Origin of the sequence: Arcicella gelida (assembly GCF_034931025.1) — a bacterium.
GTDB lineage: Bacteria > Bacteroidota > Bacteroidia > Cytophagales > Spirosomataceae > Arcicella > Arcicella gelida.
Genome location: NZ_JAYGIL010000006.1, coordinates 171,626 through 218,283 on the forward strand (window position 1 = coordinate 171,626; position 46,658 = coordinate 218,283).

Below are 46,658 nucleotides of genomic sequence, written 5' to 3' on the forward strand. Positions count from 1 at the left end.
CCTCCCTAGAATCAAAGTCAAATTTTGAATTACGTACAACGTTGATAAATCTAGTTTCGGCAGACTCAGGTAACAGCACCTTGAAAGCCTTTTCAACCCTTTTCCTATCAGACGGAGTAAGGTTTTGTATTTTTGTTTTTACGGGTATTTTTTCGTTTATATAACTCATATATAATTTTTTTAATGATGGTTATACTTATTTAATGACAAGTAAAATTCTTTAAAAAAAATATAGGGGTAAATGAAAATTATATTGTCATTAAACTATATTTACATGATTTTTAAACGAACTTTAATTAAATTATACTTCAAAGTAAAGTAAATTACTTTACTTTGTCAAGTAATTTACTTTAAAATAATTACACAAAATATGTCAAAATATCCTATTGGCTTGATAATCAAGGATTTAATAGCCGAAAAAAATCTATCTATTTCCATAATTGCAAACCAATTAGGAATTTCAAGGCAAGCTATCTACCAAAGTTTTAATCGAAAAACAATGGATAAGGAAGATATTGAAAAATGGGCTAAAGCATTAGAAACAACATCAGAAGTCATACTTTCAAAAATTGATGGCAAAAAAGAAGACAATGAAGAGAACAATTATTTGTTACAAATTCTTGAAAGAATTGAAAAACAAATGACGGAACAATCAGAACAATTAAGGCGAAAAGATGAACAAATTAGTCAGTTACTGCAAACAAATAATGCACTTGTTATGAATTCCTTAAAAAAGGATGAGCCTGCCCCAAATTCACCGAGTACCACTGGGAAAATAGTAGTTTTATTTCCTGAATTTGAGAAAAAAATATTGGCTAATTGTTAGTCAGCTTTTTTTTTGATTATTTTTTGGTGGCACTTGTGGCGGCAGGCAAGTTAGCTAATTGCTAACTAGGTGAAAAAGAAATATTTGGACGGCTAAAATGTAGAGCCTCACTCTCTACAAAGGTTAGCTTAACAGCTAACCTTTTTTGTTTTATACAGTTTTCTTAACATTAAACATTAAAACTATGTGGATAGAAGAAGACAATAAATTGAAAAAAGATTTTCTTTTCAAAGACTTTTCAGAGGCTTTTGCCTTTATGACTCGTGTGGCTTTCTTAGCTGAAAAACAAAATCACCACCCTTTCTGGACAAATGTTTATAACAAAGTAAGCATAGAACTCTATACGCATGATGCTGGAAATATCATTACTGAAAAAGATTACAAACTGGCAAAAGCAATAGATTTGTTAATTCTTTAATCTTTCTGTACTCCAAGTTCGCTTGATATAGCCTTAAATTCCCCAATACCAATCATTATGAAATTATACCTTGTTCCCACGCCCATCGGAAATTTGGATGATATTACTTACAGAGCTGTAAAGATTTTACAATCTGTTGATGCTGTATTAGCTGAGGATACCAGAAATTCAGGGATATTGCTAAAACATTTGAATATATCAAAACCTTTGTATGCACATCATGCACACAACGAGCATCATGGTACAAATGGCATCATCAAATTATTGAAAGAAGGAAAAGTATTGGCATTGGTTTCGGATGCTGGTACACCTGCTATTTCTGACCCTGGTTTTTTATTGGTACGTGAATGTTTGAAACAGGGTATTGAAGTAGAATGCTTACCAGGTGCTACTGCTTTTGTTCCTGCTTTGGTAAATTCTGGCTTACCTGCTGATCGTTTTATTTTTGAAGGTTTCCTTCCTCATAAAAAAGGCAGGCAAACAAGGCTTAAAAATTTGGTAGAAGAAGAAAGAACGATTATCCTTTATGAATCTCCACATCGTCTTTTAAAAACACTTGAACAATTAGCGGAATTCTTAGGAATAGAGCGCCAAGCTTGCGTTTCTCGTGAATTAACGAAAGTTTTTGAAGAAAATATTAGAGGTACATTATCTGAAATACTTTTGCACTACCAAAGCAACCCAAACACAATTAAAGGTGAAATTGTGATTGTTGTTGCTGGTAAAGCATAAAAATTTATTATTTTAGGGGGTTAATTCATCCCAAATCCAAACTAATCTATGAAATACCTCTCTTCATTTAAACATTTAATACTATTTTTTGCCTTCCTGATTTCTACAAACATCAGGACTGAAGCTCAAAATCTTTCTGCAAACAGCAAAGTAAGTTTAATTACTGTTGAACCAGGCAATGAACTAAACGATGCTTTCGGGCATACGCTTTTATGGATTTATGACCCTGAAAATCAAATAGATAAAGCTTACAATTTTGGTGTTTATGATTTTGAAACTGAAAATTTCTATTGGAAATTTGTCAAAGGTCAGCTTCCATACAAGATGTCTCATGCGCCTTTAATGGCTTACCAAGAGTATTATCAGCAGCAACATCGCAATATGACGGAGCAAGTACTTGATATTTCGGCTAGTCAAAAGCAAATTGTCTATAAGCATCTTGAAAGTACTTATAACGACCCTAGCAAAAGGGTTTATATGTATAAATTCTTTTACGATAATTGTGCAACAAGGGTAAGAGACGCCATGATGTTGGCTTGTACAGATAGTGTTCATTTACAGAATATCCCTGAAATGAATGATAGTACTTATCGCCAATGGATGAACAAATGTTTAATCCGAAAGCATCATTATTGGTCTGCTTTAGGAATGAATATTGCCTTAGGTGCACCTGCTGATGAAAGAATTTTACAATTCAAAGCCTGTTATTTACCTGAAAATTTACAAAAAAGTATGCGTGCCGCTAAAAGAATGACGCACCACGTTTTACGCTTTTTAGTTCGTTCAGAAAATACGCTTTATTCAACAACTCCAATCGACGAAGAACCTCTTTTTATACTGACCCCAAGATTTTGGCTATTACTAATATTTATCTTTACTGGCTATAAAACCTATTTCCACTGGAAAAGGCGGCAAAAAGGATATTCTTTTGATAAAATACTTTTTTCAATTGCTGGTCTAATTGGCTGGTTATTACTTTTCTTATGGTTCGGAACAGATCATGGCGTAACAAACTACAACAGAAATTTATTATGGGCTTTTCCATTACACCTTCCGTTGATGTGGTTTATGCAAGAACGTAACGGTAGTTACTGGTATGGCTACTACTATATGGTTGTAGGTTTATTACTTGCAATGGGATTATTTTATGCAGTTCAATATTCTTGGGATATTACTTTATTGGTTTTAATTCTTATCGTTAGAGCATTTTATCATGCTGGCTTTGAAAGAGAACATAGAATGACGCAAACTAAATTCCGTAAAATTATTAAAGGAAGACGTTTGGAAGTTATTCATAATGAGCATAATCTTGAGTAATCAATTATCAAAATTTCATAAAAAAGCCATTCTTCATTCGAAGAATGGCTTTTTTATGATTAGTAAAATTTACTTTACTGCCAATACTCCTGTTTTATAAATCTTTTCTAAAATTCCATCTCTGAAACTTCTGCCTACTGGTAAACTTTTTCCAGAAACAATTAAATCGCCTGCTTCAATAGAAGTTACTTTGGCTATCGACACAATAAATGATTTATGAATTCTTGCAAATTGTTCTGCTGGTAAAATATCACCAATACCATTCATGGTTTGATAGGTAACAAAAGTACCTGCCAAAGTGTGAATTCGGATATAATCTTTTAAACTTTCGATGAATAAAATATCTGAAAAATTAATCTTTACAATTCGTTTATCAACTTTAATAAACATTGCTTCTGGGCGTTCGTTTGCATTTAATAGAACAGAAGTACTAGTAGTTATTTGTTGATTTGCTTCGTTTTCTTTCGGTACAACTTTATTTACTGCCTTTACAAAACGTTGAAAAGGAATAGGTTTCAATAAGTAATCTACCACACTCAGTTCAAAACTTTCAACTGCGTAATCTCGATAAGCCGTTGTGATAATTACTTTTGGTGGATTTTGAAGACTTTTCAACAATTCCATTCCATCTAAAGTTGGCATTTCAATGTCCAGAAAAAGTAAATCTATATCCCCTTTTTTCAGGTAATTAAAAGCTTGAATACCGTTTTCACAACGCCCAACTAATTCAAGGCTGTCGATTCTTTCGATAAAAGTTTCTAATACATCTAATGCCAACGGCTCATCATCTACTATAAGGGTTTTCAATTTCATGTGCCTATTTTAAAGGAATAAATAATGAAATAACGTATTGTTTTTCAGTAGGTTCTATATTCAATTCGTAATTGTTGCCATAAAGTAAGGCTAATCTTCGCTGAACATTTTTAAGCCCTAAACCTTTATGTTTTTTTCGATTTGAACTATTATCAAATCTAGGATTTACAACCACAAAAAGTAATTTTCCGTTTAAGATTTTAAGGCTAATTTGCAAATCTAAAACACCTGTTTCATGCGAAGTGCCATGCTTGAAGGCATTTTCAATAAATGGTAATAAAAGAAGTGGCGCAAGTTTGCGTTGTTCGATACTTCCTTCAATTTGAAAATCTAAATTTAAACGTTTCCCGAATCTCAGGCTTTCTAAATCTAAATAATTTTGAATATGTTCTATTTCTTTTTTCAATGTCGTTTCATGGCTATCCGATTCATACAACATGTAACTCATTAATCCTGAAAGCTTTACCACTACTTCTGGTGCTAAATCCGATTTTTTGATGGTTAACGAATATAAATTATTTAAGGTATTAAAAAAGAAATGTGGCTGAATCTGAGACTTCAAAAACTCTAATTCGTTTTTTACACTTTGTCCTTCTAATTCTTTAATTTTTTCTTGATTATCAATCCAGTCTTTCGTTAGTTTCAATCCGCTGGTTACTCCTAAAACCGAAAAAGTATCAAACATTCTTTTTGCTGTAGGTTTTGGGTCGAATAAAACGTTAGGATGATAACCTACTGGACAATAATTGATTAAAATCAAGTGATTAATCAGCGTTTGAATAACAGCCACCGACAACAAAGTAGATAAAACCAAAAACACAAAATATTGAAAATATTTACCTGTAAGTAAAAAGTGTGGAATCAAATAGTAAATATTTCCATAGACAAGAATAACGTAAAACGGGAATTTTACCGAATATTCAAAAACTGCCTGCGTGTAATTATTAAGCAAAAAACCAAAGTACAAAATATTGTACATACTCAGTACAAGCCAAAAAAGGGAATGATAAGCCCAACGCTGACTAAGTACTCCTTTGGCTGGGAGATCCGTAAAAAAGGGCGTTCTATGTGGAAACGAAGCAGTTGATTGCACGATTAATAGCTTTTATATTGAGAAGACTGTATATCAAATTTATACAAAAAATTAGTAAAAATATATTCTTTTCGATGAACAGTAAAACAAAATAAATTTTACTCATTTTACATCATTTACGTTATTGGTCGAAACTATATTGTTTTTTGGCGAATTTATCTAAATCCATATACAAATTATACGTTATTTGCGAACTGTAATCTTTTGAATTACAATTCATCAACATAAAATTATACCGAGTAAATTTCAAAAGCTCCGAAGTAAACGTAAAACTTGTGTTTATTACGGAGCTTTTTTTTAATAATCTTCTCAAAAGGTCTTTTTAAAATAAGAAAAATAATAATTAATTTGGTTAAGGGGTCTAGGGACGTAGCTTTGCTGTGTCCCTAATTTTTGTCACCTCAAACCGCTTTGAAGTAAAAACAACCTCTTTATTAACACTATTAATTATGCGATATTTTTACGCTTTGGGTTTACTTTTTTGTTTTAGCAACCTCATTCAAGCACAAGAAATTTTCTTGCCAGATTCTATCAAAAAACAAACACAAGCTGTTCGTATTGACCATTCTATCAAAATTGACGGAAAATTAGAAGAATCTGCGTGGAGTACAGCAAATCCAATTACCAATTTTGTACAAGTTGAGCCTTTTCAAAAACAAAAGGCTTCACAAAAATCTGTGTTCAAATTATTATATAATAAAGATTACTTGTACATCGCCGCCGTTTTGCATGAACCCTTGGGCAAAAAAGCATTGCGTGTGACGAATCTTCAACGGGATTTTGAATATGGTAGAAGTGACCAAATCGGTATTTCAATTGATGGATTTAACGACGAACGAAATGCCATGATTTTCATGACCAATCCTTATGGCTCACAAAGAGATTTATTGGCTTTCGACGACCAAGTTTTTGATGAAGATTGGGATGGACTTTGGCGTGTGCGTACTTCCAGAACAGACACCGCTTGGATAGCGGAGTTTTCAATTCCTTGGCAAACATTGAGATACCAACGAAGTTCCGATTTTAATACTTGGGGCATTAATTTTTTTAGAATGCGAAGAATGACCAACGAACAAACGATTTGGTCGGCTTTACCACGTTCATTTACGCCTGCTAGAATGCAATATGCTGGAAAATTGTCCAATATTTCACCGCCACCACCAAAAGCAAATATTAGATTTCAGCCATATTTGTTAATTTCCGAAGATAGATACGACGGCTCTGAGTTTTATGACCAAAAGAATGGTTCTAAAGTAAAAATGGGTGGCGAAATAAAATGGGCAATTACCCCAAATACTGTTCTTGATTTAACATATAATACAGATTTTGCCCAAGCCGATGCCGACAGACAAGTCAATAATCTTTCAAGATTATCGGTTTTCTTTCCTGAACGACGTCAATTTTTCTTGGAAAATGCCTCTCTTTTTGCAGCAGGATTGAGTCCAATTGAAGAATATTTTGGTGGTCAGCAACGTATTCAGCCATTTTTTAGCAGAAGAATCGGCTTAGATGCTGAGGGCAATCCTGTGCCAATTGTTTTGGGAGCAAGAATCGTAAACCGTTCTACCAAAAGCAATACTGGTTTTATGTATGTTCGCCAAAAAGGCAATGAAATTAATAGTGCTACGGATTTCTTGGTTGGTCGTTACTCTCAAAATATTGGAAAACAAAACCGAATAGGTGGAATTGCTACTTTGAAAAACGATAGCGACCATGCCAATATCACCGCTTCGGCAGATGGTTTTTTCCGTATCAACGAAAGTACAAGTATCAATACGATGGCAATGACGTCTAAATCTACCAATGAAAATTCGACAGGTTTGGCGGCACATTATCAGTTATCACACAGAGGAATTGATTGGATGTACTGGCTGACACAAAACGTTAATAACAAAGCTTTTAATCCTGAAATGGGCTTTGTGTCTCGTCCAGATGTAATTGAAAATTCAGCGGGTTTTTATTGGCTGAATCGTGGAAAATGGCTTCCAAAATTTGTAAGAGCCTTTGAGCCAGGTGGTTATTATCTAAATTATTATTCTACAACCACAGGAAAACTCATTGAACAACAATGGAATACCAATCCAATTTGGTTTACCCTACAAAATGGCGGCGGTTTTGGCGTATTGACAAATCACTTCTATCAATTGATTGATTATGCCGATGGTAGCGATACTCTATCGTTTTTTAATGTACCTATCCAAGGTGGAAAATTCAAATACGACCGCTTCATGATTGTTGGCGAAACCGACGCTTCAAAGAAAGTTTCACTTTCGATGAACGTTGACTTTGGGAAATATTATAATGGCTCTTTAACTACTTTTTCAAGTACATTTAGGTTTGCTCCTATTCCGCATATTTCAATGGAAGCACGTTTTACCAATAATAGTTATAGCAATTTAGGCGTCGATAAAGCCGCTGGTAATAATCAATTATATACCATTTCTGGAAGATTCGCACTGAATCCAAGAGTACAATTAATTGGCTTTTATCAGCATAATTCTATCAGTGACTTTGATGTTTGGAATGTGCGTTTTTCTTGGGAATACCAACCTTTGTCGTTTTTGTACTTGGTGTTTAATCAGCGAGGTTTTAATGATTTCCAAACGCAACTTTCAAATGATGGTTTAACCAGAATCAGAACGAATCAACTGGCTCGTCAACATGAATTACATTTAATTGCCAAACTTTCGTATTTAAAACAATTTTAGTTTTTACTGGTTTTGGCAATATGAACAGAGATAAAGATTTACAACAATTAAGACCAATTATTCATTTTGAAATACAAGCTGAAAGCGAAGTAGAGCGATTTCAAAATATAGTTTTAAGACCGATTCTGAAATTACAAAATGATTTGTTGATTCAAGTTTTTATTCAATATTGTCATCAACGAAAAGGGTTATTTTTCAAGCTTTCTGACAAAGATAAATCACTTTACATCGACCAGTCTATCAGAAAAGACATGAAATTTAAGCATTATTTAGAAGGAATTATCGCAGGACATTTCACCCTTGAAGAGTATCAACTTTTCTTACAAAACGAAGAAGAATTGACCAAAAGAATGATTCATTTATTGATTCAAAGATTACAAAGTCAACTTCTTTTATTAACTAAGTAAATACCGAACAGTACTATCATTCCGCCAATGAGCTGTTCGGTTCTTAGTACTTCTTTCAATAGAAAAAAAGAAATTACCGCTGTAAGTACTGGTTGAATTAATAATGTTGGCGAAACAATAGCTGCAGGAATAAAACCCAAAGCATAATTAATACAAAGCCAACCAGCCAAATGGCAAATGATACCTGAACCAACAAAGGCAATCCACGTTTTTTGATTGAAGTGAATCATTTCTAAATCTTGTTGCCAACAAGTCAGCAAAGAAAAAAACAAACAAGCCAATAAAGACCAAGCCATAAAATTAACGGTATCTACTTTTCCTCTGATTCGTTGCGTTATCAGCATATAGCCCGCATAAAAAACAGCAGCACTTATCGCCATTAAATGACCAAAACCTACGCCTGAATTTTGTAAAATATCTTTTCCTGCAACCAGAAAAACACCCAACATTGCTACAGTAAGTCCAATCCAATAGATTTTGGGTAGTTTCTTTTTGAAGAAAATCAATGTTCCTAAACCCACAAAAACTGAAGCATTATTGGCTAACAATGTAGAAACCGAAGCAGAAGTACGAAGAATAGAAAGATTCCAGAGGCTCATATCAGCTACAAACAAAAAACCTGCAACGATAATGAGTAATAATGTTTTGCCATCAGGCATTTTAATGCCTTTAAAAAACCAAATAGGTAATAAACCCAAAAAACAAAAAAAGTAACGATAAAAACCAGAAGTGAGGGCTGGTGCATCCGCCATTTTCACAAAAATTGCTGACCAAGCAATGCAAAAAACACCCAATAATAAATATAGATAGGCTTTAAGCGGAATTTCGGAATCTTGAGTTTTCAAAATATTGTTGATAACGTATGAAGAATATTTCAAAATTACCGAAATTGTTCATTATTTACTTAGAAGTAACGATTCTTAATCAACTAACAATAGAAAACTAGGCGTTTTAACCCAAAAAAACACTCCATAAAATACTAATGACAGAAAAACAACTCTTTGAAATCCTTAAACAAAAAGAATCTACCACGCTAGAATATAAAAGTAGAATTGATAGTCCTTATAAAATTGCACGTACTTTGGCTGCTTTTGCCAATACTTCTGGCGGGCAATTAATTGTTGGAGTAAACGATGATAAATCGATAAAAGGTTGTTCTGAAATAGAAGAAATGACCAAAATTATTCACGCAGCGAACGAGTTAGTCGTTCCTCCTATTGATATTATCTATTCTTCAGTAAAGGTTGAAGGCAAACACAATGTTTTGATTATCAACATTAAAGAAGCAGAAAACAAACCTTACGAGACTTTAGACGAGCAGCAAAATCGTACCGTCTATGTAAGAGCAAATGACGAAACGACGCCTGTAACCAAAGAAATGTCGCAAGTGATGGTTAAGGCAGAAAAGGACATCGACAAGCAAATATTGGAACAACCCAATGTGAAATACTTGATTACTTATCTGAAAAAAAATACTAAAATTACGGCAAAAGAGTATGCCAAATTGGTGAATATTTCTGCTTATAGAGCGACCAAATTATTAGAAGCACTTACTTATGCAAGTATTTTGTTGATGCTGTCGAGACAAAAACCAACACAATTTGTACTTCGAAAATGGTGATTGGCTATGGCTGTCGGATTTCGGATTTCAGCTTTCGGATGTCGGACATCATATTATTTAAAATACTATGAAATTGGAAACTGATAACAGATATTTAAAAGCCAAAAACTGAAAGCTGATGTCTGAAAGCCGAATGCTGAAATCCAACATCCGAAATCACAAATCCTAAATCTAATGCACCACCAATTCAGTACCAATAATAATTTCTTCTGGAATTAGCTTTTTGTCTTGCTTTGCTTCAATGATTTTTAATAACAAAAGAGCGGCTTGTTCGCCCATTTTATAGGCAAATTGTTCTACCGAAGCCATCGGCGGATTATCCAAATAAGCCGTAATTGGCAAATTGGCAAAGCTTACAAAATGAATATCAGTATTGGGAATAATTCCTTTTTGTCGGCAACTTTGCATCGCAAATAATGCTACATAATCATTGAAACAGAGTACAGCTTGCGGTTGTTCTGGCAAAGTCATTAACTCCTCCATTTTCTTAAAAGTATCTTCTTTAGTTAAATCTGTTGATTTGATATATTGTTGAAAAATGGGTAAACTCAACGATTTTAAGGCTTTCCAATAACCTTCCAAACGTTCGTTAGAAATCTCTAAATTAGATGGTCCGTTCAAAATAGCGATTTTTGTAATTCCTTTTTTGGCTAGAAAAGAAGTCGCTTCAAAAGCAGCTTCTACAATATTCCCTCTTACTTTATTGACGGCTACATCTTTGGGAACTCTATCAAAAAATACCAGCGGAATTCCATAGTTTTCTAATTCTTTAAAAGAGTAATATTGTGTAGTTTCAGCAGAAATAGAGGCAATTACTCCATCTACACGACTACTGATAAAAGATTTAATCGCTCTATTTTCTCGCTCTAATTTATCTCTCGACTGACTGATGACAACATTGTAACCTTTTGCACTAATCACGTCTTCGATACCCGTAATTGCCTGAGAAAAAAACTCTTCTTGTAGATGTGGAAAAACCACGCCAACCGTATAAGTTTTGTTTTTTCTTAATAAAATCGCTGCGGGATTCGGTACATAATTCAATCTTTTGGCTACTTCAAAAACCTGTTCTTTAGTTTTAAGACCAATCCGAGGATGATTCTGCAAAGCCCTCGACACCGTAGAAATAGCGATTCCCAATTCTTGAGCAATATCTTTTATCGTTACCTGACTTTTCTGCATCATCTAAACCGTTGAATTTGTAAAATTAAGGATATTTTGGAAGTTTGTGCAAAATTTGCGCAAATGTTTGTATTCATGTTTCAAGCCTATTTTTTGGTAATTTTCTGGTAAAATTCATCATCAAGACAAGAAAGATTGAATGAAAATTTCTAAAAAATATCGTCCTTTGAATTCTAATTTAATCTTACGCTCATAAATGTATCCAGAAAATATCATTGCCAAATTTCAAGAACAATTTTCAAAAGAAGCTTCTTTAGTCGTTCGTGCTCCAGGACGAATCAACCTTATCGGCGAACATACCGATTATAACGATGGTTTCGTATTGCCTGCCGCCATCGACAAAGCGATTTACTTTGCCATTTCTCCCCGTGAAGATGAAAATTGTAATATTTATGCTTACGATTTAGAAAGTAGCGATACTTTCAGCATTTCAACGATTCAAAAATCTGATAAAAGTTGGGCGAACTATTTGATTGGCGTTGTGGATGAACTACAAAAAGCGGGACAAAAAGTAAAAGGTTTTGACTTAGTTTTCGGAGGTGATATTCCTTTAGGTGCTGGCGTTTCTTCTTCGGCTGCCGTAGAAACTGGTTTAGCTTTTGCCCTAAACCAACTTTATGATTTAGGTTTGGAAACGATGCAAATGGTGAAAATTGGGAAAGCTGCTGAAAATAATTTCGTTGGTGTAAACTGTGGCATTATGGACCAGTTTGCTTCAATGTTCGGCAAAAAAGACGCTGTAATTCGCTTGGATTGTAGAAGTTTAGAATATCAACATTTTCCTTTGTCTTTGCCAAATCATACTATAATTCTTTGTAATTCTGGCGTAAAACATTCTTTGGGCGATTCTGAATACAATACTCGTAGATTGGAATGTGAAGAAGGTTTGAGAATCTTGGGCGAAATTTATCCTAATGTAAAAAGCTTTAGAGATTTAACTTTAACGATGGTGGAAGAAGCCAAAGCGAGCCTTTTAGAAAATGTTTATAAGCGTTGTGTGTATGTGGTGGGCGAAATCGACAGAGTAATTGTAGCTTGCGAAGCACTTGAACAAAATGATTTGGCAACTTTCGGTAAAAAAATGTACGAAACCCATGATGGACTGCAACATAATTATGCCGTTTCTTGTGAAGAATTAGACTTTTTGGTCGACCAAACACGTGAAGATGATGCTGTAGTTGGTTCAAGAATGATGGGCGGAGGTTTTGGTGGTTGTTCAATCAACATTGTTGAAAAAAGTAAAGCTGAGGCTTTCCTGAACAGAATCAAAAAAGCATATCAAGCAAAATATCAAAAAGACTTAGTTACTTATACAGTAGCATTAACGAACGGAACGGAAATTATTTAATTGGTTGTAGCAATGAGCTTTGAGTTATGAGTTATGAGTTATGAGTTATGAGATTTTCAAAACACTTCTGTAAAATCTCATAGCTCATAGCTTACAGCTTACAGCCTACAGCTTACAGCTTACAGCCTACATCAAAAACAATGAATCCAATTTTTGAAGAACATCCTCATAGAAGATATAATCCGCTGACAGACAGCTGGGTATTAGTTTCGCCACATCGTGCAAAACGTCCGTGGCAAGGACAAGTAGAAAAAGTAGCTGGCGACGACCGCCCTGCTTATGATGAAACTTGTTATTTATGTCCGACCAACACTCGCATGAATGGCGAAATAAATCCAGATTACCAAGACGTTTATATTTTCAATAACGATTTTGCTGCCTTGTTGGAAGATACTCCTCCGCACAGTTTTGAAGAAGACGAACTTTTCAAGGCAGAAACAGAAAGAGGTTTGGGTAGAGTAATCTGTTTTTCTCCTCGCCATGATTTGACCGTTCCAGAAATGGAAGAATCTGCCATTAGAAAAGTAGTGGACGCTTGGGTTGATGAGTATTTGACGCTTGGCGGAAAAGACTTTATCAATTACGTTCAGATTTTCGAGAACAAAGGTTTTGTAATGGGTTGCTCGAATCCGCATCCACACGGGCAAATTTGGGCTTCATCCTCAATCCCAGACGAACCGATGAAGAAGCAAATTGCACAATTGAAGTATTGGCAGAAAAATCAACGCTCTTTATTGGCTGATTATATCGAAAAAGAATTAAGCAAACAAGAAAGAGTATTGTTCGAAAATGAGCATTTTGTAGCCTTAGTACCTTATTGGGCAGTTTGGCCTTTTGAAACGATGATTGTTCCGAAGCGAAAAATGGCAAGAATTTCGGACATGACTGATGCAGAAAAAGACGCTTTTGCGAATGCTTATAAAAGATTGACTGTGCGTTATGATAATCTTTTTGAAACCTCTTTCCCCTACTCTGCTGGTGTTCATCAAGCTCCAACAGACGGCGAAGCACATGACGAATGGCATTGGCATTTTGTATTTTATCCGCCATTGTTGCGTTCGGCGACTGTCAAGAAATTTATGGTAGGTTACGAAATGTTAGCCAATCCACAAAGAGACATCACGGCAGAAAAAAGTGCAGCAGTATTGAGAGCATTATCAGAAGTACATTATAAAACCAAGTAAAATAGAAAGCTGTTCCGAATGAAGATTTAGAACAGCTTTTTTGTTTGTTAAATAATTCACGATTTGCAAATTGCAAATCATGAATTATTGTATCTTTGTTTTTGAAAATATATAATGAATTCGTATGAAAAAACATAATGGAATGCGTCCACAAGATATAGTTATTATATTGGACTTAATATCTATGAAATTGTCTGATAATGAAGACAATAAAGCATCTGAGTTACAAAATAATGGCTCATATCAAAATAAAAATATTGCATATAGTCTAAAAATGAGCGAAGCAGAGGTTTCTGAATCTTTACGAAGGTCAGAGTTTGCAGGACTAATTGCTGATATTAAAACTAAGAAAGTTAATCAAAAAGCATTCTTGGCATTTCTATTAAATGGTTTAAAATATGTTTTTCCTACACATCCAGGAGCATTGGTTAGAGGTGTACCTACTGCACATTCTGCATTACCTCTATCCAAAAGTATCATCTCCAATGAATTATACGTCTGGGAAAATCCATCAGGTGAAGTAAGAGGTCAGTCTATTATCCCATTATATCATACAGTTCCAAATGTTGTAGAAAATAACAAAAAGCTTTATGAACTCTTAGCCTTAGTTGATGCCATCAGAACAGGTACTGCCAGAATCGTAAATATTGCTTCTCAGGAATTAGAAAAACGAATTTTATCGGTATGAAAAATAGTTATCACAACATTGTAAGAATAAAAGTATTAGCTGAGGCATTTAGCCATTTGACAAATAAAATCGTCTTTGTAGGAGGTGCTGTTGTTGAACTTTATTGTGACGACCCTGCCAGAGCAGAAGTACGACCTACCAATGATGTTGATGTTGTGGTGGAACTTCATAACAAAGGCTCTTATGTCATTTTAGAAGAAAAGCTACGAACGATGGGTTTCCAAAACGATGTATTTTCTGGGGTTATTTGTCGCTATATTTATCATGATATAGTTGTTGATATTATGCCTGATGATGATAATATTTTAGGGTTCACAAATATTTGGTACAAAGAAGGATTACAAAACAGTTTAACTTATCATTTGGATGATGAGCTAAATATTCAAATTTTTCCTCTTGACTTATTTCTTGCTTCAAAATTTGAAGCATTAATATCAAACAGACATGGAGATGATTATCGCCTAAATAGTGATTTTGAAGATATTGTATATATTTTCGATAATCGTTTAAAGATTAAGGAAGAAATCATAAACTTAGAAAATGAAGTAAAAAAGTATCTACAAGTATCAATTGAAAACACTTTTGAAACGTCCTTACATAGAAGAAGAAATATCTTCAAATTTGGAATCATCAAGTTCTACAACCAGAACAAGTAGAATATTATCCATTTGGCAATCAATAATTCGCTGAAAACACAGAAAATTTGCTCATTTATTTTTCAGAATCAATCTATTTCCTTAACCTTACTTTATTACAAAAACTAACACATTAATCGCTTAATGATATAATATTATGGATTTGCCCTTAAAAGTAAAAGACAGCGAAGCGATATTTTATAGGAATTACTTACCAAATTTGACTTAGTAAGTATCAAAGAAACTCAGGATGCTAAAGTTTTAGAAAGTTTAAATAGCAACATCAAACAAAGAAAGGGGAAGTACGAAAAAACCTTATTATTTTAAGGCTTAAAATTATCGGGCTTCTTGGTACTTCAAAACATCAACAACTCATGAAAATTGCTTCTGTTTTTTTTAGAATAATTATCTTTCTCTCATTTTGTAAATGCCAACCTACCAAAAAAGAAAAGCTAAACATTTTGGAAGCAGAACATATTTCTCCCTATAATGAAGTTAATACTTCCATAAAATTTTATGATGATAGTACCTATACTTTCAATCTATTCCAAAAAAGTTCATACTACGAAAAAAATGAAAAGTATTCTGGAAAATATTTACTTGAAAAAGATACAATAAAATTTATTGACAGAGGCTTCCAGTTCTTAACATGTCGTATTGCAGTTATTAATAACGGATTCGTTGAATTTATTGGAGGAAGTGCTCCATTAAAACTTAAAATTACTGAAAGTAGGATAAAAGATGTGTACGCAATCAATAGCCTTGATAGTAGTTATGCTTTTTTCACATATCATCCTAACTATTATGATTTCTTTTCAGAAAAAGTAAAGTCGTACTCGCTAAAAAAAAATGATGTTTTGGTAATAAATAATTTATTAGAGTTATGTATTGCTGAAAATAATAATAGAATTACTCACAATGTAAATAGTTACACTAAGCAATGTGTAGCTGTTACGAACGCTAATAATGAAATTGAAGTCATCGTTTACTGCAATTGCAAAGACAACGATGAAGGGTTTCATTACCAAATAATGACCGTTAAAGATGGCGGTGATTGCCATTTTAGCGTGAAACTTAATCTAATCAAAGGAAAATATAGTCAATTATATATCAATGGAAGTGCTTGAAGCAATCGATGAAATATTAAATTTCTGTCATTAAAATAAATTATAATTTGAAAAGTCCCAATGATAATTATCTGACTGGTTCACTCACGAAAACAATCTAAAACTAGATTTGAACACGGTTGAGAGGAAATTTTCTGAGTATCCTACATTCAAGAAAGCCTAAAGTAAACTGTAATATTGGTTGATGTTTATTTAATTCCAACATTAATTGCAGGAAATACAAACGCCCCTGTGATAGCCGTAGCAAAAAAAGCGGCGGATTTGATTTTGAATGGGTGAAAGATAAAAAACCTCACCCCGAGGCGACTGTCGCTGCGAAGTAAGGTTTTTAGCATAGTAATATTAGATTATCTTCTCGCCTAAAACTCGTTCTTGAAATTAATTCATAATTTATCCCTCAACTAATCTCTTTAGAAGAAAGATACAAAGTCATAATACCAGCAAAAACGGTTGGAATAGCGTAAATCAAGAAGTTAGTACTCATCGACAGCCCCATACCAATTAAAATTCCTCCCAAAGCTGGACCAATAATTCCGCCCAAACGACCTATCCCGATTGACCAGCCCACTCCTGTAGTTCTGAATTCTGTGGGATACATTCTTACGGCAACGGCATAAAGTCCGACAAAACCGCCTTGAATCCCAAAACCTAATAAACCCAAAATGAATAAAATCGCATCTGAACCAATAAAGAATTGAAAAACTGCCATCAAAACAGCGGTAAGTATCAGAAATACGCCAATGGTTTTTTTCAAACCGAATTTACTTGAAAAATAACCTTGGGTAACGATACCAATGAAAGCTCCGACGTTGAAAACTGTTCCTGAATAAATGGCTAATTCAATCGAAAGTCCTGCATTACTTGCCAATTTTGGAATCCAACTTGTTAGAAAATACAAGGTTGCAAAAGCCAAAAACAAGGCTACCCATAATTGAATGGTGGGAATTTTGTAAGCAGGAGTCATCAAGGAACGTAATGATTTACTGTGTTGTTCGCTGGGTTTATCGGGTAATTCACTCAAGGCTTCAATACTCATCTTTTTCAAAATCTGATTAATTTTATCCAAAGCAGCCGTTGGTTGTGCTTTTAAATAAAAAGATAATGACTCAGATAAAAAGAAGTAAATCAATGGAATAGCTACTAAAGTAGCATAGCCTGCTACTTGAAACATGCTTTGCCAACCGTGCAAAGGGATGATTTTAGCCGCTACCAAGCCTGATAAAACTGCTCCGACAGGATAACCCGAAATGACTAAACTTACCCAAAAATCTTTGGTTTTGTTAGGCGTGTATTCTGCTGTAAGCGAAGCTGTACTTGCCAACATACTTCCGATGCCTAAACCGCTGATAAATCTGCAAAGTAATAAATAGGAAATGGATGTAGCAAAGGAAGTAAGAAAAATGGTACTTCCCATCAGTACGGCACTTAATAAAATCATGGATTTCCTTCCGATTTTATCTGCATAAGGAGCTAAAAGTATCGCCCCGAATGTCATTCCGACCAAACCAGAACTAAATACGATTCCCAAAGCTTCGGGACTTGTTCCCCAAGCTTTGGCGATGGCTGGAGCGGTGTATGAAATCACCATAACGTCCATGCCATCGAGCATATTCATTACAAAGCAAATGACAATGGTAGCGTACTGCAAACCTGTCATGGAATTTCGGTTAATTATATTTTCAAGCGTCATTTTTCATAGTTGGTTAAGTATAAGGCTTTATGCTATAAGCTGTAGGCTGTAAGCTTTCGGTCTTCGGATGTCGGATTTCAGCTTTCAGATGTGAGCCTTGAGCTATGAGCTTTCAGATTTGTTTAGTCTTTTTTCTTGCTTCTTGAATCTTAACTTCTTCAAGTCCTAAAGTCCCAAAATCTCAAACTCAAAAATTCTTGTTTCTTGCTTCTTGTATCTTTTCTCTTCAAGTCCTCAAGTCTAAAGCTTTAACATTTTAATCGCATTCTCTTTCAAAATCAAAGGCTTTACTTCTTCTTTAAAACCTGCATCTTCAAAATCTTTCATCCATCTTTCGGGCGTAATCAAAGGGAAATCCGTGCCAAAAAGCATTCTATCTTTCAACATCGTATTAGCATATTGTATTAGTTGCTTCGGAAAATACTTCGGCGACCAGCCACTTAAATCAATGTACACATTGGGCTTGTGCATGGCTACGGAAAGGGCTTCGTCTTGCCAAGGCCAACTTGGATGGGCAATAATAATGGGACAATCTGGAAAATCAATTGCAACATCATCCAAATGGATTGGGTTTGAATACTCCAAACGAAGTCCACCGCCACCACGCACGCCACTACCAAAACCCGAATGACCCGAATGAAAAAGCATAGGCAATTGGTACTCCGCAATTACTTCGTATAAATGATACGCCATTTTATCTTGCGGATAAAAACCCTGAACCGTCGGATGAAATTTAAAACCTTTTACGCCATAATTTTCTATCAAATCACGGGCTTCTCTTGCTCCCATTCGTCCTTTGTGCGGGTCGATACTGGCAAAGGCAATCATTACATCGTCGTTTTTTAATGCTCCTTCGGCTACTTCGATGTTTGGAATGCGTTTTTTACCCACCTCAAATTCAGAATCTATCGTAAACATGACAAACGCCATGTTTCGTTCTCGATAATAATCGGCAGTTTCTTGAATTGTCGGACGCTTACTTGATTTGAAGTACTTCGCAAAAGCCTCGTCAAATTCCGAACGATAATCGTCGTAAGGCTGACAGCAAGATACTTCTGCATGAGTATGTACATCAATGGCAATTACTTTATTTATATCTATCATATTTTCAGCGTATTATCATTTTTAATCACAAATTTCATTTATACTTTACCTCTGTAAGAAGTATCAATCACTAAGTCGCCATTGGCAACTCTACTTACACAAGCACACATTTTTTTGTTTTGCTTTTTTTGTTTTTCACTAAAAAAGAAGTCACGATGGTCAATGTCACCTGTACATTCTAAAATATTTACTTGGCATAAACCGCATTCTCCTTTTTGACAATCATACATCACATCAATACCAGCTTCTTCAAGTGCTTTTAGCATACTTTGGTTTTCAGCTACTTCAATTTCACGATTAAAGCGTGGCAACTTTACTTTGAATGTTTGAGGAGCAAAAAGTCCCGACGCACCAAAGGTTTCGTACCTCAAATTAGTATTTTCAAAAGAACTATTTTCCCATGCTTTACGGATGGCATTCATAAAACCCAATGGGCCACATAAGTACACTCCTGTGTTTTTGTTAGCTAATTCAAAGATTCTATTTACTTCATACAATCCATCAATATCACTAAAATGAAGATGCAAATTATTTCCTAAAACTGCTTTTAATCTGTCTATATAAGGCATTTCGGCTGGATTTACTCCTACATAAATCATATTCACCGTCGCCTGATTTTTCTTTTTAATTTCTTCTGCCATTCCGACAAGTGGCGTAATTCCAATACCTCCTGCAATTAATAAATAGTCGCTTACTCCATAATTCAATTCAAAATGGTTGGAAGGTTGTGAGATTTTAATTTGGTTATCCACTTCCAAAGTCCACATATATTTAGAGCCTCCTCTACTTGCTTCTAATCTTTTTACGGCAATGGTATAAGCACCTTCGGTAGCTTGTGTTCCAATGAGGGAATAACTTCTTATTTCGGGTTTATCATTGATGATGACAGATACATCAATGTGCGAACCAACTGTAAATGGTTCTGCACCATCAATGGGTTTCAAGGTAATTTGCCTTACATTGTTCGCTTTATCTTCAATAGCTGACACTTTAGCATCTATCCAGTTATTTCTAAACCTCATCGAATTTATTGATTTTTTTGTTGTTCAGCTTCTACCATTTTGTCAGTGATTCTCCTAGCCCACATCGCCCCAGCATCAATATTCAAATTATAAAATTCACGATTAGGATTTTCGTTAATGGCAATTTGTTGTGCTTCTAGGATGATTTCATCTTGAAAAAAGATTCTCGAAACACCATCTCTTAACTCAGTAGTATTACTCTGGTCTTTTATGTTATAATTTCTGCTAAAAGCCCAAAAATACATACACGTTTGGCTGGTCATTGGCGTAATGGTATTTAACACATAGCCATTTACTCCTTGCGAACGGTCACCTTCAGGAGCACCTGTACCCGTCAGAGCGACGCCAACATCTATCGTGACTGTACAAGGAGCTTGAAAATTGATAATTTGCCATCTATCTACTTTCTCATCTGTTTTAATTTTCTTGTTAAGCTGACTTTTCCAAAATGGTGGCGGGTCAATTCCAAGCATCCATCTTGACACAGTAGCCGTATTGTCATCGTGAAAAACATCAAAAGGAGCTTCTGTTACATGCTCATCACCAATACTTTCAGAATGTACAAAGGTTTCATGCGTTAAGTCCATCAAATTATCAACCACTAAACGGTAATTACATTTTACTTCAATCATTTTACCATCGCCCGCCCAATCTGGGTCATCGTTCCAATGCAAATCAGGAATTTTGGCGACATCAGCAAGTGCAGGGTTTCCCATCCATACCCAAACATATCTATATTTTTGAACTACGGGATAAGCCCTTACGCAAGCAGAAGGATTGATAGTTTCCTGAGAAGGCATGTGTGTACAACGTCCATCACTATTGTATTCCAAGCCATGATAACCACAGACGACAGTATCATTTTTCAGTTTCCCTTTTGATAATGGTAATAGCCTATGCCAACAAGCATCTTCTAAAGCAACAGGAGTTCCATCTTTTTTCCTGTATAACAAAATAGGCTTATTACATACTTTCCGATGCAATAAGGTATTTTTTACTTCAAAATCCCATGCGGCGGCATACCACGCATTCATAGGAAAAGATTCATTGATGGTAAATGACTGCATTTTGATAAATTAAATTGGTTAAAAAAATTAGCTGTAGGCTTTAGGCTATAAGCTGTAGGCAAAAGTCAAAGGCTATTTTTTACTTAAAGTATTTAAAGATAACCTAAAGCATATAGCCTAATGCCTCTTACTCCATAAACCCCGCTTTTGCTTTATTCCCTGTTTTTACCCAAGTACGCAATTCGTCGAAAGCTTTTCCTGTTTGTTGTGGACTAAAATTACAATGTCCTTGTCCATTAGTATATTTTACGGTAAAGTACTGGTCTTTATGTTGTTGATGAACCATGTTTTCAAAATTCACGACACCATAAGTAGCAGGAATCAATTGGTCGTAAACGGTGTGCATCAAAACTGTTGGTACGTTAATATTTCCTGAGCGGTCGTATTTTGAAAAAATCACATCAGGATTTGCCGTTGCTGGCAAGCGTTCCGCTTTCTGATTGACCAATAAGTTATCTGGAAAACCACTGTACAAAGTATTTGTATTATCGAATGGATTTCCTTTCGCTTTCTGAGCAACATCTCTCAAAACATTTTCATTGAAAAATAAAGAGAAAGGCAAATCGTCCAATTTCAAGTCAAAGCGTTTGGCAAAAGCCACCGCCAAAGCCGAGTCTTTTGCCAAGATTGCTTTTTTGATACCCATTACTTTAGCCATCATTTTATTGGGTGATTGTGCCTGATAAGGTTTTGAAAGGTCAAAAATTTCTGAGAGAGAAGTAGCGACATTCGGGAACAAACCGTTGAAAGTAGCATACATATCAAACTCTTTTCTACACTGCAAGTACGGACGACTCGACAGCGGACAAAGTGGTAAAGCTCCATTATAATTTTTACCAAAATTTTCAACAGTAGCCAAAGTAATGCCTCCGCCCATCGAATGACCTACCATAAAAGTTGAATCTGGTTTGCCATATTTTGAAACAAAATACTGACGAAGCGCTTCTGTATCATCAACTCCTTGCGGTAAAGCAAAACCTTGATACTGATAGTCGGAAGCGGCTACGGCAAAACCTCTTTCTAAAAATGGCTGCATTCTGGTCAAAAATTCTGGATTCTGACTTTGGAAAGGTCGTGTCCCCATAAATTCGTAGCCATGAGCGTACATGACCAATTTTCCTTTCCAGTTCTGAGGGAAAAGAATTCTATACTTCGCTTGATTAATTGAGCCAGAGTCAATCTTAGCGATATTTTGTGCCATTGCAAAATGAGCAATGCAGAGAAGGAAAAGTATTTTTTTCATGTTTTTTTAGCTTTAAGCTGTGAGAATTTTAGCTATGAGTTGTGAGCTATGAGCTTTTGATTTTAGATTTTCAGTTGTGAGCAATTAGCCTTGAGATTTTAGTTATGAGTATTGAGTAATGAACCTTTATTAGACATAAGTATTTTAAAGCTCATAGCTCACGGCTCATAGCTAAAAGAGTTTAGTCATGCCATAAGTTTTATGTGGAAGCACTTTTTCATAATTCATATCTCATAATTCAAGTTTTACTTTGCTGCCATCCGAATAGCACCATCCAATCGGATGATTTCTCCGTTTAGCATTTGATTTTCGATAATATGTTTTGCCAAAGACGCAAATTCTTCTGGTCTGCCTAATCTGGATGGAAAAGGTACTTGTTGCCCCAAAGAAGTACGAATATCTTCGGGTAAACCAGCTAACAATGGCGTTTCAAAAGTTCCTGGAGCGATTGTCATTACTCTGATGCCAAAGCGAGCTAACTCACGAGCAATCGGTAAAGTCATGGCAACAATGCCACCTTTTGAAGCCGAGTATCCAGCCTGACCAATTTGTCCATCAAAAGCCGCAACCGAAGCCGTTGAAATGATAATACCTCTTTCGCCACTTTCTTCGGGTGAGTTATTTTGTAAAACCACCGAAACCAATCGAATGACATTGAAAGTACCAATAAGATTTATCGTAATCGTTCTGGTAAAATTGGCTAAAGAATGTGGCCCATTTTTGCCAATTACTCTTTCACCCGGTCCGATGCCCGCACAAGAAATAGCACCATGCAAAGCTCCAAAAGTACTGATAGCAGTGTCGATGACATTTTGCACACTCGCTTCGTCAGCCACATCAGCTTGAACAAAACGAGCATTTTGCCCTAAAGTATTTTCAGCCTCTTCACCTGCCTTGGCATTGATGTCGAGCAAAACGGCGTTTCCGCCATTGTCAATCACCATTTTTGCCGTAGCCAAGCCCAAGCCAGAAGCTCCGCCTGTGATGATGAAAGTTTTATTTTGTATGTTCATGTTTTAGAAAACTATACTGTTGAACAATTTTTATTCATTCAAACAACCTCTCAACAATTGCAGCCCGATGTTTCAAAACCGCTCTTTGGTTCAGCGAACCTTTGTCGGTAATTTCACCTACTTCTATTGAAGGTGCTTCAATCGCTACCACAGCTTTTTCGATTCGAGTGGAACTTCCTGTGGCTGTTTCGTTGAGTTTTTGCAATAAATCATCTACAAATACTTGTATCTTTTCATGTTGAAAAACCTCTTCGTTCGGCAACTCTTCGCCAATTAATTTTCTACAGGCATCTGCATTTAGAAATAAAATAGCACCAATGTACTCTTTGTCCAAACCAGCAATCACCACATCTTGCACCACAGGCGAGCCAGTGGAAACAATTTTTGCCTTCAAAACACCCACATTTACCCAAGTACCCGTTGAAAGTTTAAAATCTTCAGCAATTCTGCCATCGAAAATCAAACCTTTTTCAGGGCAATTTTCATCTACAAATTTTACAGCGTCGCCAGTTTTATAAAATCCTTCTTCGTCAAATGCTTTTTGGGTAGCTTCCAGATTTCTCCAATAGCCTTTTGTTACGTTTGGTGCTTTGTAGCGAATTTCCATTTTGTCGCCGTCTGCTACCAATTTTACTGCTAAACCAGCCACAGGAACGCCCAGTAAACCAGAATAACTACCGCCCCAATTGGCAAATAGGGCAGATGGCCCCGATTCTGTACAGCCTAAACCCGTAATAATGGGTATTTTTTCGCCAAGTGTTTCGATAGATAATTCTTCCATTTTGTTCCAAACAGGTTGAGCTAAACTTGCTCCTGCATAAAAACAAATATTTAATTTTTGAAAGAAAGTACTTCTTAAAGCTGGTTCTTTTTCAAAATAAGGAATCAACATTTCAAAACCTTTCGGAACGTTGAAGTATGCCGTTGGTGAAATTTCTCGTAGATTTTGTACCGTAATTTCTATGCCTTTGGGCGTTGGTTTGCCATCGTCGATATAAAGTGTTCCGCCATTATAAAGAATTAAACCAAAATTATGGTTACTTCCAAAAGTATGATTCCACGGTAGCCAGTCGATAAAAACTGGAGCTTCTTCTTTGAAAAAAGGAAAAGCTTGTGTGATTTGCTGCAAATTCGCACAAAGCATTTGTTGCGTGTTAATTACGCCTTTGGGCAAACCCGTTGAACCAGAAGTAAATAATATTTTGGCAACTGAATCTTTATGTACTTGCTCAAAAGCAAAATCTACTTCCTCGCTTGCAGAAGTACTTAGTAATTCCGAAAAATCAATTTCAATACTTGCTTCTACCGAAATGAGCTGAGTATTGGGAAATAAGTTTTTTGATAATGTTAAAGCTCTTTCAAAAGTTTTTCCATTTTGTGCAAAAACCAATCTCGGATTCATCAGTTCTAAGCAATGTTGCAATTTGCCTAAATCATTAGAAACCAAAGAGTATGCCGGAGAAATTGGCGTGTAAGGAATACCAATGTGCATGGCAGCCAAAGCCAACAAAGCGTGTTCAATACTGTTTTCAGATAAAATTACAATGGTTTCATCCACTGAAAAATTGAGATTCAACAAGTATTGAGCAATAGATTTTACTTGGTTCAGCGTAGCCGAATATGTTAGTTTTACCCACTCATTTTGTGCGTTTCTTCTTGCGATAAAAACTTCATTAGGTTTGGTTTCAGCCCAATGCACTAATTTCTGAGTAATTTTTTCTGGAAATTCCTCTAATGTTTGTTCCAAATTCAGCAAAATAGAACCATCCTCTCGAATCGTCTTTTTTGTCGCTGTTGGTCCAAAATTTATGTTTTTAAACATTTTTTTTAGATATGAATTTTGAATTAATAATTATGAGATGGTTGTTAGATATGAATTTTAAATTAATAATTATGAGCTGTGAATGGAAAATGAGTATCGTTTTTTGCGATTTTCATAGTTTTGACTTTACCATGATTGATTACTTTTTGAGGGTAAAGTATTTTAGTCAATGACAAATCTCTATTTATAAGCAATACCTAAAAAATATTTCATCATTAATAATTTACCCAATGCCCATCTAATAATTCATAATTCAAATCTCATATCTAACTTTCCCCTACCTTTTTCGCTCTTCCTTCCAGAAAATCGCCCAAACGCTTTTTGGCTTCTGGCGATGAAGCGGCAATTGTCGAAATCAAAGATTCCATCATCAAACCTTCCGACGCACCCGAATCAACAATTCTTGGCAACACGTGCATCAAAGCATAATTGGTCATTTCGGCATTCAATGAAATCTTTTTTGCCAACTCAATTCCTTTTTCTAAACCTTTGTTTTCAGAAACCAAGTATTGTGAAAAACCCATCAAAATTCCTTCTTCGGCAGAAATTACTCTTCCCGTAAACATCATATCCGCCATGCGAGCTACGCCAATCAATTTTGGTAAACGCACCGACGCACCACCACCGACAAAAATACCTCTTTGCCCTTCGGGTAAAGCATAAAAAGTACTTTGTTCAGCCACTCGAATATGACAAGCAGAAGCAATTTCCAAACCTCCGCCCACGCAAGCACCATGAATTACCGCTACCACTGGCACAGTACCAAATTGAATTTTTTCTAAAGCACGATGCCACATTCTTGAATGCTGTAAACCTTCTACGATGTCTCTTTCACGCAATTCTGAAAGGTCTAAACCAGCACTAAAATGTTGTCCTTCGCCATAAAGTACTGCACATTTTACACCTTTGGGAATGGTAGAAAAAACAGTTTCTAAACCCAAAATAAGTTCGTCATTAATGGCATTTCGCTTTTTCGGGCGATTGATTTTTACTAAAAGTATTTCATCTTGCTGCTCAACAATCAGCGATTCAGGGATATTCATGCGTTTATTTGGTGATTTAGTGAGTTGTGATTTAGTGATTTATTTAATGAATTAGTGATTGTTTGTTTGAGTTTCTAAAAATAAACAATCACTAACTCACTCATTCACTCAATCACAATTAAAGAACTTTCCAAACCTGAATACTTACACTATCAGGATTTCGGATGCCTTTACAGATAAAAATGGCGTTGTTCATCCATTCGTATTTGCCAGCAGGAGCACCGAATTTTGGTACTGCTCTGAAATAATAATCGTTTGGAGAAACACTTTCGCCTTTGGCAATTTTTGCAGCAATTTCAGGGGTGGCTACTCGTAAGCCTGTGTTTTTGATATAAATCGTTACGCCATCTTCCGTTTGGATTTGGTAATGTGCTTCCAATTCGGCAACGCCATCTTTTCTTACAATTTGCCAGTCGGCACCGCCGTCTAAAATTTTACCTTTTATCATCGGTCCTTCAAAAGTTCCGCCAGTTATCGGGATAATTCTGCGTAAACCATGAGGCGTTTCGCCAACTACAATGGCTGGTTTCAGCAATACTTTTAGTTCGCAAACAAAAGCTAAACCTGGTGCTTCGGGCTGATTGCCTTGAGCAAAAGCATTAAGATTCAAAAAAGTTATTAGAAGCAGTAAAAAGACAGCTTTGTACATCTTGTTGAAATGGGTATTCATAGTTTTTTAGGGAATTATCAATCAAAAATCTAAAATATACTTCGTTTAGTCCAATATTTATTTTTAATATTGTCATAAGAAAAACTTATTGGAAATGGAATTACGACAATTAAAGTACTTTGTAGCCGTAGCAGAAGAGTTACATTTTGGTAGAGCAGCCGAAAAATTGCACGTTTCGCAGCCTGCTTTGAGCCAACAAATACAATTATTAGAAGACGAAATTGGCGTAGAATTATTCATAAAAGTACAGCGAACGCAGTTTAGAAGAGTAGCTCTGACAGAAGCAGGCAATGCTTTTCTGAACGAAGCAAAACATATTTTGGACATTAGCAACAAGGCTATAGAAACCGCTCGAAGAGTAGGCAAACAACAAAAAGAAATTACTTTGGGCATTTACAGAATGATGATTCGTACTCGTGTGGTAGAAATTATGAAAGTTTTTGCCATCAATTTTCCCGAAATAGAAGTAAAATTGGTAGAACTTCCCACTTTTTTGGCGGTGCAAGATGCTTTGAACAATGAAAGTATAGATTTGGGCATTACACTTTTGCCTTTGAAGCACAACAATTTAATAGAAACGCCTTTTAAAACAGGCTATTTAAAAGTAATGCTTTCAGAAAATCATCCATTGGCACAAGCCGAAAACCTTCGTTTGGCACAGTTGAAAAATGAAAAATGGATTGAAATCAATAAATCTTTGCACACGGTTTTTGAAGATATTGAGCAAATGTGTCGAAAAGCTGGTTTTAGTCGAGAGTCGTTTATTGTACAAGAAGTATCGTCGATTGAGTTATTAGGTGGTTTGGTAAGTTTGGGCGTAGGCATCGCTTTTGTGCCTTCTTTTTATGATGCTTCCAGAGTACAAGGCGTAGTTTGTAAAGCTTTGGTCAATGCCGATGGCTCGCCATTTTTAGAAGTAGCCATAGCCCAAGCGATGTGCTACAAAGCAAGTAAAGTTTCTACAATATTTCAGGATTTAAGTGCTTTGGTGAAGGATTTATAAATTCTGAAATTAAACTCTACTCTTATTTCTTTAATTCACAATCCTAAAACCACAAAGAATAATTTCTTAATCTCAGCTTTTTATCGTGTCAATTCAGTGCATTGTCGTAATTTTGTATGTGTTTTTTATACAAAACAGTTGATTCTTCAATTTTAATAAAGAAAATTCATTAAAAGCTTGTCAATCAACAACAACAAGATGGCAGAATAATTTCCGATTGTTCATGTCTATATCCAGCAATAATAATTACAATAATGCTAAACGTATCAAATGTATCACTTCGTTTTGGTAAACGAGTACTTTTTGAAGAAGTAAATATCAAATTTGTAGAAGGCAACTGCTATGGTCTCATCGGAGCCAATGGTGCTGGGAAATCTACTTTTTTAAAGATTCTATCTGGAGAAATCGAATCTCAAACGGGTTCAGTAACGATGAATCCTGGAGAACGTATGTCAATGTTAAAACAGAACCATTTTGAGTATGAAGATGTACCTGTTTTACAAGCCGTTATCATGGGAAATAAGCGTCTTTATGATATTATGGTTGAAAAAGATGCCATTTATTTGAAAGAAGATTTTACAGAAGAAGATGGAAACCGTGCGGCTGACCTTGAAGCAGAATTTGCTGAAATGAATGGTTGGGAAGCAGAATCGGAAGCAGGACAGCTTCTAAGTGGTTTGGGCATTAAAGAAGATTTGCATTATACTTTATTAAAAGACGTTTCTGGTTCTGAAAAAGTAAAAGTGCTTTTGGCGCAAGCTTTGTTTGGTTCGCCAGATATTTTGTTATTAGATGAACCTACCAACAACTTAGACATTGAGTCTATCCTTTGGTTAGAAAACTTCTTGACAAATTTCAAAAATACAGTAATTGTTGTTTCTCACGACCGTCACTTCCTTGACAACGTTTGTACACATATTGCAGATTTAGATTTTGGGAAAATTCAATTATACGGAGGTACTTATACTTTCTGGTACGAATCATCTCAATTAGCTGCTCGTCAACGTGCTGACCAAAACAAGAAAACTGACGAAAAACGTAAAGAATTAGAAGAATTTATCCGTCGTTTCTCTGCCAACGTAGCGAAGTCAAAACAAGCTACTTCTCGTCAGAAAATGTTGGATAAATTACAAGTTGAAGATATTAAGCCATCGTCAAGACGCTATCCGTTTATCAACTTCAAGCCAGAACGTGAAGCTGGCGACCAATTATTATCAGTTGAAGGTTTATCAGTGAAAAACCCTGAAGGCGGTTACTTATTCAAAGACGTATCATTTACTTTAACAAAAGGGGATAAATTAGCAGTACTTTCTCGTGATTCTTTAGCTATAAGTGCTTTATTTGATGTTTTAATGGGCGAACGTACTGCTGACGAAGGAACATATAAATGGGGAGTAACCACAACCCAATCTTATTTACCTAACGACAATGCGAAGTATTTTGAAGATAGCTCTTTGAATTTAGTAGATTGGTTACGTCAATATTCTACAGAAAAAGATGAATCATTTATTCGTGGATTCTTAGGAAGAATGTTATTCTCTGGCGACGAAGCTTTGAAAAAATGTACCGTAATTTCTGGAGGAGAAAAGCAACGTTGTATGTTCTCAAGAATGATGCTTTCGGGTGCTAATGTTGCCATTTTTGATGAACCAACCAACCACTTAGACTTAGAGTCGATTACTGCTTTGAACAACGGGATGGTTGATTTTACAGGAACTATTTTATTTACTTGTCATGACCACCAACTTACACAAACAGTAGCCAACCGTATCCTTGAACTTGGACCCAAAGGCTATTTAGACAAGTTGATGAACTTTGATGATTATATCACTGATGCTAAAGTAAAAGAGCAGAAGGAGAAGATTTATTAATTGATGTCGGATTTCGGTTATCGGATTTCGGCAATTACAAATCAGTAGATTTGGGGTTCGAATCCCTACGAGACCACAACAAAATTACTTTTGTAAGATGTAAAATACCTCACTCACTTCGGTTCGTGAGGTATTTTTTATTCGCTTGTAAACTCGTACTAAATCAGTAAATATTTTTTTTATTTTTAAATTATTCAAAATCAGAAGTTTACAAAAAAGTTTTATTTTTTCTACTTTTTTGTTTTGGATTAGAAAAATAACCTACTACCTTTGCAGTCCCAAACAACGGGAAAAAGATAAAACAATACGGTTTCGTAGCTCAATTGGATAGAGCACCTGACTACGGATCAGGAGGTTTGGGGTTCGAATCCCTACGAGACCACTTCCAAAAGCCTTTTTGCTATTCGCAAAAAGGCTTTTTTTGTACATTCTCATTTCAATACATTCTACCTGAAAACACAAAAAAGCTTGAGTAAAATGTTTCTCCATAGGGCTTAACTCGAAGTTTAAGAAAATCAATCCCAATAAACTAATATTGGAGTATCTCAAAGAGATTCTTTACTCTCATCTTTTTAATCAATTTCAATTTTATTAAAAACACGTATTTATACGTATTGTGAAGCTACACCTAAATCACTATATTTGATTTCACATCAGACAATTGAATGTTAGAGTAATATTAAAGTAACTTTGATTTGATGATAAAAGTATAAATAAGTATTTAATTTGAATTAATAGATTTTGCATTTTATAAATTAACTATTCTATGGACGCCCCATCAATCATTTCCTTGACTGCTGATATCTGCACGATATTAGCCTTCATTATTGCCCTATTAGCTATAGCTACAAATACTATTTCGATTAATGTTAGAGTAAACTCCTCAAGCTTTAGTGATAGCAGTAAAACAATTTTTCAAAAGATGTGGGGAGGAAAGAAGAATAAACAATCGTCAAAATAACCATCTACACTTCTAACTCATGGCAAAAAAAACAAACCAAATTGCTAGTCAATTTTCTCTATTTGGAAGAAATAATACTCAAAACTCTATCAATGTTATTATTCCGAGCGATTTTTCAGGTTCAAGAGAAGATATAGAAAAACTACTTGGATATACTACCAATCCTACTGATTTACAACTTGTGGTTTTGTCACTTTACAATAATATGAAGGATAATACTTCGACAAAGTATGTATCAAGACCACTTCCAGCTTTTATTGCTGACAAGATTATTCATAATGATGTAAATGAATATCGATTTGTAATCGAATCGAAATTTGCAGAGGGTAATTTTTGGATTAAAGAGGCATATAGTGCATTGGAGACCGATAGACCAGGAAATAAATCTTCACTTCAAAGCTATATAAATTTCGAATATCTTAAGATAAAAGGAAAAATTTGTTCGAACTTTGCAGATGATGAGGTACTTCAATTAGAGGAAATCCGGAAAAATTCAGATATAATAATAACTCAAATGATTGATTTATTGTTGAAGAAAGTAAATTGTACCGCTTTGGATATTTCGTATGAATCAGCTTTAAATTCTGTTACTCTTGTAGTTATCGACGCAATTGTAGATTGTAAAGTACTGGAAAACATAAATAAACTATAATATTAACTGTTATGATTATTCCTACGGATACCCCACCAGAAAGGAGTATGTATGTAATTGGGGCTTCAGTGGTAGGTATATTGAAAAAGGAGAAGGCAAAAACGATAGACCCAGACATACTTTACAAAAAATTTATCAAAAACAATCCTCATGTGAAAATAACTTATAACTATTTTCTGTATGCACTGGATTGGTTATTCATTTTAGGGTTAGTAGAACTCACACCACAAGCCATGATAAAAAGATGTTTTTAATAAAATTCACTGCCTACTCAAACAGACGCTCAAGAGTTATAAGGGAAATAGAATTTAAACAAATGGGACTTAGTCTAATTGTTGATAATACTCCCTTGAGCATTTATGAAGGAAATTTGGATGAAAAAGGTAATCCAAAAACTGGAAATAATGTAGGGAAAACTACATTCCTACGTTGTATAGACTTTTGCTTAGGTTCAGACGGTAAAGATATCTATACTGGAGGTAGAAAACGTGATCTTAACCAAGGTAAATTGGTACATTCTTTCTTGATGGAACAGGAAGTAATCTTTGAACTTATAGTTGGAACCGTTGATGGAGAATCTATAACTATTCGTCGATCATTAATTCCTGGACTTGATTTATTTATAGATGGTAAACAATATTCAAAACTTGACTCATTTAAAGAGGGACTAAATGAGTTATTTTTTGGGATAAAACCAAAGGATAAGGTGTCATCTTTTAGAAATATGATTAAGAAATTCATCAGAATTGATACAAAGTCACAGAGTGATGAATTTGATGTCATAGTGAGTGGTTTATCGTATAACATTGAGGCAATTTTCCTTCACCTTTTCGGGTTTCCCGATATCGAGCTTTTAAGCAAAAGGGTGAATCTAAAAATCGAACTTAAAAGTGTATCTGATAAATTAAGCGTGTTTAAAAAACAGTTTAAAGTTGCTTCTTTAAAAGCTTCTACTATCCAAATTGAGAAAGATATAGAAGAAGCAGAACTCGAAGTTAAAAATTTCAATTTACCTAAATCTTACGATGAGCTTCATGTTAAATACAAAGAATTAAAAGATATAACCACAAATCTTTCTTCAAAAATCGGAGCCCTCAATACTAAATTGATGCTCTCAGAGAATACATTGGCTGATTTAAAAAATAGCGAATCTAAAATTGACCCTAATGCTGTTAAAATGCTTTACGAAGAGGCATCAGTAATAATACCCAATATTCAAAAAACATTTGAAGAAGTGCTTGATTTTCACAACAGTATGGTTAAAAGTAAAATTCAGTTTGTGGAAAACCATATCAGTCGTATAAAATTTGACAGAGGTAACTTACAAAAAGAACTCAATGAATTCCTCAAAGAACAAAACAAAATATTAAAACTAATAGATGAGAAAGGAGGCTTTAATGACCTTCTGATTATTAGAGAAAAACTAAATAAGCTCTTCAATGAGTTGGGTGACACAAAGGGAAAAATTGAGGTTGTTGAGAGCTTGATGGCAAAAGAAAGTGAACTAAAGTTAGAACTTGAAGCACTTCAAAATTCGTGTTCAGAATATCTTGAAAAATTAAATTCTAACATTCAGAAATATTTTAATAAGTACTTTTCCGACTATACTAAACGTCTTTATGATACTAATACCTTTGTTTATTATGATGACCAAACTAATAAATTTGGAATAGATTTCAGAGGTGAAAGTCCAAGTGATGGTTTCCAAAAAGCAAGAATAATCGCTTTTGATTTATCGTTTATTGGTTACTACAATGAGCTTGAATTAGGATATCCTAGATTCAGCATACAAGATAAAGTTGAATTAATCCATATTAATCAACTTAAGACAATTTTCCAGATTTGTGAAGGTATAAATGGTCAATTGATTATCCCAGTCCTAAGAGAGGTAATATCTAAGCTTGGGGATGAATTTATTGATAAGCACAAAATATTAGATCTAAGTCAAGAGAGTAAATTCTTTGATATTGAAAGCACAGTATAGTCTATTACAACAAAAGGCTCTTATTTCTATTTAATTTACCCTAAAAGAAGAAATTGCATATATTTTTTGGTTTCCCTATAAGACCACTCCCAAAAGCCTTTTTGCGAATAGCAAAAAGGCTTTTTTATTTTCTTCAAGTCTCTACAAAACATCTATTCCCTTCTATCTCAAAATAAATCCAACGATAATAGTAACCAATTCTGCCTTCGTGGAGATTCTCAGTAAGTTATTCACAAATCTAAATCTGGATTTTTTCTATGTAGATAATACACATATAGTATTCCAATCTATTTAGGCTTAGAAGTCCTTACTTCCCCAAAAAAGATTCCAAAATTAAAATCAATATCTATATGCTTACTAAATCTGTACACATCGCTTTATGTATTGTTTTACTTATATCCATTTCATGTACTACAAAGCTTGTTGAGGAAATTACTCCTACTCAGAATATCGCTGGAACATGGAAATTCCAAAGTGCTACTGGCACTGCAATTGTAGGTGGTACAACAATAGATTTAACCGATGACTTATCAATCAGTGCAAATGGAGCTACCCAAAGTATTGGAAGAATAAGCACTTGGGTTTTTAGAGAAGGTGGCACAGGCACAATGGATGGCGTAAATTTCACGTATGTAGTATCAGGAAAGTCCCTCATAATTAGCAAAAATACAGAAAAATACATGCAACTGAGTGTTACCTTAAAAGATGGAATATTAGAAATTAGTGAAGATGAAAATGGTTTGAAAACAATCATTGATGAGTTTAATAAATTGCTTACAACTGATAAAATCACAAAATACTCCCGAACCTTACAATACAAATCTTTGGAGGATATTCTGAGTACTAATGGTACTCCCGATTGTTTACTTAAAACCTTCACCAACATCAATGAATCTACCGTAAACGAATATACTCATACTTATAGCGATGAAAATACGCTTGCAGAATTAAACACTAAAACCTTACGATTATCAGACAGCACTGTTTTCAATGTAAAATATACTTATTTGGAAAATAAGGCTAATCTTGGCTCTGACACAAAGCCTTATGTAACTATTCTTAGAAATAGCCAGAATTATTCTAAAGTATATTGTGATAAAAATGGACGAGTAAATAAACGAGAATATTACTATTCTGGACAAGATAATTTCCCTAGTGAGGTTGATAACGAGACTTATGACACTAATGGAAATAACACAAAAACCACTACTTTTTTCTATGATGCTACTAATGGAGAGAAATTTGAGAGTCGTTTTATCATTTATGAAGCTGAATACCTCAATGGAAATTATATTAAACTCTTTTATACCGATGAAAAAACAAGTAGATATTTAATCAATGAATTTACAACTTGGACATTCAATACAATCAAAACGAAAGTCGTCTATCCATTTAATTATGGTAACCTTAGCTTTGGGGTAAATAATAAAAATCATCGCACAAAAATGATTTATTATGACAAATCTGGTGCAATAAGCTATCAATCGGCAATGGTATATAATTTTGATAGCAAAGGCTATATTTTATCTAGCGAAGAGACCTTTACAGGAACTAGCGTAAAAAGAAGAAACATTGATTATGTTTATCAATGCAAATAATCATAAAAGTTATAGCCTTGTTAATTACAATAACAAGGCTATTTATTTCCAAATATCATAAGCAAACCTTGCAATTACGCCTGTAACAACAATTAAGAAAAAGATTCTTACAAAAGAGCTACCTTTTAATAAAGCTAATTTCGTACCTATTACTGAACCTATAATATTAGCGATACCTAAAGGAATGGCTACTTCAAAAAGTACATCGCCTGAAGACATAAAGAAAATGATAGCTGGAATATTAGAAGCACAATTCAGTATTTTGGCATAAGCTGAGGCATGAAGAAAATCTAAACCAAAAATTGACACAAAGGCAAAGATTAAAAAACTACCCATTCCTGGCCCAAAAAATCCATCGTAAAAACCCAAAATAGCACCAGTCAACAATCCGCCAATTAAAAACTTTTTACCCACGTATTTTGGTTTATGATTAGTCCCTAAATCTTTCTTCAAAAAGGTATAAATTAACACCAAGACTAATAATATTAGAATAATGGGTTTTAATACATTTTTGTCTAAAGAAGTAACCAACCTTGCTCCCATCAAAGCAAATAAACCTGTAGCCAAAATAGAAGGAACTATCACTTTCCAATCTACCTTTACTTGTCTAATATACTGCGAAGCAGCCACCAAAGTCCCAGACACAGAGGCTAATTTATGCGTACCAATGATAGTAGGAATAGCATATTGTGGAAGAAAAATCAACAAAGCAGGCAATTGTATCAAACCTCCACCACCAACGATGGCATCAATAAAACCCGCTAAAAAAGCAAAACAAGAAAGTAATAATAAAGTTTGAAGGGTAATATCGTGTATGGGCATTTATTTTTGGGTTGTTTCATATTGTTGCCAGACAAATCAGTGTTAAGTATCTCTGTTACGAATGTCTTCAATATGGTCTATTAAATCATATCCTAATTTAGGAATATATTCTCCAAGTATTGTATTTAGCTTTTCAATATCTTCTGGTTCAGCATTGGTCAATTCAGGATAATTATCAATCAAATGTGCGAGTATTATTTGCTCCAAAGTATCTAAAAACTTGCTCTTATTAATAGCGTTTTTAGGAATTAACCCTTCAAATTTACTAAAGAACGCCTTAAAATTAGCTTTTTCTTCTTCTGTCTCAGGAGTATTTCTTAGGTTGGTTTGTCTTGCTATTTCAACTTCTACATTTTGATTCTTTTCTATATATGAAACAACATATTGCTGGAAGTCAAATTCTTCTTCCTCTAAAATAGCAAGAACCTCATCCTCTTTAGGGCCATATCCACCTAAAGATTTCCTAATTTGTTGGATGTATTTTCCTTGAGCAGGGTACTCTTTTTTCAAAAAAGGGACAAGCCTATTAAAGAATACACAAAAACGTCCTGATTTTCCCTCTTGATGAGCTGTAATTTCAAACGAAACAAGGTTATCTCCGAATAGATTCTCAACGGTAATTTCGAAATTTGTGTAGGTAATTTTCATATTTGTAAAATGTTTAAATATGTATTAAAGTATCTTGAAGATTGGTAAAACAATTAATGTGATTTTAAGTAGGCCTTTTACTCTTTTAAGTAGATTAGACAATACATAAATTTAAAAATAAATTCCTTATCTACACAAGTTAAATATCAAAAATAGCATTTAGCTTAGCAAACAAGAATCCTCCATTCTATTCCTCCCATTCTACCTCACCTTAAAATTTCCTATCAATTTTTCTAAAAAACTACTAATGCTCTATAAGACCCCTCAGAGTGAACTCTAATGCACTCGGAGTGCTATACAAGACCACTCTAAGTGAACTCTAATGCACTCAAAGTGCTATACAAGACCGCTTCGAGTGAACTTTAATGCACTCAAAATGCTATATAAGACCACTCTAAGTGAACTCTAATACACTCAAAGTGCTATACAAGACCACTCTAAGTGAACTCTAATGCACTCAAAGTGCTATACAAGACCACTCTAAGTGAACTCTTGTACACTTATGTGGACTAACGTGGAAGAATCTTAGATATGGGACTAACTTAGAATACAAATTACTTCTTCCTTGAAAAGTTAAAACCTACTGAAAGGAATAGTTGGTCACCAATTGAGCTGTCGTTATTATTCTTTGAAAAAGCAAGGTCTAGGTTTACTAATTTCTTAATTACAACGCCAGCACCAAAAGTTGTAAAGCTGCGGTTGCCTTTTTCTTTGGATTCTAAAAATTTACCCATCCTCAAAAATAAAAAATCATTGTAAGTGTACTGCAAACCCAATGACCAAGTGATTTCTTTTAGCTCTTCGCTGAGTCCGCCAGGGGCATCTGAAAACGAAGCGACCATTCCAGATAAGGCCGAATCGTTGTAATGATTTCCAGTAGGTGTAGGAACCAACAGTTTATTGGCATCTACTGTAAAGCCGATTTTATTTTTAACATCCAACTTATAACTTGGTGCTATGCCTAATTTTAGGTTAGTCGGCAAAAAAGCCTCCTGTTTATTATAAAGATTAACTTTCCCGCCAATATTGGCAATATTAACACCGTAATTGAATGAGAACTTTTTAAAGGCATCTGTATCAACATGTGCTAAACTGAGGTCAAAAGCAATATTATTCTTGGAAGGTATCTCAACATTAATAGATGGTAACAAATTGGTTCCATTTTCATGCATATACTTCACACCCACCGCCATTGATACTTTGTTTGATAAATGTCTAGTATAATTCACTCCCCATCCCCAACTTTTAGATGAAAAATCTGTCGAAACTCCTGTATTAGTCACATAGCTAAAAGTGCCATTTTGGAAAAGAGTAATATTACTCGACAATACACTTTTTTCACTCAACTGCCAATATCCGCCCCCTCGCAAGATATACATATCACTTACAAGTTTAGGTAGCCACTTCGACCCTGTTAAAAAAAAACCATTTCTATTGGGCGAATGTACCAACATGGCAGGGTTGAGATAGATTGCTGTTTCGTCGGTAAAAAGAGCCATCCCTCCATAGCCCATTGAAACAGACATTGGGTCTATGTTGATCAGCATAAATTGGTGTACAGCATCTGGTACAGAGGATCTTGTACTTTGCGTTTGTGCTTTTATTGATTGTGTGAAACCAGCAATAAGCGTAAAAAGTAATAATGTTTTTTTCATGGTTAAATTTCTCACTCCTCCCTTATCAAGATAATGATTCTTCAGAGAAACACAATTTCGTCAACGGTCAGTTAGTAAGTTTTGTAGTGTTAATTAATTAGTGATAGACTTATTTGTTTTATTTTTTAAACTGTAAGGTCGTATAACACACAACCTTATAAAGAATAAACAATAGCACGACAAGTATAATAATGGTAAGGACGAATGGTATTCGTACCTACCATCATTATCTAAACCGCAGGTTCTTGTTGAGATAAACAGTGGAAACTTCCTTGTCCCCAAATAATATCTGAGGCATCCAAACCTATTACTGGACGGTCTTTGAAAAGTCCAGAAAGAATATCTAAAGCGATGTCATCATTCTTGCATTGATAGGTCGGAACAATCACCGAAGCGTTGGTAATCAAGAAATTAGCATAAGAACCCGGTGTTCTAAATTCATCAATCACTACTGCCGAAGGCATTGGCAACTCTACTACATTCAATTGCTTGCCATTTACTAAACGCATTTGTTTGAGTAGCTGTAGATTATCATTCAAAACTTCGTAGTTATCATCATTTTTATCATACTCTACTGCTGCCACTACGGTATCAGCATTTACAAAACGAACAGTATCGTCCACATGACCATCTGTATCATCACCCACAATACCATCATTTACCCAAAGTACTTGCTCCTGTCCGTAATAATCGTACAAGTATTGTTCTATTTGAGCTTGATTCAAATGTGGGTTTCTATTCGGATTCAATAAACACGAGCGACTAGTCAACACACTCCCAGCTCCGTTAAATTCTACCGAACCACCTTCCATAATAATGCCGGGAGTAACTGTATTCAAACCACGATATTCAGCAATTTTAGTAGGCAAATTATTATCATCATCAAACGGAGGATATTTTCCACCCCAAGCGTTGTAACCCCAATTCACAATCATACGTTGTTTGGTTTCGGGATTAATCAAAAATGCTGGGCCGTGGTCTCTACACCAAGCATCATTTGTTGGGTTGATTAATATTTCAATTTGTTTTTCGTCAATACCATACTTGGGCAATTCGTTCAAAATAAATGACTGTAATTTTTCATCATTTACATTCAAACAAACCTTTTCTCCTTGAGAAATCGCTTTGATGAAATTGAAGTATTGTGGATACATTTTGGCTAATTTATCATCTTGCCAAGAGTGGTCGTTATGTGGGAAAGTAAGCCAAGTTGCTACATGTGGATGCCATTCGGCAGGAAAAAAATATCCTTGAGATTTTGGAGTAAGCATTTTTAATTGGTTTAAGGTGCAAAAATAAGGATTAATCTTTAAAGCTCTATAAGCAATAGGCTGTAAGCTTTCGACGATCAGATTTCGGATTTTTTCTTCGAGCTGTACGAAGGATTCAGTTGGGACTCAAAATATTTATTGAGCTAAAAATTTGTTGTAGCGGCAAACCCTTGCGGTTGCCGCAACTGAAACGGCAACCGCAAGGGTTTGCCGCTACAACTTTAGTTTAAACTAATTTCAACCTTTTATTGGTTATTCCTTAATCTTTTATCTTGTGTCTTTCGTCTTAAAGTCCAAAATCCTAAAGTCACTCATCAAAAGTAATCCCCCTCCTATTTACCTTTTTAATCGAAGCGATTTTTTTACTTTTTAGTCTCTCCATCTTAGACGCAAATGTTGGCTCGCTGGCTTTTCGTTTTTTAGGAACAAAAAGTGCTTTCCTGAGCAAATCATAGAATTTCTTTATCACAACGGATTTGTTGCGTAATTGTGTCCGCTCTTCTTGTGAAACAAGGATTAGTTCACCTTCTGAATTAATCTGATTTTTTAGTTTTTCTTGTAGTGTATTTTTCTGAATTTCGTCTAATAAAACGGAATTACTTATATTGAAACGGAGTTCTACTTTAGTGGAAACTTTATTAACATTCTGTCCGCCAGCACCGCCACTTCTTGAGGCTTGGAATTGGAATTCTGGACTGAAATCTTGTTTTAATAGTTCGGATAGATTCATTGCTTTAATTGTGAATGAGTGAGTTGTGAATTAGTGATTTATAGACTATAAGACTAAAGGACAAAAGAAGCAGGATTTTGTAAATTTTATTTATTTTTTAATTTCATTGATATTTACTTCCATTCATGCGATAAGTAAACATCATTTTAAAAAAATTGATTTCCAACATCTGATTGCAGAAACCTGATAGCCGACGACCGAAAGCTGACAGCTCAAGGCTAGAAGCTCATAGCTAAATATGCCCGAAACAAACATACGAAAAATAATTCATATTGATATGGATGCCTTTTTTGCTTCGGTGGAGCAGAGAGATAACCCTGCTTTGCGTGGAAAACCTGTGGCTGTGGGTGGTTCTCGTGAACGTGGAGTTGTTGCCGCAGCCAGTTATGAAGCTCGTAAGTTTGGAGTACGTTCGGCGATGTCTTCTATGGTGGCGGCACGTAAATGTCCGAATTTAATTTTCGTAAAACCTCGCTTCGAAAGCTATAAAACAGCTTCAAAACAAATCAGAGAAATTTTTGCAGAATATACTCATCTGATTGAACCCCTTTCTTTAGACGAAGCCTATCTGGATGTCACCGAAAACCTAAAAGGTATGGCTTCTGCCACGGCAATTGCCAAAGAAATCAAAGAGAAAATCAAGGAAAGAACACAACTGACAGCCTCTGCTGGAGTTTCTTACAATAAATTCTTGGCAAAACTGGCATCAGATTATAAAAAACCTGACGGACTTTTTGTGATAAAGCCCAATCAAGGCGAAAAGTTTGTGGAAGATTTAGAAGTATATCGTTTTCATGGAATCGGAAAAGTAACCGCCGAGAAAATGAACAAAATGAATATTTTCACGGGTTTGGATTTACGCCAATATGATGAAAATTTCTTGACCAAACATTTCGGTAAAGCAGGGAAATATTATTATAACATTGCCAGAGCGATTGATTACAGACCTGTGAATACCGAAAGAATCCGTAAATCTGTGGGTTCTGAAAATACCTTTTGGCGAGATTTAGAAACCAACGTAGAACTGGAAGCAGGCTTGAAACCTATTATCGAAGACGTTTGGAAGTACTGTGAACGTACACAAGTATATGGTAGAACGGTTCATTTAAAAGTAAAATTCAAAGACTTTCAAATCATTACCAGAAGTAGAACGACACTCTCTCCTATTGTTGACAGTACTTTTTTTGAGAAAATTTCTTATGATTTGTTGGAACAATTATACCCAATTCCGAAGGGCGTTCGCCTTCTGGGAATTTCACTTTCAAACTTAGAATTGGGCGACGATATGGTCGGAAAACAATTGAGTTTAGAGTTTTAGGGAAGTGAATTGCATTTACATCAGCAAAACCTCTTCCAAACACACCCATTCCACATTTAACACGCATTTTAATCTAAGAAATTTTCAATTTTTGTTTGAAAATTTCACAAAATCTATATATTTGTGATAAAATAGTATAGCTTATTTAAATACTTTTATCCAATATCCTCATTTATAAAATTAGCGTAAATCCTTACTTAATATAAATCTAAAATAGTCATAAAATAACGGTAAAAGTATTAAAATTATGCACGCAACTTACAACATCAAACCTACAGAAATTAATGATAGTTTATTGAAAACTATTAAAGACCTCTTTAAAAACGAAGAGCAACTAACGATTACAGTTACTTCTGAAAAGAGACCTAAACCAACTGAAAACCATCAAGATGAAGCAGAAAAGGCTTACTTTAGTTCGTTCGGTAGTTGGGAGGACGAAGTAAATACCGAATACCTCATAAAAAAAATATACTCTGCCCGAAAAAGCAGGCCACGTGATATTGATTAGCAATTCAGTCACGTATATTACTCTTCGTAAAATATTACAACTCTTTCCTCAAAGTTGCTCGTGTTAGGCATGGGCAACTTTTTTGATAATTATAACCCTGAATAAAGAGATACATCAATGAAATATCTTCTAAATTCCATCATACTTAACCATGATAAGACCCTATTATTTATCGTGAATATTTAGCCATCCATACGGTAGCATAGCCACAGTCTGAGTCTTTAATCACATGTTTCAATACCTTAAAATGATGTTTTTCTAACAAGCTATGGTATTCGTCGGTATCTAAAGAGGCATGAAATAGGTTTTCTCCACCACACATTCCCCAAGCTTCACCGTTTTCGATACCAGAAGTAAACAGTAAAATACCATTAGGGTTTAGGTGTTTTTCAAAAAGCGTAAACATCAATGGTTGGTCGGCGACCGGAAGATGGAAAAAGCTATGCCATGCAATGATGGCATCGAATTGTCTGTTTATGTCCAAATAACGCATATCTTGTAAAATAAACGTTGTTGTTGGGAAGTTGTCTTTGGCAATATCAAGTATCTTACTACTGGCATCTACGCCAGTAACCTGTACGTTTTGATTAACTAAGTAGGCTAATATTGGTTTTCCAGTACCACAGCCAACATCTAAAACAGTACCTTCAGCAGGTAATTGAGCTATTAAATCGTCTAGGTATTTTTTCTCCATTAATACCTCATCCCTATTTTCTGAAAACCAAGTAGCTATCTTGTTATAAACCTCGTAAACATTTTTTGTTTCCCTTTTTTCCATAGAGCATCTTTTTAATGATTGACCAAGCATTACTAATGCAAGATAGCATAAAGCATTAAAAAACTTGGGGTTGGTATTTACAGCACTTCTTGGCATCAGTTCACCAACAAGATGAATATCAGCGCAATTTAGCTGTTCAGACACAGACCTATTAAAAAACACTAGACAAAGCTGGGCTAGAAGTAAAATATAATCCACAAAACAAAAAAACGTCAGCCTATCATATTAAGATAAACTGACGTTTTTATATAAAAGAGATTTACTCTTGAGAATCAAGAACAAACTATTTCTTATAAGTAACAGATTTCACTGCTTCGATAGTACGAGCAACACTTGGAAGAATAGCTTCTAACAATGTTGGTGCGTACGGAAGTGGTAAGTCTAACGAGTTCACACGAATAACTGGTGCATCCATGAAATCAAAAGCCCAACGTTGTACGTTATAAGCGATTTCAGAAGATAAAGCAGCAATTGGGTTAGCTTCCTCTACTACTACACAACGGTTTGTTTTCTTTACAGAAGCAATAATTGTTTCGTAATCAATTGGTCTAACTGTTCTTAAATCAATTACTTCAGCATTGATGCCTAATTTAGTTAATTCTGCTACTGCTGGCATTACTACTCTTGAAAGCATTTTACCAAAAGTAACAATTGTTACGTCAGTACCTTCTTTCACGATATGAGCCTTACCGATTGGTGTTAAATATTCACCATCTGGTACAAGACCTTTATCGCCATACATCAATTCAGATTCCATGAAAATAACTGGGTCGTTATCACGGATTGAAGATTTTAATAAACCTTTTGCATCAGCAGGATTTGAAGGAACTACAACTTTCAAACCAGGAGTATTAGCAAACCAGTTTTCAAAGTTAGAAGAGTGTTGTGATGATAATTGACCTGCGTTTCCAGTTGGTCCACGGAAAACGATTGGACAAGAGTATTGTCCGCCAGACATAGACATCATTTTGGCAGCCGAGTTGATTACTTGGTCGATGGCTACCAACGAGAAGTTAAAAGTCATAAACTCAACTACCGGACGCAAACCATTAGCGGCTGCACCAACAGCGATACCCGCAAAACCTAATTCTGCGATAGGTGTGTCAATCACACGGTCTGGACCAAATTCATCCAACATACCTTGTGATACTTTGTAAGCACCATTGTATTCGGCTACTTCTTCGCCCATCAAAAACACTGACTGGTCTCTACGCATTTCTTCGTTTAATGCTTCACGAAGCGCCTCTCTGAATTGTATTTCTCTCATTGGTTATTTTTATCGTGTTCAGGTTGAGAATCGCCGAAACGATTCTGTCTTCAAAATCTGCGTAAAATTAGATAACAAACCTCAGACTGCCAACGCCCAAATCAGTAAATTCTCACTTAAATTGATTGAAATGATTTTTTTGAGGATTTGAAGTATTCTGAATAGCTTTATGCCCATGAAATAATCAGGCTACAAAATCCCTAAGTCGGGAAGCTTAATCTCTCTGACGGGTTGCAAAATCCCTAAATTGGGAAACTTAATCTCTCGGACGAGTTGCAAAATCCCTAAATTGGGAAACTTAATCTCTTGGACGAGTTGCAAAATCCCTAAATTGGGTTGCTTAATCTCTCGGACGAGTTGCAAAATCCCTAAATTGGGAAACTTAATCTCTCGTACGAGTTGCAAAATCCCTCAGTCGGGTTGCTTAATCTCTTAGTCAGGAAACAAAATCCCTCAGTCGGGATGCAAAATCTCTAAATCAGGAAAGTCTTTTTCATCCATGAGCCGATTAATTTCACTATTCGGCTCATATTTTCGCTATATTTGAGCCGAATACACGTTTTAATCGGCTCATCATGTATAATTGGCAATTTGATAACTGGACTCAATTTGAATACGACACTCGTCTTTTCGATGAAGTTGATAAACAATTTCATTCACTTGCAGGACAAAACGGAGGTGTCGTTCAGTTATTGGCTCAAGATGAAAAGGAGGCTTCAATACTTACTTTATTGGTCAAAGAAGCCATTAAAACCTCTGCCATTGAGGGTGAATTAATCAGTCGAGAGGATGTGATGTCTTCTATCAAAATTAATTTGGGCTATAATACCAATATCCAATCGGTTAAAGATAAACGGTCGATAGGCATTGCCCGTGCCATTGTTACTTCCAGAGAATATTTCGAACAACCTTTAGATGAAACGATGCTATTTGAATGGCACAAAGCCATTATGTTGGGCAATACCAGCGTCAATGCAGGCGTATGGCGTAGCCACGAAGAACCCATGCAAATTGTTTCGGGTGCGATTGGTAAAGAAATTGTACATTTTGAAGCACCGCCTTCTAAGAACGTTCCCAGCGAAATGAAACGTTTTATTCAATGGTTTAACGAAACAAACCCCAAAGGAGCAACGCCAATAAATAACGCCATCGTGCGTGCTGGTTTGGCTCATTTGTATTTTGAAAGTATTCATCCTTTTGAAGATGGAAATGGACGTGTCGGAAGAATCATTGCAGAAAAAGCCTTGTCACAACACTTGCAAAGTCCTGTTTTGCTGAGTCTTTCCACAACCATTTCAGCAGATAAGGCAATTTATTACGAGCAATTAAAAAATGTACAACTAGGCAATAATGTAAACAATTGGCTTATCTATTTTGGTAAAGTTGTATTGGATGCACAAAAAGATTTCTTTAACACCGTACAATTTACGATAAAGAAAACCAGATTTTTAGACAACATTAAACACCTTGTAGATGTCAAACAACAAAAAGTAATTTATAAAATGCTTCAAGATGAAACCTTTGAAGGAGGAATGAATGCCCGAAAATATCAATCCATCACCAAAACCTCAAAGGCAACAGCGACCCGAGATTTAGCAGATTTGGTACAAAAAAACATCTTGATTCAAACAGGCGGCGGACGAAGTACGAGTTATTATATTTGTTTGGAGTAAAAATCAAGGTTGTTTTTGTAAAAACCTACTACTCATCCAACCCAAAGCTCTTGGAGCTACCAATGAATCTCGTCTATGAATGAGATTCTTTTTTAAGTTATCTGCTGGATACATTTCCACAAACCACCAAACTCTGTTAGTTTTATCTTTATACTCTGCCCAAGCTAAACCTTTGGCATTTTTGGGATATTTCGTAACCGTATTTCCTTCGACACTGTAATCGTAAAGGTAGGTTGCAGTGTTGTCTTTCAGTGGCTCTGACCGAAGTGCATAACCGTCGTTTAGGGTAATGAATTTAATAGGCGTGTTCCATATTGTTTTAGGTGCTTGCGTGCGTACTATTCTTGCTCTTTGATAATTGAGTGTTATCTTCAAATCATCACGCACATTATACTTTGTTTCGTATTCTATGTAGTCGGCACAACAGCCAAAATCAAGAAGAATAAAAGAAGTAAGTTTTTTGTTTGCATCAAAAACCAAGGTTGATAGCTCTTGATAGCCTTCAAAGACTGGAACAAACTGATTTTCTTTTTGTAGAAAAATCTTAACTAAGCTTGCTTCTGCTCCGCTATATCCACCATAAATGACATCTAATTTTCCATCTGCATTCAAGTCCATAAAATGAAAACAGTCTTTGAACTTTTTTTCACTGTGAGGTTCATTACCGTAATAATAAGCCGAAGAATCAAAGTAAACTTTTAGTTTTTCTGTGATTTGTTTTCGATAGGTGTTTGTCACCTGCGTGTCAAACTTACTCCAATCAATCGTATCAGCATATACAAAAAAACGCATAGGCTCTAATACTTCTTGATTTTTACTTACTGAATCTATACTCAATCCTGCTAAAGAATCTGGAGCAGTATTATTTTTATCGTTTTTTTCAAAAGAACAAGCAAAAGCAAATAAGCCTATAAAAATTAAATAAATGTTGAAATTATTTTTCATATCATAGAAATATTGAAGAGTGTGATAAAACGCAGTACTCTACCCGAAGGTTTTTGTAAATATTTGATTATGAGACACTTGAATATTTGTCCATTTGGTGAATATATTAATACATTCAGTCCAGAGTTGCATAAAGGTTTTGGTAGGATTCTTTAATCCCCTCCTTATCACGTTCAAACCTTTTCTAAAAAAGCTATTGGC

43 protein-coding genes and 1 tRNA gene (1 of these 44 cut by a window edge) are annotated in these 46,658 nt (G+C 35.0%); 22 read left to right on the forward strand and 22 right to left on the reverse strand.

The features are described 5' to 3' along the window. Positions 1-169, reverse strand: partial view of a hypothetical protein gene (locus VB776_RS07035; protein WP_323255446.1) — the 5' portion only. Its footprint begins 107 nt before the window's first position; 169 of the gene's 276 nt are visible here — the first part of the coding sequence; the start codon lies at positions 167-169; its stop codon lies beyond the left edge, outside the window. Between the two features lie 201 nt (positions 170-370). On the opposite strand from VB776_RS07035, the gene VB776_RS07040 reads away from it, so the two are divergent. The 4 genes from VB776_RS07040 (at position 371) to VB776_RS07055 (ending at position 3,293) form a co-directional block, all read left to right on the forward strand. Then, on the forward strand, positions 371-826 hold the full coding sequence (locus VB776_RS07040; RefSeq protein WP_323255444.1) for a helix-turn-helix domain-containing protein: 456 nt from the start codon (positions 371-373) through the stop codon (positions 824-826). A gap of 184 nt (positions 827-1,010) precedes the next feature. Further along, positions 1,011-1,244, forward strand: coding sequence for a 4a-hydroxytetrahydrobiopterin dehydratase (locus VB776_RS07045; RefSeq protein WP_323327425.1), 234 nt, complete (start codon positions 1,011-1,013; stop codon positions 1,242-1,244). A 57-nt stretch (positions 1,245-1,301) separates the two neighbouring features. Further along, positions 1,302-1,976 carry a 16S rRNA (cytidine(1402)-2'-O)-methyltransferase gene (gene rsmI / locus VB776_RS07050; RefSeq protein ID WP_323327427.1) on the forward strand — a complete coding sequence of 225 codons (675 nt, stop codon included), beginning with the start codon at positions 1,302-1,304 and terminating at the stop codon, positions 1,974-1,976. 48 nt (positions 1,977-2,024) lie between these two features. Then, positions 2,025-3,293, forward strand: a complete 1,269-nt coding sequence (locus VB776_RS07055) for a lipoprotein N-acyltransferase Lnb domain-containing protein (protein ID WP_323327429.1) — start codon at positions 2,025-2,027, stop codon at positions 3,291-3,293. A gap of 69 nt (positions 3,294-3,362) precedes the next feature. On the opposite strand, the gene VB776_RS07060 is transcribed toward VB776_RS07055, so the two are convergent. Beyond that, complete coding sequence (locus VB776_RS07060) at positions 3,363-4,106, reverse strand: LytR/AlgR family response regulator transcription factor (RefSeq protein ID WP_323327432.1); 744 nt, start codon at positions 4,104-4,106, stop codon at positions 3,363-3,365. 4 nt (positions 4,107-4,110) lie between these two features. Next, positions 4,111-5,199: a sensor histidine kinase gene (locus VB776_RS07065; RefSeq protein ID WP_323327434.1), complete on the reverse strand. Its 1,089-nt coding sequence runs from the start codon at positions 5,197-5,199 to the stop codon at positions 4,111-4,113. Positions 5,200-5,648: 449 nt separating this feature from the next. Between VB776_RS07065 and VB776_RS07070 the strand changes: the two genes are divergently transcribed. Beyond that, positions 5,649-7,907 carry a DUF5916 domain-containing protein gene (locus VB776_RS07070; RefSeq protein WP_323327436.1) on the forward strand — a complete coding sequence of 753 codons (2,259 nt, stop codon included), beginning with the start codon at positions 5,649-5,651 and terminating at the stop codon, positions 7,905-7,907. 20 nt (positions 7,908-7,927) lie between these two features. Continuing rightward, positions 7,928-8,314: a glyoxalase gene (locus tag VB776_RS07075; protein WP_323327438.1), complete on the forward strand. Its 387-nt coding sequence runs from the start codon at positions 7,928-7,930 to the stop codon at positions 8,312-8,314. On the opposite strand, the gene VB776_RS07080 is transcribed toward VB776_RS07075, so the two are convergent. Then, the gene (locus VB776_RS07080; RefSeq protein ID WP_323327440.1) at positions 8,290-9,159 is read right to left on the reverse strand and encodes a DMT family transporter; all 870 of its coding nucleotides are present in this window, start codon (positions 9,157-9,159) and stop codon (positions 8,290-8,292) included. The two genes, VB776_RS07075 and VB776_RS07080, sit on opposite strands and share 25 nt — an antisense overlap. A gap of 137 nt (positions 9,160-9,296) precedes the next feature. Here VB776_RS07080 and VB776_RS07085 point away from each other — a divergent pair, with 137 nt between their 5' ends. Further along, positions 9,297-9,935 (forward strand): AlbA family DNA-binding domain-containing protein, encoded by a 639-nt coding sequence (locus VB776_RS07085; protein ID WP_323327442.1) that lies wholly within the window; start codon positions 9,297-9,299, stop codon positions 9,933-9,935. A gap of 171 nt (positions 9,936-10,106) precedes the next feature. On the opposite strand, the gene VB776_RS07090 is transcribed toward VB776_RS07085, so the two are convergent. Beyond that, positions 10,107-11,120: a LacI family DNA-binding transcriptional regulator gene (locus tag VB776_RS07090; RefSeq protein WP_323327444.1), complete on the reverse strand. Its 1,014-nt coding sequence runs from the start codon at positions 11,118-11,120 to the stop codon at positions 10,107-10,109. 193 nt (positions 11,121-11,313) lie between these two features. Between VB776_RS07090 and VB776_RS07095 the strand changes: the two genes are divergently transcribed. The 5 genes from VB776_RS07095 to VB776_RS07115 all read left to right on the forward strand — a co-directional run bounded on the left by VB776_RS07095 (position 11,314) and on the right by VB776_RS07115 (position 16,099). After that, a complete protein-coding gene (locus VB776_RS07095) occupies positions 11,314-12,465 on the forward strand; it encodes a galactokinase (protein WP_323327446.1) in 1,152 nt (383 codons plus the stop codon). 140 nt (positions 12,466-12,605) lie between these two features. Further along, positions 12,606-13,649, forward strand: a complete 1,044-nt coding sequence (locus VB776_RS07100) for a UDP-glucose--hexose-1-phosphate uridylyltransferase (protein ID WP_323327448.1) — start codon at positions 12,606-12,608, stop codon at positions 13,647-13,649. Positions 13,650-13,833: 184 nt separating this feature from the next. Continuing rightward, positions 13,834-14,337: a hypothetical protein gene (locus VB776_RS07105; protein ID WP_323327450.1), complete on the forward strand. Its 504-nt coding sequence runs from the start codon at positions 13,834-13,836 to the stop codon at positions 14,335-14,337. After that, positions 14,334-14,993 (forward strand): hypothetical protein, encoded by a 660-nt coding sequence (locus VB776_RS07110; protein WP_323327452.1) that lies wholly within the window; start codon positions 14,334-14,336, stop codon positions 14,991-14,993. Before VB776_RS07105 ends, VB776_RS07110 begins: the two co-directional genes overlap by 4 nt. 353 nt (positions 14,994-15,346) lie before the next feature. After that, positions 15,347-16,099, forward strand: coding sequence for a hypothetical protein (locus VB776_RS07115; RefSeq protein WP_323327454.1), 753 nt, complete (start codon positions 15,347-15,349; stop codon positions 16,097-16,099). Between the two features lie 397 nt (positions 16,100-16,496). Here the strand turns inward: VB776_RS07115 and VB776_RS07120 are convergent, their stop codons facing one another. From VB776_RS07120 to VB776_RS07160, 9 genes are all read right to left on the reverse strand, one after another. Further along, positions 16,497-17,756, reverse strand: a complete 1,260-nt coding sequence (locus VB776_RS07120; protein ID WP_323327456.1) for an MFS transporter — start codon at positions 17,754-17,756, stop codon at positions 16,497-16,499. 273 nt (positions 17,757-18,029) lie between these two features. Beyond that, complete coding sequence (locus VB776_RS07125; RefSeq protein ID WP_323327458.1) at positions 18,030-18,893, reverse strand: amidohydrolase family protein; 864 nt, start codon at positions 18,891-18,893, stop codon at positions 18,030-18,032. Between the two features lie 38 nt (positions 18,894-18,931). Continuing rightward, complete coding sequence (locus tag VB776_RS07130; RefSeq protein ID WP_323327460.1) at positions 18,932-19,915, reverse strand: PDR/VanB family oxidoreductase; 984 nt, start codon at positions 19,913-19,915, stop codon at positions 18,932-18,934. Between the two features lie 5 nt (positions 19,916-19,920). Further along, the gene (locus tag VB776_RS07135; RefSeq protein WP_323327462.1) at positions 19,921-20,982 is read right to left on the reverse strand and encodes an aromatic ring-hydroxylating dioxygenase subunit alpha; all 1,062 of its coding nucleotides are present in this window, start codon (positions 20,980-20,982) and stop codon (positions 19,921-19,923) included. 127 nt (positions 20,983-21,109) lie between these two features. Then, positions 21,110-22,225 carry an alpha/beta hydrolase family protein gene (locus tag VB776_RS07140; RefSeq protein WP_323327464.1) on the reverse strand — a complete coding sequence of 372 codons (1,116 nt, stop codon included), beginning with the start codon at positions 22,223-22,225 and terminating at the stop codon, positions 21,110-21,112. A 245-nt stretch (positions 22,226-22,470) separates the two neighbouring features. Next, the gene (locus VB776_RS07145; protein ID WP_323327466.1) at positions 22,471-23,238 is read right to left on the reverse strand and encodes a 3-hydroxyacyl-CoA dehydrogenase; all 768 of its coding nucleotides are present in this window, start codon (positions 23,236-23,238) and stop codon (positions 22,471-22,473) included. Positions 23,239-23,272: 34 nt separating this feature from the next. Then, entirely contained in the window at positions 23,273-25,060 is a 1,788-nt protein-coding gene (locus tag VB776_RS07150; RefSeq protein ID WP_323327468.1) for a feruloyl-CoA synthase, read from the reverse strand. Between the two features lie 266 nt (positions 25,061-25,326). Continuing rightward, positions 25,327-26,103 (reverse strand): crotonase/enoyl-CoA hydratase family protein, encoded by a 777-nt coding sequence (locus tag VB776_RS07155; protein ID WP_323327470.1) that lies wholly within the window; start codon positions 26,101-26,103, stop codon positions 25,327-25,329. A gap of 118 nt (positions 26,104-26,221) precedes the next feature. Then, positions 26,222-26,773: a DUF3237 domain-containing protein gene (locus VB776_RS07160; protein ID WP_323327472.1), complete on the reverse strand. Its 552-nt coding sequence runs from the start codon at positions 26,771-26,773 to the stop codon at positions 26,222-26,224. 94 nt (positions 26,774-26,867) lie between these two features. Here VB776_RS07160 and VB776_RS07165 point away from each other — a divergent pair, with 94 nt between their 5' ends. From VB776_RS07165 to VB776_RS07195, 7 genes are all read left to right on the forward strand, one after another. After that, positions 26,868-27,776 carry a LysR family transcriptional regulator gene (locus VB776_RS07165; RefSeq protein WP_323327474.1) on the forward strand — a complete coding sequence of 303 codons (909 nt, stop codon included), beginning with the start codon at positions 26,868-26,870 and terminating at the stop codon, positions 27,774-27,776. Between the two features lie 254 nt (positions 27,777-28,030). Then, on the forward strand, positions 28,031-29,647 hold the full coding sequence (locus tag VB776_RS07170) for an ABC-F family ATP-binding cassette domain-containing protein (RefSeq protein WP_323327476.1): 1,617 nt from the start codon (positions 28,031-28,033) through the stop codon (positions 29,645-29,647). Between the two features lie 308 nt (positions 29,648-29,955). Then, positions 29,956-30,029 (forward strand) — tRNA-Arg (locus VB776_RS07175). 598 nt (positions 30,030-30,627) lie between these two features. After that, on the forward strand, positions 30,628-31,260 hold the full coding sequence (locus tag VB776_RS07180; RefSeq protein ID WP_323327478.1) for a hypothetical protein: 633 nt from the start codon (positions 30,628-30,630) through the stop codon (positions 31,258-31,260). Positions 31,261-31,271: 11 nt separating this feature from the next. Next, positions 31,272-31,514 carry an ABC-three component system middle component 6 gene (locus VB776_RS07185; RefSeq protein WP_323327480.1) on the forward strand — a complete coding sequence of 81 codons (243 nt, stop codon included), beginning with the start codon at positions 31,272-31,274 and terminating at the stop codon, positions 31,512-31,514. 62 nt (positions 31,515-31,576) lie between these two features. Beyond that, positions 31,577-33,244, forward strand: a complete 1,668-nt coding sequence (locus VB776_RS07190; RefSeq protein ID WP_323327484.1) for a hypothetical protein — start codon at positions 31,577-31,579, stop codon at positions 33,242-33,244. A 350-nt stretch (positions 33,245-33,594) separates the two neighbouring features. Beyond that, positions 33,595-34,842, forward strand: a complete 1,248-nt coding sequence (locus VB776_RS07195; protein ID WP_323327486.1) for a hypothetical protein — start codon at positions 33,595-33,597, stop codon at positions 34,840-34,842. 42 nt (positions 34,843-34,884) lie between these two features. Here the strand turns inward: VB776_RS07195 and VB776_RS07200 are convergent, their stop codons facing one another. From VB776_RS07200 to arfB, 5 genes are all read right to left on the reverse strand, one after another. Continuing rightward, positions 34,885-35,664, reverse strand: a complete 780-nt coding sequence (locus tag VB776_RS07200; protein ID WP_323327489.1) for a sulfite exporter TauE/SafE family protein — start codon at positions 35,662-35,664, stop codon at positions 34,885-34,887. 42 nt (positions 35,665-35,706) lie between these two features. Continuing rightward, positions 35,707-36,312 (reverse strand): hypothetical protein, encoded by a 606-nt coding sequence (locus tag VB776_RS07205; RefSeq protein ID WP_323327492.1) that lies wholly within the window; start codon positions 36,310-36,312, stop codon positions 35,707-35,709. Positions 36,313-36,866: 554 nt separating this feature from the next. Continuing rightward, entirely contained in the window at positions 36,867-37,967 is a 1,101-nt protein-coding gene (gene porV, locus VB776_RS07210) for a type IX secretion system outer membrane channel protein PorV (RefSeq protein ID WP_323327495.1), read from the reverse strand. A gap of 230 nt (positions 37,968-38,197) precedes the next feature. After that, positions 38,198-39,238 carry an agmatine deiminase family protein gene (locus tag VB776_RS07215; RefSeq protein ID WP_323327497.1) on the reverse strand — a complete coding sequence of 347 codons (1,041 nt, stop codon included), beginning with the start codon at positions 39,236-39,238 and terminating at the stop codon, positions 38,198-38,200. Between the two features lie 307 nt (positions 39,239-39,545). Next, positions 39,546-39,968 carry an alternative ribosome rescue aminoacyl-tRNA hydrolase ArfB gene (gene arfB, locus VB776_RS07220; RefSeq protein ID WP_323327499.1) on the reverse strand — a complete coding sequence of 141 codons (423 nt, stop codon included), beginning with the start codon at positions 39,966-39,968 and terminating at the stop codon, positions 39,546-39,548. Between the two features lie 238 nt (positions 39,969-40,206). Between arfB and dinB the strand changes: the two genes are divergently transcribed. Together dinB and VB776_RS07230 are read left to right on the forward strand one after the other, a co-directional pair. Further along, positions 40,207-41,286 (forward strand): DNA polymerase IV, encoded by a 1,080-nt coding sequence (gene dinB, locus VB776_RS07225; RefSeq protein WP_323327501.1) that lies wholly within the window; start codon positions 40,207-40,209, stop codon positions 41,284-41,286. A gap of 247 nt (positions 41,287-41,533) precedes the next feature. Further along, positions 41,534-41,794 (forward strand): hypothetical protein, encoded by a 261-nt coding sequence (locus VB776_RS07230; RefSeq protein WP_323327503.1) that lies wholly within the window; start codon positions 41,534-41,536, stop codon positions 41,792-41,794. A gap of 169 nt (positions 41,795-41,963) precedes the next feature. On the opposite strand, the gene VB776_RS07235 is transcribed toward VB776_RS07230, so the two are convergent. Continuing rightward, entirely contained in the window at positions 41,964-42,572 is a 609-nt protein-coding gene (locus VB776_RS07235; RefSeq protein WP_323327504.1) for a class I SAM-dependent methyltransferase, read from the reverse strand. 283 nt (positions 42,573-42,855) lie between these two features. Then, positions 42,856-43,839, reverse strand: coding sequence for a pyruvate dehydrogenase complex E1 component subunit beta (locus VB776_RS07240; RefSeq protein WP_323255376.1), 984 nt, complete (start codon positions 43,837-43,839; stop codon positions 42,856-42,858). A gap of 575 nt (positions 43,840-44,414) precedes the next feature. Between VB776_RS07240 and VB776_RS07245 the strand changes: the two genes are divergently transcribed. Beyond that, a complete protein-coding gene (locus VB776_RS07245) occupies positions 44,415-45,512 on the forward strand; it encodes a DUF4172 domain-containing protein (protein ID WP_323327506.1) in 1,098 nt (365 codons plus the stop codon). 3 nt (positions 45,513-45,515) lie between these two features. Here the strand turns inward: VB776_RS07245 and VB776_RS07250 are convergent, their stop codons facing one another. Next, positions 45,516-46,457 carry a hypothetical protein gene (locus VB776_RS07250; RefSeq protein ID WP_323327509.1) on the reverse strand — a complete coding sequence of 314 codons (942 nt, stop codon included), beginning with the start codon at positions 46,455-46,457 and terminating at the stop codon, positions 45,516-45,518. Positions 46,458-46,658: the final 201 nt, after the last annotated feature.

Excerpts from the sequence above, each read along its gene's own strand:
- VB776_RS07170 (WP_323327476.1), top strand. The coding sequence starts at position 28,031 with ATGCTAAACGTATCAAATGTATCACTTCGTTTTGGTAAACGAGTACTT.
- VB776_RS07055 (WP_323327429.1), top strand. The coding sequence starts at position 2,025 with ATGAAATACCTCTCTTCATTTAAACATTTAATACTATTTTTTGCCTTC.
- VB776_RS07095 (WP_323327446.1), top strand. The coding sequence starts at position 11,314 with ATGTATCCAGAAAATATCATTGCCAAATTTCAAGAACAATTTTCAAAA.
- VB776_RS07155 (WP_323327470.1), bottom strand. The coding sequence starts at position 26,103 with ATGAATATCCCTGAATCGCTGATTGTTGAGCAGCAAGATGAAATACTT.
- dinB (WP_323327501.1), top strand. The coding sequence starts at position 40,207 with ATGCCCGAAACAAACATACGAAAAATAATTCATATTGATATGGATGCC.
- VB776_RS07125 (WP_323327458.1), bottom strand. The coding sequence starts at position 18,893 with ATGATAGATATAAATAAAGTAATTGCCATTGATGTACATACTCATGCA.
- VB776_RS07135 (WP_323327462.1), bottom strand. The coding sequence starts at position 20,982 with ATGCAGTCATTTACCATCAATGAATCTTTTCCTATGAATGCGTGGTAT.
- VB776_RS07105 (WP_323327450.1), top strand. The coding sequence starts at position 13,834 with ATGAAATTGTCTGATAATGAAGACAATAAAGCATCTGAGTTACAAAAT.
- VB776_RS07240 (WP_323255376.1), bottom strand. The coding sequence starts at position 43,839 with ATGAGAGAAATACAATTCAGAGAGGCGCTTCGTGAAGCATTAAACGAA.
- VB776_RS07115 (WP_323327454.1), top strand. The coding sequence starts at position 15,347 with ATGAAAATTGCTTCTGTTTTTTTTAGAATAATTATCTTTCTCTCATTT.
- VB776_RS07195 (WP_323327486.1), top strand. The coding sequence starts at position 33,595 with ATGCTTACTAAATCTGTACACATCGCTTTATGTATTGTTTTACTTATA.
- VB776_RS07160 (WP_323327472.1), bottom strand. The coding sequence starts at position 26,773 with ATGAATACCCATTTCAACAAGATGTACAAAGCTGTCTTTTTACTGCTT.
- VB776_RS07200 (WP_323327489.1), bottom strand. The coding sequence starts at position 35,664 with ATGCCCATACACGATATTACCCTTCAAACTTTATTATTACTTTCTTGT.
- VB776_RS07120 (WP_323327456.1), bottom strand. The coding sequence starts at position 17,756 with ATGACAGGTTTGCAGTACGCTACCATTGTCATTTGCTTTGTAATGAAT.
- VB776_RS07090 (WP_323327444.1), bottom strand. The coding sequence starts at position 11,120 with ATGATGCAGAAAAGTCAGGTAACGATAAAAGATATTGCTCAAGAATTG.
- VB776_RS07040 (WP_323255444.1), top strand. The coding sequence starts at position 371 with ATGTCAAAATATCCTATTGGCTTGATAATCAAGGATTTAATAGCCGAA.
- VB776_RS07235 (WP_323327504.1), bottom strand. The coding sequence starts at position 42,572 with ATGGAAAAAAGGGAAACAAAAAATGTTTACGAGGTTTATAACAAGATA.
- VB776_RS07250 (WP_323327509.1), bottom strand. The coding sequence starts at position 46,457 with ATGAAAAATAATTTCAACATTTATTTAATTTTTATAGGCTTATTTGCT.
- VB776_RS07205 (WP_323327492.1), bottom strand. The coding sequence starts at position 36,312 with ATGAAAATTACCTACACAAATTTCGAAATTACCGTTGAGAATCTATTC.
- VB776_RS07075 (WP_323327438.1), top strand. The coding sequence starts at position 7,928 with ATGAACAGAGATAAAGATTTACAACAATTAAGACCAATTATTCATTTT.
- VB776_RS07130 (WP_323327460.1), bottom strand. The coding sequence starts at position 19,915 with ATGAGGTTTAGAAATAACTGGATAGATGCTAAAGTGTCAGCTATTGAA.
- VB776_RS07165 (WP_323327474.1), top strand. The coding sequence starts at position 26,868 with ATGGAATTACGACAATTAAAGTACTTTGTAGCCGTAGCAGAAGAGTTA.
- VB776_RS07085 (WP_323327442.1), top strand. The coding sequence starts at position 9,297 with ATGACAGAAAAACAACTCTTTGAAATCCTTAAACAAAAAGAATCTACC.
- VB776_RS07045 (WP_323327425.1), top strand. The coding sequence starts at position 1,011 with ATGTGGATAGAAGAAGACAATAAATTGAAAAAAGATTTTCTTTTCAAA.
- VB776_RS07185 (WP_323327480.1), top strand. The coding sequence starts at position 31,272 with ATGATTATTCCTACGGATACCCCACCAGAAAGGAGTATGTATGTAATT.
- VB776_RS07245 (WP_323327506.1), top strand. The coding sequence starts at position 44,415 with ATGTATAATTGGCAATTTGATAACTGGACTCAATTTGAATACGACACT.
- rsmI (WP_323327427.1), top strand. The coding sequence starts at position 1,302 with ATGAAATTATACCTTGTTCCCACGCCCATCGGAAATTTGGATGATATT.
- VB776_RS07215 (WP_323327497.1), bottom strand. The coding sequence starts at position 39,238 with ATGCTTACTCCAAAATCTCAAGGATATTTTTTTCCTGCCGAATGGCAT.
- VB776_RS07060 (WP_323327432.1), bottom strand. The coding sequence starts at position 4,106 with ATGAAATTGAAAACCCTTATAGTAGATGATGAGCCGTTGGCATTAGAT.
- arfB (WP_323327499.1), bottom strand. The coding sequence starts at position 39,968 with ATGAATCTATCCGAACTATTAAAACAAGATTTCAGTCCAGAATTCCAA.
- VB776_RS07230 (WP_323327503.1), top strand. The coding sequence starts at position 41,534 with ATGCACGCAACTTACAACATCAAACCTACAGAAATTAATGATAGTTTA.
- VB776_RS07110 (WP_323327452.1), top strand. The coding sequence starts at position 14,334 with ATGAAAAATAGTTATCACAACATTGTAAGAATAAAAGTATTAGCTGAG.
- VB776_RS07100 (WP_323327448.1), top strand. The coding sequence starts at position 12,606 with ATGAATCCAATTTTTGAAGAACATCCTCATAGAAGATATAATCCGCTG.
- VB776_RS07145 (WP_323327466.1), bottom strand. The coding sequence starts at position 23,238 with ATGAACATACAAAATAAAACTTTCATCATCACAGGCGGAGCTTCTGGC.
- VB776_RS07180 (WP_323327478.1), top strand. The coding sequence starts at position 30,628 with ATGGCAAAAAAAACAAACCAAATTGCTAGTCAATTTTCTCTATTTGGA.
- VB776_RS07150 (WP_323327468.1), bottom strand. The coding sequence starts at position 25,060 with ATGTTTAAAAACATAAATTTTGGACCAACAGCGACAAAAAAGACGATT.
- porV (WP_323327495.1), bottom strand. The coding sequence starts at position 37,967 with ATGAAAAAAACATTATTACTTTTTACGCTTATTGCTGGTTTCACACAA.
- VB776_RS07140 (WP_323327464.1), bottom strand. The coding sequence starts at position 22,225 with ATGAAAAAAATACTTTTCCTTCTCTGCATTGCTCATTTTGCAATGGCA.
- VB776_RS07190 (WP_323327484.1), top strand. The coding sequence starts at position 31,577 with ATGGGACTTAGTCTAATTGTTGATAATACTCCCTTGAGCATTTATGAA.
- VB776_RS07070 (WP_323327436.1), top strand. The coding sequence starts at position 5,649 with ATGCGATATTTTTACGCTTTGGGTTTACTTTTTTGTTTTAGCAACCTC.